Below are 57,671 nucleotides of genomic sequence, written 5' to 3'. Positions count from 1 at the left end.
CGTACACCACGGTGCCCCTCATGCCCTCAGCTCCGCCGGTTCGAGGCCTGCCTGGAGTTCGGCGGGGTCGGTCGCGGCGACGAACAGCCCCTGCTCCAGCAGCCAGGCGCGCTCCCCGTCCGAGTCCGCCGCACGGTAGGCGACGTGTGCGAAGGACGGGACCACCACTCCGTGGACGAGGCGGCCGGCTGCTGCGGCTCGTACCCGCTGCCACCCGGCCCGCATGGCGGGGGACCGGTCGAGGGGCCCGCTGTCGGCGACCGCACAGCCGACCGGGACGACCCAGCCCCGGTCCTGCGCGTAGGCGGCGAGGTCATCGAGGACCAGGTGCTCGACGCCCCGCAGTGGCGCCACCGCCTACAGCGCCACCGCGTACAGCGCGACCGCAGGACACGGCCCGACGACCGGCGCTGTCCCGGCCGCCGGGTCGCGGTGGCTTCCGCCCGGCAGGTTCGGCGACGGCAACCAACTGGTGCGGCGGCTCGGTGGTGGCATGGTGCTCTTCCGATCGCAGTGTGGTGACTGATGGCCCTCTCCTAGACAACGCCTTCACGCACGGGTGGGAGCAGGGCAGAACGCGGGCAGTTACCTGCTGGGAGGCGGACAGTTTTACCTGCGCGGACCAGATGCCTGGACTACCGTCGCCGTCTCGAACAGCAGCCACCGGGGGCCTGATGGACACACCGACCAACACCATCCTCACCGTGCTGCTGCGCGAGTACGGCTACACCCACCGGTCCCTGGCCGACGAGGTCAACCAGGCCTCCGGACGCATCTTCGGACGCCCCGGGGCGGCCACCGACCGGGACGTACGCCGGTGGATCTCCGGCACCGTACGGTGGCCCACTCACCGCTACCTTCTGCCTCTCGCCGAGATCTTCGACCGGCCGCCCGAGGCCATGGGATTCGTGCCGCGCGGCCGCACCAGCCGCCTGCCCGCCCCACCCTCCTCGGTGCGGCCAGGGCAGGAGGAACCCGTGAAACGCCGCGCATTCCTGACCGCGTCCACCGCCGCGACCCTCACCCTCGTGCTGCGCCTGGAGGAGACCCCGGTGCACGGACGCCTCACCATGACGGACGTCGACCGCATCGCCACGACCATCGGCCGACTCGACGCCCACTTCACCGCGATCGGCGGCGGCGCCCTCCTCACCGTCGCCACCGCCTACATCGACCACCTGCGCGAAACGGCCGACGGCTGCACCTACGGCCCCGCGTAGAGCAGGCCCTGCACGGCGCGATCAGCGGCCTGCACTCCTCCGCCGGATGGGCCGCCTACGACTCCGGCGACAAGATGGCTCTACGTCTGCGGTACGAGACGCAGCCGGTAAGTGGCCATCACCCGGGACCTGCCAAGAGACCTGGGGCAGGCCCTGGCTGACCGGGGTGCCGTCATCGGACGACAGTTGGCCATCGAGATATGCGCTACGGCCGTCAGACGAGCTTCCACACGGGGGTGTAGTGAGACAACATCGCCGCTCCGGGTGATACCGGGACCGTGGACCGTGCAGCGCCTGGGCCAGAGCCCTGTACTGGTCCGGGTCCATCCGGGCCTGGAGAAGCTGACATCGACCCCCTCGGGGCCTGTGAGCTCCTCGGGCATGTCGTGCGCCTCGCGTCGGGCCGCGACTCGTACAGCGCGACCGCGTCCGCCTTGAACTGCGGCGGATAGTTCTTCATCACCACGAGATGTCCGTTCACAGATCCTCAGGATCCAGTGTCTCGTGTGTCCAACATTAGGGGTCAAGGCCCGGCTAAGCAGGTGCGCCAGCACGGTGATATGACCCTTTTTTGGGGGGACGAGTGTGTAGCCGTTGAGTGCTGGAGTCGTCGGGGCAGCGATGATCCGACGGCGTGCTTGGCCGGGCCGAGCACGCCGCACCGCCCAGGCGGGTGGGCCTCCGTCCTCTGTGGGCTGAGTGAAGCCGACGCGGGGTGTGCAGGGTTCGGGACCCGGGCGGTGCTATGTGCGGGGCCTGAGGCGCATGTGCAGCCGTTGCGGGCTGAGTGTGAGGGCCAGGGCGGGGCGGACGGGGCGGCCGGGCAGGGGTTCCAGGCGCCATCGTGCGGCGATCGTGGCCAGGATGATGACGGCTTCGGTGATGCCGAACTGGTCGCCGATGCACTTGCGGGCGCCTCCGCCGAACGGGATGAAGGAGCCGTCCGGTGGGTTGAGGTGGCGGGAGCTGCTCCACCGGTCGGGGTCGAATTGCTCGGGGTTGTCGTACTGGTCGGTTCGGTGGTGGATGAGATAGGGGCTGAAGAAGACGGCCGTGCCGGCGCGGACGGGGTGCGAGCCGAGGTGTGTGTCGGTGGTGGTGGTGCGGCTGACGAGCCAGGCCGGCGGATAGCGTCGCAGGGATTCCATGAGGACTCGGCGTGTGTATTCCAGCCTGGGCACGTCGTCGAGTGTGGCTGCGGTGCCGGCGAGAACGCTGTCGGCCTCGGCGTGGAGCTGTTCTTCGATGTGGGGATGCTGGGCCAGTGCGTGCAGTGACCATGCCAGGGTGGCGGCCGCGGTCTCGATGCCGGCGAAGAAGAAAGCCATCAGCTGGTCGATGATCTCGGCGTCGGAAAGATTCTGGTCATGGCCGTCTTCGGGGGAATCGGGGCTGCCGAGGAGTACGGACAGCAGGTCGTCGTGGCCGGTGGCGGCGGAGCGGCGGTCTGCGGTGGCGCGGGCCATGGTCTGGCGCAGGCGGGATCGGGCCTGGTAGTAGCGGCGGTTGCCGGGGGTGGGGAGCGTGTTCAGGCGCGGTGGTGTGATCATGCGCCGGAAGATGCCGTCCGTGATGGCGCCGAGGTCCTCCAGTACCTCGGTGATGGCGGTGGGGCTGAGGGTGTCGGCGAACATGGTTGCCACCAGGCCCTGGGCGACGATGTTCTGCATCTCCCTATAGGCGTCGATGGTCTGGCCGTCGGTCCACGAGCCGGTGGCGGTGTCGGTCTGTTCGGTCATCAGGCGGGCGTACGCGGGCAGGCGGGCAGGGTGGAAGGCGGGCTGGACCAGCCGCCGCTGGCGGCGGTGGTCGGTATGGGGGCAGAGGGGCAGGCCGTTGCCCAGGACTTCCCTGCCCTGGTCGAATGCCGGGCCGCCTTTGTCGAAGGTGCGGTCGTTGACCAGGACGTGGCGGGTCAGCCCCGGGTCGCACACCAGAAGGGCCTTCATGGGGCCGATTCGGATGTGGACCAGGTCTCCGCGGGCGGGCAGTGAGGTGAGGAATTTCAGGGGGTCGCGTACCAGTGGCAGGAGGTGCCCGAGGAGAGGCAGCGCTCCCGGTGCCTGGCTGATCGGAACGTCCATTGTCATAGCTGTCCACTCTCCGGTCGGCGGTGTGGTGGATGAAGCGGGGACGCGGGGGGCGCGGGGCCGGTTGCTGCGGGTAGATCCCGGTGCCGGATCCGGGGAGGTTGATCTCCGACTGGCGGACGTGCGAGTAGAGGTAGTCGGTCATGTCGTGGACGAGGCGGTTGGTCCACGCGGCGGTCATGCGTGGCCGGGTGCGGGCCCACAGGTCGGCCAGTTTTTCCCGGATCCTCGACACCGCGAGGACGTCGCCCACCCGGTGGGGCCCGGTTCGCGGGGCGGTGCCGAGGAAGGGGGCGATGAACTGGTCGGCGATCTCGGTGGCCACCTCCGGGTCGCGGGCCTCCACCATGTCGGCCAGGACGTCGTCCAGGACGAAGTAGGCGCTCATCCAGTCCGCCAGGACGTATAAACGGCCGCCGGAAGCGTGGGGGTAGACCCGGCCGGCCAGCCTTCCGAGCAGGAACGAGTCGCAGAACTCCCGCGCTTTCGGGCTGTTGGCGATCATGCCCATATCCTGTACCCACGCCTGGGTGTGCTGCTGGGCGCGGTCTTCGTGGGGGTGGAGCCCGGCCGGCAGATCGAGGCGGAGGTGAGGGACTGCGAGATCCATGATCACTCCCTCGTCCTTGTCCTGACAGTGGCGGGGCAGCGGCCCGCCGGTTCCTTTCCTTTCAAGAGAGCCAGTCCCACCCCAGGAAGGGAAGGTCTGAGTAACCAAAAGGGCGTGAACCTGTTGAACGGTCCTGTGCAGGCGAACCAGGGGGCGGGCCAGATGAAGGCCCGCTAGGAAAAGCACCCTGAGGGCGGGGGACGAGGCGGATGGTTCTCGGGGGTCGCATGCGGATGCGAACGGGTAGATGTGTGCTGCCCGTCGTTGCTGGTGGGGAGGCTTCGGTGAGGTGCGAGGCGGCCAATTAGGTGCAGCGGCGATGACAGCCCGGTCCTTCAAGTCGGCGGCCTCCGGGTTCCGCAGCCCTGTGCCACCTGCCGGCGGGCTGAGTGGGTCGCGGCCGGGTTCCTGCTGCCCCTTCCTTCCAGTCTCGGTGCCACTGCTGAGCCGACGGCTGCCGAGGCCACGTAGGTTCTGTCCGGCGGATCATGGCGGCATAGGCTTCAGGCCATGCACAGCACCCTGACGGAGCACGCCAGATGTCTCTACGGAGACGAGTACCGACCCACGTCGGAGTGCGGGCTCGAACACGGGGAGCACCATTTCGTCGAGGAGCTGACGTTCGCCGACGCGGATTCGATCCTTGCCATGCTTCGTGAACTCTGTCCGCACGTGGTGGACGGCTGCTTGCCTGTTTGGATCCGAAATCTGGCCTATCGGCTGGTGCTCTTGCAGCGGCCGGACGAACCGGCACTGCTGCGGGAGGCTGCCGGGAATCTGTGGATGCACGGCCCGGACTGGGACCACATTGCAGAGGACCTCAAGAAGCGGGCCGGCGCTCTGGAAGCCGACTGATCACGGCCTGAGCCAAAGGCGGATCGACGCAATCGTGACGGTGCCAGGGAAGACGTAGGCGCGCTTGTCGTACCGCGTTGCCACAGCCCGGAAGTGCTTGAGTCGGTTGATCGTGCGCTCGACCTCGTTCCTGCGCTTGTACATCTCTTCATCGAAGCCAGCGGGTCGGCCTCCTCGGCTGCCGCGTCGCCGACGGTTGGCCCGCTGGTCCTTCGGTTCCGGGATGGTGTGTTTGATCTGCCGTCTGCGCAGGTAGCGGCGATTGCGGCGAGAGCTGTACGCCTTATCGCCGCCCACATGGTCAGGGCGGGTGCGCGGATGACCACCGCCGGGGCGCTTGATCCGGATCCGTTCGAGGACGGGTACCAGCTGCGGGCTGTCGCCCCACTGACCCGGCGTGATCAGGAAGGCCAGTGGACGGCGGCCGCCCTCCCCGGCCAGGTGGATCTTGGAGGTCAGACCGCCCCGGGACCGGCCGAGTTCTTCGTCGGGACGGTGCTGCCGGGGCGTTGATCTCCGTTTCGGTATACGGGGTGTTCTGCGTGGTGCACCGGCAGCGTGCTGGTGGGCCCGGCACGAGGTGGAGTCCACGCTCACCATGCTCCAGTCGATGCACCCCTGAGAGTCGGCCTCGGCCTGGACGGCCTGGAGGATCCTTTCCCAGGTGCCGTCCGCCGACCACCGGCGGTGGCGCTCGTACACGGTTTTCCAGCTCCCGAACCGCTCCGGCAGATTCCGCCACGGGACACCTGTGCGGACGCGGAACAGGACCCCGTTGATCACCGTCCGGTGATCAATCCAACGTCCACCCCGGCGCCCGGTCTTCGGCAGATGTGGGGCAAGTTGCACCCACTCGTCGTTCGTAAGATCGCCCCGCCCCACGACCACCACGATGGCCCACGCGAGGCGATCACATGATCCGCCGGACAGAACCCAATGGACGGGTCGGGCCGGTTTCGCGGCGGGCCGCCCCGGGCGCGCCGGGAGAGTGCTGCAGGCCGCCAGCCGGGGACGCGTGCGGCGGGTCTATGTGTCTGGGTCTGGCCGATTCGGTTTCGGGACTGGCGGTTCCTCACCATCACAGCAGGGTTCAACGCGTTCACGCTTCTGGCAGCCCGCGGGCTCGTACCGCGCCGCATCGCGGCGATACGAAGGAGCAGCACATGAAGAACAACGAACCCGTGCACTGCCGGGAGTCCTTCGGGACGGGCCGTGCACGTCGACGCTTGAGCGCGAGGAGACGATGGTGGATTCCCAGTTCGACACAGCGGTGGCGGCGTACGAAAGCAGCATGGAGGAGATGCCGTTCCGGGAGCATGTCGAGGCGTACAGCTTCCTGAACGCGGTCGGTGAGGTCGCTGGGCGGAATGTGCTCGACCTCGGGTGTGGCAGCGGGTTGTATGCCCGTCGGTTGCGCCGTGCCGGGGCGGCGCGTGCGGTGGGGATGGACGAGTCGGCCGCGATGGTGGAGCACGCCCGTCGGCGCGAGGAGCGCGAGGGGCTGGGCGTGGAGTACCTGGCAGCGAACGCCGCCGACCCAACCGCGGGAGAACTGCCGGACATCGCCGGCTCGTTCGACGTGGTCACGGCCGTGTACGTGCTGCCTTACGCCCCCAGCCAGGACGCGCTGCAGGGGTTCTGTGCGACGGCGCGGCGGGCGCTGCGCGCGACGGGCGGGCGGTTCGTGGCTGCGGTCCTCAACCCGGAGTTCTCCACGGATCCGCAGTGGTACCGGGGTTACGGCATGCTCCTGAGTTCGCAGGAGTCCCCGGAGGAGGGCACGCCGGGGCACCTGCGGGCCTGGGTCGGGCCGGAGGTGCTGGACCTGGACTTCTTCCGCTGGTCCACGGCAGCACACGAGCAAGCTCTCGAGGCGGCCGGGTTCGACGGCGTCTCGTGGATTCGCCCGACCGTCTCCGACGAGGGACGCGCGAGGTATGGGGATGCGTTCTGGGCGAACTACCTCGACTGCCCTCACGCCCTGATCATCGACGCCCACGCCAGCCCTGAGGCTGTGCCCGACAGCCCTGCCAGCACGGCCGAAGACACCTCAGCGGCACCGCACCAGTGAGCTGTCCCCCACAGCTCTCCCAACCGACCCACCCCAACCGACCCGAGGAATAGGGCCACTGCCATGAGCCGAATCAGTACAGCTTCACCGCCCCTCACCGGTACCGACGCACCCCCGGAAAGCGCGGCACAAGACGCCCCGAGCCCCAGCGGGTTCCGGGTAGAGGGGTTGGACCTGCACAACCCGCGCCTGGGCGAGCGGTACGGCACCCTGGTGCTGGGGCTGTCGCCGTTCAATTCCTTCTACTCCACGCAGACCGTAGCGGACCTGTGCCAGAGCGCGGCCAGGTCGTTCTCCGACGTGCACGTGGTCCTGCCGGGGGCCCCTGAATCGGCGCTGCGCTACATTTCCGCGGGCAAGGCGCCGCGGCACGCGGTTCAGCGCTCCAAGCGCGTCATCCACAACATGCGCAACGTCGCACGCCGCACCCTGGCCGACTGCGGGATGCCCGACACGGACTCCCGGGTGCATGTGATGACCCGCTTCGCCTCCCACCCGCGCTACCAGAAGAGCCGGGACCGCATCGAGAGCGCCTACCGCACGCAACGGCCGATGCGGGAAGCGGTGCACGCGATGACCCGGACCGCCCTGGCCACCTCCCTCGACTCCGAGCCCACACCGGCACAGATCGAGAGCAACACCCGCTACATCTTCGCCGAGGCCCCACTCCTGCTGGACGCCGCCGGCATGCTCGCACGCCCCAGCGCCCTGTTCGTCTACCACCGCAGGGTGCCCCTCTACGACGTGGTGGCCGCCGGCCAGGTCCCCGGCCTCACCGTAGGAACGGGCCACACCCTGTCCGTTCTCACCGATGAAAGGAACGACCGTGGCAACAACGATCCCCGATGAACTGACCTGGCCCGACTCCTTCCCCACCCGCGGCCACGGCCTACCGCCCGAGATGTTCGACATCCTGCGACGCGAACGGCCGATAGCGCCGGTGACTTTCCCCTCCGGCCACCGCGCCTGGCTGGTCACCCGCCGCACCGACATCACCGCGATCGGATCCAGCCGCAACTTCTCCCGCAACCTCACCTGCCCCGGCGGGCAGCGCATCGCCGGAGACGACTTCAACAGCGTGCCCGGCGGCATCTTCAACCTCGACCCGCCCGAGCACACCACCGTACGACGCGTGGTCCAGCCGTTCTTCAACCCGGCCGCCGCGGCGGCAATCCAGCCCGCCATCGCTCTGGCCGCCTCCGACCTCGCGATAGCCCTGCGCGAGGGCCCCAACCCCGCGGACCTGCACCGCGCTTACGCACATCCGCTCGCGGCGACCCTGGCCTGTGACCTCATGCGGGTGGCCCCACGTCAGCGCCGCAAGATCGTGCCCCGGCTGCGCTCGCAGGTCGACTACACGACACCGGCCGCCAAGATCGACACCTCCACCCGGTGGATGCTCGACTTCGCGACCGAAGTGATCGACGCCAAGAGGGCCGACTACGACGACGGATGCGAGCCGCGTGACCCGGTCGAGGCGCTGATCCGCGCTCACCAGCACGGGGCCATCACCGCGGAGCATCTGCACGCCACGGTGATGTATCTGTTCGTCACCTCTGCCGAACCGGTCACCGGGCCGGTCACGACCGGTGTCTACACTCTGCTGCGGCACGGCGATCAGCTCGCCCGCATCCTGCGTGACCCCGGTCTGTGGCCCACAGCGGTGGCCGAGCTCCTGCGCCTGCACCACAACGGCATGACCTCGATGCCCCGCCTCGCCCTGGCCGACACAGAACTGCACGGAGTCCGCATCCGGGCCGGCGACGCCGTCGTCACCCCCTGGGTCGCCGCGACCTGGGACCCCGAGCACTACAAACAACCGGAGCGATTCCGCCTCGACCGCAGCACACGGGAGGACCCGACCATCACCTTCGGCACCGGCCCCCACTTCTGCCTCGGCGTCAACATCGCCCGCCTTTACCTGCAGACCGCGCTCTCGACCCTCTTCACACAACTGCCGGACCTGGCCCTGGCGGCCAAGCACGAGGACATCGCCTGGGAACCGGACACCTACCTCTTCACCCGGCCGACGGAACTGCCCGTCACCTGGTCCTGAGGTGTGTGGGCCTCAACACCCCGCACTCTGCCGCCTCAGATGTTCCCTGCCTCCGCACATGAGCAGACTCTGCTACGGGGCGAGGCACGGACCACTCTCGGGCGTCGGCTACCGTCCCCCGAAGGGGCTCGGCACGGTCGGCCTGGAGGGCAGGTCTATATGCGGCGGCGGCAGGTCTATATGCGGCGGCGGAAGGCTGCCATGGACTGGCGTAGTTCTGCCACGTTCGTGCGGGCGGGCATGGAGGAGACTGTCCGGGCGCTGGCGAATGCCTTCTGGGCGTGCGGGAGCGCCTGGTCCCACTGCCCTGTGTGAAGAAGGGCGAGCGCGATCTGGCTGTGGGTGATGGCCAGGGCCTTGTGGTGGTCGACGGGTCTTGTCCTCAGGGAGTCCAGGAGGGCCTGGAGGTGGTCAGGACCTGCTCCCAAAGCCTTGAGTACGAGAGCGCGCTGGTACTGGAGCGACGCTTCCGTGTAGGTCTCGAAGGGACTTGTTGCTTGGAGGTCCTCCTGGTGTATCCGCAAGGCGGTTGCGAGGGCACGGAGCGCAGCGGGGCGGTCGCCGGTCCGGGCCAGAGTGAGGGCATGACCGGAGTAGAGGAAGCTCCGGAGCGCAGGTGCCGCGTTCGGGCCTGCGATCTCGATGGCGTGGCCCGTGAGTTTCCCACTGAGCGCTTTCTCGCCAAGGCTGTCCGCCAAGGTGGCCAGGGCGCGCAGCGTGATGGCGTAGTCGGGTCGGGCGCCGGCCCGCCGGGCGAGTCTCAGCGCGTGCTGGTAGTAGCCCTGGGCAAGCCCTGGACGGCCGCTGTCGGCCGCTATAGCGGCTTGGACGTAGCTGAGCCGGGCAAGGGCGGTAAGGACTTCCGGCCGGTCGGTCTCGGCGCTGCGCATGACCAGGAGGCGCGGTGTCTCATCGGCTATGTAGCGTGACAAGGTGCTGCCGAGCGTCAGCCCCCCGTAGCGCTGGACGTGTTCGAAGAAAAAACTGCTGAGGTGTTCGAGGCGCTGTGCGGTGGATGAGCGGCGGCTGTCAGAATTTTGCAGCCGGATTGCTGCTCCGCTGAGTTCGGCTTCGATCTCCTGGACGGAGAAGAGGCGCGCAGGCCGGCCTCGTCGGTCGGAGTCGGCGTCGGTGACGGCGAATTCGGCGAGTGCGAGGATCGGGTGCGCGGTGGAGGAAGATGCCGCCTGTTGCGGGGATGCCAGCCCCGTCCATTCGGGGGTCACCAGTCGGCCCAGGCGGCGGCTGAGGACCTCGGCCACCAGGGCGGGCACGGGAGGGCGCGGGCGGGACCCGGACAGCCAGTGCGCGACCGCTGTCCGGTCGTAGGTCAGGCGCAGGCCGTGAAGAGTACCGAGCCGGTTGACTTCCCGGGCCAAATCCCCGTTGGTCCACCCTGCCTCCTGCTGAAGAGCAGCCAAGCGAGTATTTCGCGTCCCTTTAGGCACACCTTCCCCCGCTCCCCGGCCCCAGCACGGTCCTGGCAGATTTAAGAGAACAGTCGCCACGATGCTGGGAACATCCACTTTAAGACCGCCGTGGATCCACGTCCCCGTAAGTTCCGGACATCTGCGCAGTTCAAGCGGGACCTTTTAGGCCATCTTCCGGCCGTCTCCGAATTCAGCGCGCTCGGGCACCCGACGGGTTCTTCTCCAAGTGGGCCGCAATACCTCTGGCGGGCCTTGGAGTGGCGCCTGAAAGTCGCTGGCAGCGTGTGATCGGGAGGTAATAGGAATGAGCACTTCCGAAGCGAGACAGCCCGTTTTTCGACTGCGTGGCCATACGAAGCAGGGGCGGGGGCACGGCCGCAACGGCCGATCAAGAGACGCGCAGCCTCTTCGATCGGCCGTAACCGACACCTCACCCTTGAAGGAACCGGCCAGCCGGAACAGCTGCAAAATCAGTTTGAGCCTGTCACCAGTCCCTCCTGTGCCGGCTCCTGGCAGAGCTGCGCATCATCGGCGGCTGTTTCCCACGCCTCGCCGGGAGGGGGAGCGGCCGGAGTAAGCGAAACCAACGGCGATTCGCAAGGCACCGGAAGGGGACACAGTGCGAAAGGATCTGTCATGGTCCATCGCTACCGCGTTCACCCATCGCAACAAGCTTTCTCAGCACACGACGCGAGCCGAGACACGCAAGGGAACGATTCTGTACTCCCCAACGGCCGAGTGTGAACAACCGGGGACTCACCAGTCCCGGCTGCCCCTGTTCTGCTCACTCCCAATTGTGGGGCGGGGGCTATCGTCCGGTGGTCGCCGGCCCCGAGAAAGGTTGTGGGCCGGGCGGCGGCCAGCGCTCTGGACGCCGCCCGGCCCACCCTGCTTGTGGTGTGGCCGGGTCCACCATCCACGGCGCATGCGTGCCCGCTCCGCACTCCGCCGGCTTCCGGCCGCGACCGACCCGCCCGCCTCTTCCCAGCGTCGGGCCGGTGAGTCCAGGGTGATGGGCGTCGTCTGTTGTGCACTGTGGGCGTCATGCGCTTTCACTAGTGCTGCCCGTGGGCGCGTAGCGGCCGTGACGGCGGCAACGGAGACTGCGCTCGGGACGCACTGAACTGCACGGTCGTTCGGTACCGGGGCCATGCCGGCCGCCCGCCCCGTGCTCACGGCTCTGGCGTGCTGTTTTCCTCACAGGCCTGCTGGTGCGGATTTCCCAGTACGCCAACGTCAGGTGCGTTTGAGGCCGCAGCAGGACGAAGAAGTCAATTGGCAGCTGGGGAGCTGAAGAGAGCCCGCTCCCCGTCCGAGGCCCCTTGAGGACGCCACAGCACAACCGCGCTGAAACACCACCTCAGGCGCTACCGGCAACCATCCCGCATAGACGGCTGCTGGGACCGCATGGCCCGGCCGCGCGGCACGTACCCCGCGCACTGGGGGCAGCCGGTTCCAGCGACGAGGGAATGGATCTGGGCCTGCCACACGTGCCCCTCGTCGCACTGCCAGAACGCCGACTTGTGGGAGCCAGGACCGATCAGGGTCAAGTTCAGTTCGGTGTTCAGTTCCGGATGCCATTGCGCGGCGATGACCGGGTGCTCGTTGACCAGGAAACGGGTGCGGCGTGTCATGGGCACGCACCGTAGGGCGCGCCACTGACATGACCTTGCCGGGGGCACCGTCCTTGCCACCCGCCTTCCCCGGCCCTCTGGTAGGCGCCGACCGCAGCTACGCCCTATTCCTCACGCCCACGCCGCCCCCTACGGCTTGGTCAACAGCTGCGCAGAAGTGGCGGCCAGGTGCCGCGTCAGGTAGGTCCGCGGTCGTGCCATGGTGAGCGAGGCGTCAGGTGGTTTTCGAGGCAAGCCCGGCGAGCCTGGTGAGCTCCGCGCTGTAGCGCTGCAGTTCGGGGGAGACATTTTTGGCCTGTTTGATGATTTTCCGCGCCTTGCGTTCCTGTTCCTTGATACAGGACACGGTGGTGAAGCCGAACCTTTCGCCGTCCTCGACCGCTCGTTCTGCAGACCAGAGCACACTTTTGATGCTGGAGGGGTCCATGTACGTCATCTCCGGGACCTTGACGCGAGTTTTATCGTCGAGGTGAAGAGTGATCGCGAAGGTGTAGGCCCGGGGCAGTTGGCCATCGAAGACCGATTTCGGTCCGACAGTAAAGGCCACGCGCTCCTGCTCGTGGGGCGGCAGGCCGTACTTCATCTGGCGGACCTGCTTGAAAGGTGCTCGAGCTTCTAGTGGAACTTTGACGTCGTACCGGGCCTTCACCTCGGTGCCCCCCGCCCCGTAGGGACACCCCACCTCGGTGACTGAACTGAAGTGGAACTCCGCCTGTGACACCAAGGATGGGTTGTCGCCGTTGTTTCTGAGGATCACGGTGACCAGCGATGCCTTCCAGTCCTTCATCACCCCCCGCCTCGACTCCGCCGTCAGTCCAGTCCGCCTGGATCTCTTCTTCCTTCTCAAGATCGAAATCGACCAACTCCACCCCAGGCTCCGGATCCGGTGCGGGCTCCGGCTGAAGGTCCGGGAACAGCAAGAACACCACCCCCAGGACGCCCGCGACAATGCCTACAGCGCCGCCGGCAACCGCGAGAACGCCTTGTGGACGTTGCAGGAAGGGGCGCTCCGAACTTCCTGGCGAACCGCCCACTCCAGCCGACTGCCCGGTCCCGGAGCCAGCCCTCTGCGATCCATTCTGATTGCCCGTCATAACGCTGCCATCCCCGGGAATCTTGGCCCCGAACCGCGCAGACACGGGCTGGTGTCCACAGATCGCTGCTCCAGGCCTGAAACCGCCAGACTCTGTCCACAGGCGAACGCTCATAAGTTCGGTGTCCGCTTCCGGGTTTGAGGTGCCGGGACGCAGATCGAAAGGGCACGGCCATGGCACGGACGAAGTTCGACAAGCAGGTGGATGAGTCCGTCGATTCCCTCGCGCGCGGGATCGCCCGGGTGCTGGCCGGCCGGGACCTGGACGGGGTCCGCCGATGCGACGTTCTGGCGTGCGGGTACCCGGGTCCTGCCGAAGGTGGAGGGCAAGGTCCGCCGCCGCTCCTACAAGCCCGGGTGGCGCCGGTTGTCCTTCGGTTTCGCTCTCGGTGGCGGTGTCGCGGAGAGCGGCTACCTGACCACCCGGGACCTGGACGCCACCCGCGAGACCCTGACGTAGCTGTGGGAGAACCGGGAGACGGCGCTCGCGACGCTGGAGCCCGGCGGGATTGCCGCGGCCTCCGTCCTCACGGTGGGCACCGCGACGTACATGGTCCTGACCCGTGAGCGCCGGGAGCTGATGCGCGAGTGGGTGGGCCCGCTGCACGAGGCCCTGCACCAGCCGCTGGGTCTGGCGGAGCAGACCGACCCGCGCTGCTACCTCCACATCCCGAAGAACTTCTCCGACGACGACGCACAGATCCGTGTCGACCTGCCCACCCGGCTCGGGTTCTCCCGCGACGTGGTGGCCGACCTCATCACCCAGAAACTCGCCCTCCAGGGCGTCACGTTCTCCTGGCACCCCGAGGGCCGCAAGCCGTACGTGCTGGTGAAGAAGACCCGCAAGCCCCCAGCCACGGCCCTCTTCAAGGACCCCAAGATGCGGGACCTGGTCGCCAAGGCCAAGGAGGCCGCCCCGATCATCGGGTTCGGGGCCGGCGGGCGGATCGTCTCCGTCGACCTGGACGCAGAATCCCCGCACATCCTCGTCAACGCCAGTACGGGTGGCGGCAAGTCGGTGACCCTGCGGTGCATCGCCTGCCAGATGCTCCACCACGGCAGCCGGGTCTTCGTCCGGGACACCAAGCGGATCTCCCACCTCTGGGCGCGCGGCCTGCCCGGCGTCACCTACTGCGCCGACGTCGCCGACATCCACGACCAGCTCATCGCCCTCGGCAGGGAAGGCCGGCGCCGCACCCAGGTCGCCAACGCCCTCGGCATCGGCGCCGACCCGAAGGCCATCGGGCCCCGGCTGTTGATCCTCCTCGAAGAGGTCAACGCGACGATGAAGCAACTGGCCCGCTACTGGGAGAAGACCCGCGAGTCCGGCGACCCGAAAGTCTCCCCGGCCATCGACGCCCTCAACGAGATCCTCTACATGGGCCGCCAGCTGCGCATGCACGTCCTCCTGGTCGCGCGGTCCGCCACCGCCCGCGCCCTGGGGTGCCCGGAGGTCCGCGAGCAGTTCTCCACCCGCATCCTCGCCCGCTACAGCGTCAACGCCTGGCGGACGCAGGTCCTGTTCTTCACCGAGCCCGAAGCCCACAAGTGGGCCAGCACCGGCTTGGCCGCCACCGAACCGCAACACACGGCCCTCCCCGAACAACCGGGCCCGGCGCTGTTGCACAAGCCCGCCAACTCTCCGGCCGACGCCTGGAACGACCCGGCCCTGCCGCCCACCACTCCCGACCCGGCACCGGCCGCCGACGTCCTCGCCGATGCCTCGTCGCTCCCGCCCCAGACCACGGCCGCCACCCCGGCCGCCGGCGGGCCCGCCGCCCCGGCGACGTCGCCACCGGACCCGGCACCCGGTGACGACGACCCGGCGGTGGGACTGCGCCAGGCCGCCGAGCACCACCTGCCCGCCATCACCCTGGACGCGCTGCGCTTCGCCCGCGCCAACGACCCGACCTTCCCCACCTCGGTCGCCAAGCGCGGCACCGAACTCCTCTACAGCGTCCACGACCTCAAGAAGTGGGCCCGCAACCGGCCCCGCGCCCCCACCGGCACCACCGACCTCGACTGAACCCCGGACCCCGGCGGGTCAGAAATCCGGACCTGTCCGCCTTCACCGACACGATCCCCCGCAACCAGAAGAACACCCGGCACCACACAGAACAGGAACACCCCCGCCATGAAGAAGACCGCGCTCCTCACGATCCTCAGCTTCGCCGACCCGGACCTGCGCGCGCAGATAGAGGCCATGCCCGAGGGGACCGCCCTCAGGCATCAGCACCACCGGACAGGCCATCGCCGTCGACCTGGACGGCGAATCCCCGTACGTCCTGGTCTGCACCGCCAGCGGCGGCGGCAGCACCACCATGCTGCGCTCCCTGACCGCCCAGTTCCTCCACCAGGGCGCCCACGCCCTGGTCCTGGATCCCAAGCGGATCTCCCACCTGTGGGCGCAGGCCGTGCCCACGGTCACCCACCGCGGCAACATCGCCGGCATCCACGACGCCCTGGTCCACCTCGCCACCGAGCTGGAGCGCCGCCTCGACCTCGACGGCAACCTGGACACCGTGCCCCGCCTGATCGTCGCGGTCGACAAAGCCAACGCCACGCTGCGCCGCCTCGCCCGCTACTGGGAGACCTTCCGGCAGAAGGACGACCCGAAGACGTCACCGGCCATCGCCGCCCTCGAGGAAGCGCTCTGGGTCGGGCGCGCGGCTCGCGTCCACGTCTTCGACGGACGCCCCCAGTCCACAGTCCTCGGAGGAGCGGCCCGCGAGCTGTTCGCCACGGTGATCCTGGCGCGGTTCACGGCCGACACCTGGCAGGTCCTCGCCCCGGCCGCCGGCCCCAAGCAGCGCCACCCGCAGCGGGGTCACTTCCACGTCATCCAGCACGGCGAGGTCGACGAGACGCAGGCGATCCAGATGACCGACGCCGACGTCGTCACCTGGCTCACCGACCCGGACGACCCCACGGCCTGACTGAACGGCCGACACACCACGGGCCCCGGGGGATCAGCCATGACATCCCCGAGGCCCGGTATGGGTTCGCGCTGTCCAACGATGGAGCGGCCCCGGCGTCACGCGCTCCGCGACCGCCCGGCAACGCTGCCGGACCGGAGCAGGGAGCGCTGCCGCGGACTTGATGCCGGGGGGTGGGCCGGGCGCGTTTCACTCCCGTGTTTCAGATCGCCGGGTCCAGGCGAAGCGACGCCAACGGGGAGCGCCGGCCTTTCTCCACCGTGCGCAGCTGCTCCCAGTCGACGTCGGGGTGGGCGGGGATGACCGCGTCGACGGAGGTGGTGGTGTAGAGCCGGACGTCGACGGCTCCGGCGCGGCTGGTGCCGAAGCGGACCTCGATCCCCTGCGGGGAGCGGAACCAGCCGAGCCGGACCATGTGGTCGAAGTCGGCTTTACCGATCGCTGTTCTGATCGCGTCGCCGTGAAGTGGGAAGACACGTCGAACGTGTCAGGGACGGTGTGAGAACGAAACCAGGGTCGACGGTGTGTGACGCCTTCCACACAAAGAGCGTTCGCCGGACTGAGTGGAGGGCCGTCCTATACCGTCTCGTGTTGCCCCTCCAGGGCATGCGCTGCGCACGTACACGAGACGGTATAGAACGGCCCTCAAAGGCCTCTGACCTGTGCAAATGAGGTTTGCGCGAGGGTGTGGCCCTCCCTCAGAGTGGCTGCCGTACCCGAGCGGGCCCAACAACTTCACGGGAGGAACCCCCTGGCCCCCAACGCTCCGAGCCCCGCCAATGGCGGTATCAGCCCATCGTCCATCCGGTGGAGAAGCAGGCAAACCGGTGTGTGTACCACGTGCCAGCGGATCACTTGCGAAGCTTGTTCAAGGAGGAGTCCTGGAAGAAGTTCGGGGTACCGCACATGGTTCGTGCCTGCGTCGATCTAAACCGTGACGGATCACGAGGGCCCATTCGCGTTCTGGGGAACTCGTGGCTCTGCTGCTGCCATATTGCCCCGTACTGGATGCCAGAACCTGACTGATGGCATCAGGGAAGGCGCTACCGTCGATAGCCCTGCCATCGGAGCCGGGAGGGCTCATGCACCGTATCGAGGCCCGCCAGATCTAAATGACGTGCAGAGGTGGGGCTACCTCTCACTACCCCGAGACCGTGGTCGTGCAGTCCTACGAGGCCGGCACCCGGACCGCTGAGGTGATCGGCATGCATGGCGCCGGTGGCCGGTACGCCATCCCTGCGTCCTACTTCCACGCCACCGCTACTACCAAGGCGGGCAAGCGCCGGATCACCGGCTACTACCTGACGGGCACCCTGGACGACTGACCTGCGGCGGCCAATCTTCTCCTGTCGGATCCATTGGCATCCGTTCTGGTCCACCCCGCCCGGCCGCACCCCCGCGGCCCGGGTGGAGCGGAAGCGATACGCCCGCCAGCAGGGGCAGCGCGAGGCGGGAGCGGCCGGCGTTACGTGCTCCGCCGTGAGCGGCCGGAAGCTCCGCCCAGTGTCGGAGCACCTGGGCCGGTCAGGGCGTCTGAGCTCCGTAGCGGCGGGTCAGCTCTTCCAGCAGCGGACGCCAGTGCTGGGGCAGGCCGCGGCGGTTCATCGCCTCGATCATCGCCTGGGGAGGCGGGGCCGCGAACATGCCCGCCAGCTCGCCGCCCCGGCCTTCCTGGGCGTTCATCCAGAGCGTTTCCGCCACTCGCATGTCGCGGTGGACCCAGTACTCGGGCTGGCGGTGCTGACCCTGCGGCCTCGGCTGGCGTACGGGTGCCCGGGAAGCGAGGTGATCCTCTCGTAGCAGTGATGCTGCGATGAGAGCGCGGACCGCCGTGGTCGCGGCCAGCGCCGGTGCCAGCGCGTCCCGCACCGGGGGCCCGAGCCGGTTGAGCGCGTCCAGCAGCACCTCGATCGACCCCAGCGTGTCCAGCGCCGCCGAAGGGCTCCAGCCGTCGGCCGAAGCCGTGTCCCAGACCTCGGTGGCGGCGTCCGACAGAGATGCGACCTGCTCAGGGAGACTCACACCCCTTCAACGACCGGACACCCCCACGGCTACCGCGTGTCGCCCCGGCGTCATCTGACGTACCTAGCGTGTGCACCATGCGACGAGCTTGCTGCCCGCGTGCATTGGCCGGAACGGGATCGACGGCAGTTCTCGCCGCCCTTGTGACGGCAGAGGTGACGATCCCTGTCACGCCCGCCGTTGGCGCGGACTCCGTCGAACTCCCCGTCCTGTCGGCCTCTGTGGCGCCGGGCGAAGAGCGCGTGGCCGCGTCCGCCCGGAGTGCCGAGGCGGAGCTGCGGACGGTGCGGGCTCCGCTGACCAAGGGCGTGGACAGGCTGGGCGGACGACTTCGCCCGGCAGGTGCGTCCGAAGTGCCGGGCGGACAAGAGGTCCTGTGCGCCGACGTCACCCAGGGGCTGTACGGGGCACTGCACACGCTGGTCCCGGCGGCACTCACCGATCTGGAGTACGTCGAGAGCACCCGCACCGACGCCGTCGATCGGATCCGGTCTCACGGTCGGAAGACGGACGAGGCACTTCACTGCGCCGGTGGGCAGGTGAGACGCTGAGTGGAGGAGATCGACTTTCCGCCGGACGTCAGGACGATGCTCTGGATCCTGCTGGGCGAAATGCCCCTGCAGGCCAGGGAGAATCTGGCGTGGGAAAGTCGTGAGCTCTACCTGGCCCTCCAGAAGGGCCTGATCGATCTCCGCACCGCCTCGCGGGAGACGATCCAGATGGTGGAGGCGGCGTTGCCGCCGGAGGTGGCCAAGCCGTACATCGAGAGTGTGCGGATGCTCACCGACGAACCCAACGGCACCGATCCCATCCAGGCGTTGCTGCTCCAGCTCGACGAACTGGCCAACGGCCAGGTGGACTACTCGCAGAAGATCCAGGCGTCCAAGTGGGAGATCATCGCCGAGATCATCATGCTGATCGCCGAACTGGCGATCCTGGCTGCTCTGATCGCGTTCACCGGCGGCGCGTCGGTCTCGCAGATGTTCCTGGCGCGGGCCCGGAGCAAGCTCGCGATCCTCATCATCATCGACCGTCTGCTGCGGATGTCGCACATCGCGCCGACCCTGGGGCAGGCCATCCAGGAGGCCATCCAGACGCTGGCGGTCCGGCTGGCGCAGATCGGGCTGAACACCGGGGGCCGGAAGCCCGGGGGAGTGGACTGGAAGGACGTCGCCGTCGCCGGCGCCTTCGGTGCGCTCACCGCCGGCTTCATGGAGATCTTCGACAAGTTCCTGAAGCCACTCGAGAACTTCTTCAAGGACCTCTTCGGGGACGTCTTCAGCAAGTTCCAGATCGACCCGGACGGCCTGGTGTTCAAGGGGATCGTGAACGGTCCGCCGGTCGTGGTCACCACCTTCGTGGTCGGCGGTGCAGCCGAGAGCACCGCCGAGGTCATCGTCAACGGGGCCTTCTACGACAAGTGGGAGTTCAAGTGGGAGACCTTCGTCGGCTCCGGCACCAGCACCGTGTTCGACATGGGCGCGGGGCTGGCCGTCGGCGCCGGGGCTTTCTCCCTGTACAACAACTACTTCAACAACGACCGGTTCACCGACGTCAACGAACTGCCCGGCCCTGACAGCCGCTTGGGAGGCGGTTCGGGGTCCGGGAAGCCGGATGTGGGCCCGGATGTCAAGAGCCCGTCGACGGTGGAGAGCAACCTGTTCACCCCGGGTCCCGCGGTGCCTTTCCCGAACACCGTCTCGACCGAACTCCCGAGCGGGATCGGCAGCGGTCTCAGCATCCCGCCGCCCACGTACACGTCCCCGCCGCCGTACACGTCGCCGTCCGCGCTGAACATCCTGCCCACCGGTGGCCGCGACGTACTGTCCGGACCCTTCGACCTCACCACCCGGGACTCGAACAGCCCGAACGACACGAACAACCTCGGCGGCTACGGCTTCAACAGCGGCAACGGCTTCAACGGCAGTAACAGCTTCAGCGACCCGAGCGGGTCACCGGCCCCCTACGTGCCGCCGTCCACCTCGTCGGCCTTCACCCCGTCCACGCTGCCGTCCGGGCGCACCTCCGGGCCGTCGTCCGTCTCGAACGCCGACCTCACGACACGGGACCTCACGCCGCAGGACCTCACCGACGGCCTCACGCCGGACGTGCCTTCGAACGTGCCACGATCGACAAGTGACCTCCCCCAGGGGCTCACCACGCCGGAGGGCTCCTCCATCGCACCGGACTCGAACACCCCGGGCGGTATGGACGCCACGCACGTGGATACCGACCCGGGCGACGCACCGTTCGGCCAGGACGGGACACGGGACGTCCCTCACGACACCACCGGGCAGGACCTGCCCGGGCAAGGACAGCCCGCCCGGAACACCGGCGCCCAGCCGGGCACGGAACACGGCACACACCAGCAGGTGAACGGCGCCCCACCGGCAACCGACGCCGAATCCGACACCGTCACAGCGCCGACGCCCCTGGGCACCTCGGCCGGCCCGAACACGACAGCACCCGCATCCGCCCCCGGAGCTCACAGCGCATCGCCCGGTACGCCGGGAAGCCAGTCACAGCAGTCCTCCCGGACCGACCTGACAGACGGGGCCGACGCGACAGGCCTGACAGACGACGATGTGACCGGCCTGCCTGACCAGCAGGCCGACCGAAACGGTCAGGAGTACCTGTCCGACGGTACGGACCAGTCGCTCACCCCGGCACCCCGTGACACGAACATGACCACGAACACGACCGTGCCCGAAGGCGACCCGGCGCCCCCTACAGGGCTGCGTACCTCCTCCGAAGCACCGCAACCGGACGCGGCACCGCTGACCGGCGAATCCCCGGCCGAGCACACCGGCACGGACGCCGAAACAGGCGCGGACGCGCTCACCGGGCCGACGCCGGAGCCCTCCCTGCCCATCGCCGATCCGGTGCGCCCCGAGCAACGGCGGGCCGGGACCCACGACGCACCGGCGGTGCCGACAACGGCGCCGGAAGCACCGGCCGTGTCGCCGGACACCTCGTCGGCCCAGGCGTCCGACGGCCGGTCCGCTACGTCGTCGAGCTTCCCCGGCATGTCCTCACCGTCGTCCTCCCCGCCCCTTTCCCCTTCCCCGCCTACCGCCCTGCCGACTTCTTCGTCGTCCTTGCCCGCTCCGGGGGCAGGGCCCCAGCAGGGGGACCTGCCCGGACTCTCCGGCCCGGATGCCGACCTGGCCCCGGACGGGGCCGAGGCGGTAGGGGCGTCCGGCCCCGCCTCAGGGACCACCGCCGACGCCGCCCCCGGGTCGCCCGCCTGGGAGGCGGCGCGCGCCGGGGTGGAACCGGTGCCGCGCTCGCACACCTGGGTCGACCCGGTGTCGACGCCACCGGATCCGCAACAGCAGGGTCGGACAACTCAGTTCGTGGTGAGGTCGAAGTTCGAAGTACGCCGCTTCGGGGTGGGCGGCGACCATGTCACCGACCTCACCGTCGAGGTCGGTGTCGGCAGCCCGGACCGGATGCCCGACGGCGTCTGGGCGAGGGTGCTCAACGGCGTCGATACCGCGATCAACGCACCGGGTCACCGGCTGCCGAACGGTGACCTCCTGCATGTGACGCTGGTGCGCGTCGAGAGCGACCCGCACCCCAACGGGCTCAACGTCGAATTCGTCGGCCGCGACCAGCAGATGACCCGGTCCGCCTGGTGGGCGGATGCCGACCCCGTCGACTACGCGCACGAGATCACGCACATGCTCGGCCTCCGCGACGAGTCCCGGCACGCGGTCGCACCTCAACGCCCGGACGTGGAGGGGAGCCTCCTGGGGGACTACCGGCGCCCGGCCCCCGAGGGGCTAGCCCAGGGCGGGCTGCGCGGCCGCCATCTGCAGCTGATCAGCACACTCATCGGGGACCTCACGCCCACACCCACCAGGACACCCACATCCGCATCCGCGCGCACGACCGCGACGGCAACCGTGTCCGCGACGGCGACCGTGGCCTCCTCGCCGCCCGTCCGCCGTCCGGCCACCACCAGCAGTGCCCCTGGTGCCGAGCCGTACGCGCCCGTGCTCCCCAGCACCCGGCCCCCTGTGCTGGACCGGGACCTGCCCCGGCCGCTCGGCGGGCGGCGGGACCGGACCGACTTCGGTAACGGCTCCCGGATGCCCGCGTACATCGACGACGTGCAGGAGCTCGTGCAGGACGCCCCTCCGGAGGTCCTCCTCGAACTGGTCTCCGGCGGCATGACCTTCGGGCACAGCGACGTCGTCCTGCGCGGCACCGGCGAGGCGCTGGCCGAGATCGGCCGCCTGCTGTCCACAGGGTCCGACGGGGTGCGGCCCGAGCAGCCGAAGAACGGCCGCCCGGCCGGTTCGAACCTGATGGCCGACGTCACGTACGCCTTCACCCAGGAGCCCAAGACACTGGCCGGGGACGGGCGCGTCTTCCCGTACACGGCGCAGGACGGCAGTGCGCGGAAGCTGTCGGTCGTCGCGCGCCACTACGGCGACTGGGAGCAGTTCACCGACACCTACGGCAGCCCCGTGAAGGTGGACGGGATGCACCGCTCGGTCTTCACCGCCGGGCAGAGCAAGACCATGCAGTCGGCGTTCCAGATCGCGCTCGGCGGACCCATCGGGCCCGTGGGCGCGGCCGCATTCAGCGGTCTCGGCCGGCTCGGTCTGCGGCTCGGTTTCACCGACCGGGTGGGATACGGACAGACCGAACAGGGGACGAGCCAGACGGAGACCCGCGCGCTCGACGGCTCGCGGGTGTATCTGGACCACGTCTACTACGACCTGCGGGTCACCGATGCGGACGGAAGGATCGTGAACGGTCCCGAGCCCGCGGTCTTCGGGTTCGCGGTGAGGGACGGGCTGTCCGTACGGCTGCCGGACAGCGTGATGAGTGCGACCGCCGCCCCCGGGCGCATCCCCCGCTCCATGGAGCTCGGCCGGCAGTCGGCCTACCGGCTGGTCCGGACGGAGGGGTTCGGCCCCGTCTCCCGGATGCGGGACTGGGCGGCCCAGGAGATCGGCGTGGCACCGGGCAGTACCGCCTACGGTGAACTGAACTCCTTCTTCTCCTCGTTGAGCTTCCAGCGGCAGAGCCCCGCACTGTCCAGGGGACGGGTCACCACCGTGCCTCTCTTCGCCGACGACAGGACCCGTACGCCGCTGGGCGTCTTCGTGGTCGATGTGGTGCCGGGCCGGGCGACGCTGATCACGGAGACGCCCGACGCGGAGATGCGCGACATCAACACCCTGGCCGTACGCAACGACCGGAGTGTCCAGAAGACGGCGGCCTTCGGAATCGACGGCGTCGCGGGCCCGGCCTTCAACTTCTTCGACCTGGGGAACGGCGCCCTCGATCTCCGGCTCCAGTTCGGCGCGGCGTTCCGTTACCTCTTCTCCGTGTCGCGCACCGCCGGCCTCGGCGGTTCCGGGGCGATCAAGACGGCAGGCCAGGTCAAGGGCGATGCGACGGGTCTCTACCTGGTCCGGAAGACGGTGTACGCCCAGCGCAGCGGCAGCGGCTCCCGGCCGCAGCAGTTCCACACCTGGAGCGTGGACCGGATGACCCGTACGGAGGCGCGTCGGCTGGCGGGCTGGGACGACGGCCTGCGGCGTGCGCTGCGCGCGGGAGTACCAGAACCGTTCGCCCCCGCGTACCTGACCCCGGACAGGCCGCCCACCCTGGGCATGCACCGGGTGGAGGAGTTCGCCTTCGGCGACGGTACGAAGACCGGGCCGACCGGAGCCACGGGACGGGAGCGCACCCTCCTGGACACCCTCGCCGACGAGGTGCTGACGGCTCTCGCGGCGGCCTATCCCGGGCTGGTCGCACGGCTCGACCAGCTGGCGCCGCCGGAGCACAGAACCTGGTGGGAGCGGGCGAACGCAGTTCTGGGCCCGCCCGGTCCGTCCGCCGGCGCACGCCCCGCGCCGACGACGCGGTGGAAGAACGACGACGAGTACCGCACGGCCCTCGCCAACACCCTGGAGGTCCTCAGCGCCCTGTCGTACCGGAGCATGGCGGGAAACCTGGAGGCGCTGACCACGACCGGCATCCGGATCCGGTTCAACGAGCCGGGCCGGATCGGACAGGGCCACCGCTACATCTGGCTGCACGGGGAGCTAACCAACCGCCGTTTCGAGGGCGTGCAGGACGACTTCAAGCTGCGCTACAGCTCGGTCGGTGTGGAGCGGGTGGACGGCCAGAAGAGTGCCAAGCGCATCGGGGAGGCGGGCGCCGAGGGGCTGATCGCCTTCCGTGACCCCATGACGGACGACATCGGCGCACCGAACAACGCGGGCGGGCCGAGCGCCGGCGTGCGCTGGGGTTGGCAGGCCGACGAGGAGACCAGCTTCGGCGCGACGGCCACGTACGAGCCGATGACGGTGAGTGCCGGTCCGTCGCACCTCTACCGCTACGACCTCTCGATCACCGTGGACCGCGGCGGGTACTGGCGGTTCCGGGGCCTGCTGCGCGGAACAGCGACGCTGGGGCTGCTCGGCACTCAGCCGTTCGTCTTCCGGCAGTCGCAGGACCTGCTCATCGGTACGGCCCCCGGCGGCCGTCAGGTGGGCGGCGGGCCCCGGACCGGGCAGGTGCTCATCAGCATCCCCGGCACGCACGCGCCGGCCGTGGACCCGCACCGCCGGGCTGCTGCCAACCCCTACGCGAGCGTCGCCCTCCAGCCGGTACGCACCCTGCGGCCCGACCGGGCGCGGGCACTCGCCCTCGGCGACCTGTCCAGGCCGGGCAGCCTGGTGCGCGCCTCCGACCTGGTGGGGGACCCGGGCCCGGTGACACCGGACGGCCGGGGCTCGCAGATGTTCCGGGACCTGCAGAACCATCCGTTCCTGACCATCGGCGTGATGCCGTCACCGGCCCTGGTCTCGGCACTCGGGCAGGCCATGGCCGCCGGGTCAGGCGGCGCTTGGCAGCTCACCGAGGAGGGTGCGCCGACCCGCGAGGCCGTACTCCGTGCCTTCCAGCCGCAGTACCTGACGGCCAACTTCGACCAGAGCTCCGGGCCACTGGGCTGGAGTGCCTCAGGGCTGATGGGGAAGGGCCCGTACGCCACGCTCTGGGCCACCTTCCGGCATCTGACGGCGGTGGACGGCATCCAGGCGCTGACCGGGTCGGTGCCGATGGACACGGAAATGGTGCTGGGCGGCACCGGCCAGACGGCGGGTAAGCTGACGAAGACCCGCACCTTCTTCGTCGGCGGGCAGCTCGTCTACGCGCGCTCCCACGCGGCAGGGCCCGGACTGCTCGGCACCTACGGCCTGGTCGCCAGCCCCTGGTCGACGGCGGACCAGTCGAGCAGGACCGTGACCCGCTCCTTCGTCCACGACATGAACCGCAAGGGCTTCGGCCACCAGGTCCTCGTGTCGGGCGCCGCCGAGCACTGGCTGGCCCTGACGGCGAGCCTGCTCGGCTCCGGTGCTGCGGGCAGGCCGCTCGTTCCCGACTGGATCGCCGCGGCGGCCGGGCGGATGACGACCGTGCCCGGCGGCTGGCTGGCCCATGTGCCGGAGAAGAGCGCCCACCTCGTTGGGCTGATCGACGACGGCATGGGCGAGGTGCCGCGCTACACCCGCCACAGCTGGTCCCCGCAACCATGGCTGCGGGACGACCACTTCGGTACGTACGCCGTCAACGCGCTGGACCCGACCGCGGCGCTCGCCGCCTTCGAACAGCAGGTGGCCCAGCTCGGGCTGGACGACGCCGGCCGGGAGCGCGTCCGCACCCTGGTCTCGTCCCGGGTCCTGCGATCCCTGGACAAGGAGACCACGGGCGGCGGCTCCTCGGTCCCGGCCCGCACCGGAGCGTGGGGCTGGCACAGCGTCCGGATCGGCAAGCGGCAGATCCGGATCAGGGTCCAGCTCGAACCCGGTACGCCGACGTTCGAGATGCTGGACCACAGCGTGGAGATGGAGGAGAACCGGCGGGCCATCGAGACGGTCACCGAAGGTGCCGAGTCCACGAAGGGTGCCGACTTCGGCTACCTCGTCGGGGAGGCCGTCCACACGGAGAACCCCACGGGGGCCGTGGCGGCGGGACCGACGTTCACGGAGACCGGGTCCGACCGGAAGTCCAGCGGCGAGAGCCGTACGGAATCCACCCTGACCGTGTTCCGGGCGGCCTCGACGGAACCGTACGCGGAGATCGCCACGCCCTACACGCTCCGGATCACGCTGGAGGCGGACGACCCGGCACCGGGGCGACGGGGGCCCGTACGCACCGGGTTCGACCGGTTCCGCGGCAAGCAGGTCATCAGCGTGGCGCACCCCGCCGGGACCCTGCGCGAGCACGTCCCCCTGAGCCTGATGGCCCCCGACGGGGAGCCGGACGCCGATCTGCTGCCGCCCCCGGACCTGACCGGGCTCGCCGCACCGAGGCAGGGCGTCCCGCCGTACGTGCTGGGGCCCGACACCCTGCACGGTGACGGCACCCTCAAGCCGTTCCGTTTCCCCGCCACCGGCTTCGACGTGCGCCGGATCGTCGGCCTCGCGGACATCCAGGTGGCGAACACCTACGCGCTGGCCCTGTCGTACGACGCGGGGTTCTCCGTGGACGGACCCGATGCCGCACGCCGGGCCAGGGACACCGGGCTGACCCGGCTGGGCACCGGCTCGGCCCAGGCGCTGGAGGACGGGACCGGCAACGCCGCGCTCACGGCCTACTACCACCGTGCGGTGACGCCCCAGGGATACGCCGTCCCCGGGCTGACCGAGAAGAACATCGTCAGCACCGAGAGCGCTCAGCTCGAGCTGTACGCCAAGCCCGACTTCAGCCGCGCCCGGCTGCTGACCGTCGCCGACGGCCAGAAGATGGAGATGCTCCGGCGGACCGGCGCCGGCGCGGCGTCGTCCGTGGGACGGGAGAACGTCCAGGACTCCGCGCTCGGGGCGGGCGTGCTGATCAGCTCCGACAAGACGGGCATGCACCAGATGGGCGGGTCGGGCACCGGGCCGTACGCCGCTGAAGGCGACAGCCTGCCCACCTCGGCGGACCAGCTGACCTCCATCAACACGAAACCCAAGACGGGCCGGGTGTTCCTGTTCGCCGTCCCCACCTCGTGGCTGAGCGTCGCCGATGTGCGTCGGGGCATCAAGGACACCCGAGTCGGACGCTTCGTCGGAGGCACCTTCGGCCATGTCAGGCCCGGCCCGAAGGCGGTCGGCTCGGAGGCGTACTCCCTGACCTGGGTCAGGGACGATGTCGCCAGGGAACTCGGCCTGATCGACGACACGAACTTCCCCGCCCGGGTGGGTGCCGCGTGGGACGCGGTGGGCGAGGCGAGCAAGGCGTGGGTCGACGCCGACAAGGCGTACTGGAAGAAGCGCCGTTCGGCGATCGGCCGGAGGGAGGAGCGGGACGCGGCGCGGATCGCGCTCGACGACGCGGAGACCGCCGCCGGGGCGGCCCGCCGAGGGCTGGCCCAGTCGTACGACGTGGCCGAGGCGGCCCACAACGCCGTGGAGGCCGCGGAGGAACGCATGGACCGGATACGGAGCGCCGGTCAGCAGTCGATACGCGAGGCCCGCGAAGCCCTCGAAGCCGCCGAGGCCTCGGACACCGGTGAGGCCGCCCACGATGGTTGGGCGGAGCTGGCACGCGAGGAGATGGCGGAGGCGCGTGCGGCCCTGGCGGCCGCCGAACAAACCTCCCGGGAACGGCTTTCGCCCGCCGAGGCCCACATCGCCGCCCTGCGGGAGCGTAAGGCGGCGGCCGACCGGCGGGTGAACACGGCCGGAAGGGCGCTTGCCACCGCGGACCGCCGGGTCGGGGCGGCCACCCGGCGGCACGACGCCGCCGTCACCGCCTTCGGTAACCGGCGCACGCTGCTCGGCACACTGAGGACGACGGCGGAGGACGCTGCGGCCGAGTACCACCGGGTGAGGGCGGGGACGGACCAGCTCACCCGGTGGCACCAGGAAGCGGCCACCGTCGAGAGCCGGAAGCGCCTGGAGGGCAGGACCGAGCCCCCGGCCGTCACATACCTGAAGCCCGCGGTGCCGGCGCCCCCGGTACCGCCCGCGCTTCCGGCGTACACGAGGACCGGCACCGGTCCGGACGCCCGGCTGACCTCGCCCGACGAGGTCACGTACGCCCTGCACGAGGTGCCGGAGGACGGGGGCGCCTTCCTGCACGCGCTGCTGGAGGGGCTGAGCAGGAGCGCGCCCGGCCTGCTCACCGATCAGGGGGTGGACCTCGGCGACCGGCGTGCGGCGGCCGACGCGGTGCTGCGGATGCTCACCGCCAGGCTCATGGACCCCTCGGACGCGGACCTGCTCGAAGCCGTCGCCCCCGATGTCATGGATGCCTTCAGCGACGCCGAAGTCACCGGGGCGGGGTTGCGGGGGGCCGGGCCGCTGGCGGCGGACACTCCTGGAGGCCGCGAGTTCGACGGGCTGGGCGGACTGATGCCGCACTCCGTGACCCCGGACCCGGCGGCCCGGGCCGCGCTGGCCGTCACCCAGCTGATGCGCCCGGGGAACACGGAGGGCGAGGCGGGCTGGAACCACGGGGCGGCCGACCTGCTGCCGGTGCTGGCCGCCCGGACGTTCGGGGTGGACATCACCGTCGTGGACGACACGGGGCGCTTCCAGGACTTCGGCCCGGGACCGTCCGATCCCACGGGCCACCTGGCGGGGACCCTGGGCCTGCCGCCCGGCGGCCCGCGGCCGCACGTGGTGCTCAGCCTGGCGGACCGCCATTACCGACTGGCGGTACGGGAGGGGGCGGTGACGGACGCGAAGCCGGAGCCGAAGGCCGGGGGCAAGACGGAGGCCAGGACTCAGCCGGAGCCGAAGCCGGTGCAGCCCTCGTCTGCCCTGCCTCCGGACGGTGCGGCCAGGGGGCGGCCCGTTCGGGTTCCGGTCACCGGGGAGTGTCTCTTCCACTCATTCATCGCGAGCGACCCCGGATATGTACGCAGCCGGCTGCCCGCTCTGGCGGAGTCCGACCCCGCCGCGTACGCCTGGCTCGGAGACGCCGACGCCGTACGCGGGGGGCTCAGCGGCAGAGCGGTCGTCCAGTCCACCACCGGGCACTACCCGGGCGGCCCGGAGACCGCCGTCGTGAGCGCGATGCGCAAGGCCGTCGAGGCCCATGTGACCGGGAGCGGAGACCGTCTGCCCCGATCCGTCATCGGGCAGTTGCGCCTGTCGACGACGACGGAGTTCGGGGCCCGGATCGCGGGACTGCACCGGGCGGGGCTCGTCTCGCTGCTCGCGCACCACAGTGTGGACGCAGACATGCTGATCGACCGCTCGGAGGCGGGACTGCGCGCGGAGTTGGCCGTTCTGTACCCGACGAGCGCGGCTCCACTGGACGACGCGGAGATGCATACGGTCATGCGCGCTGTCGCCCGCTGGGAGGAGGATTACATCACCGACGTGGGCGAGATCTTCCTGCCCCTGCTCGCCCACACCTTCGGGGCCCGGGTCGAGGTGGCCTGGGACGGTCGTCTGGCCGACACCCGCCGGGCCGGCCCCAGCGGTGCATCCCGTGTGATCGAGGTGCACTACAACGGCGTGGACCACTACAACGGGAGCAGCGCCGAAGCGCATGACCTGCTCGTCTACGGCGACAGCGTGGCCCCCAAGCGCGTCAAGCCCGAGGAGCGTGACGGTGAGGGCGACGTACGGGTGAATCCGCTGTGGACCCCCCTGGACGATGTCGATCCCGATCTGCTGGTTACGGCGAACCCGGACACCGTGTGGATCTACACGGTGACCGAGGACGGACAGATCCTGCTGGGCAGCGAGCAGCCGAGCGGGATCATCACGCCGGAGCAGTTCGACGCGCTGCTCGCTGGCGTGCGGAGCGTGGCTCCGGACCTGACGGCGGACGGTCTGCGGAAGGACCTGGACGGGCTGGGGCACACGGGCATCGCGGCCCGGTTCGGGGAGTCCGGACGGTCGGAGCCCGGGATGAGCCGGGGGTCCGGCGAGGTCCGGTGGAGCCCGGAGCTGAAGCGGTGGACGGTAAACGACAAGTTGAGCCGCTACAGGAGCGAATCCGTCCGGCCCGGCCTCGGCCCGGACGTCGCGGCGGGCCGGCTGCGGGAGGTGGCGGAGCTCTTGACGGAACGGCTCGGCGTGCGGGTCGTTCCCGAACAGGTCATGACCGCTACGGCGGCGCCGTCCGGTCAGCCTCCCGCCCCCGTCGTTCCACCGCCGGTGGTGCCGTTGAAGGGGATGGTGTCGGTCGCGGAACTCGAAGCGATCGGCATGACGCTGTCGTTGGCGCAGTCCACACAGGCGGCGCTCCTGCGCGACAAACTGCCCGTGGAGGAACTGGGGCTGACGCCCGAGCAGCACAGGCTCATCCGGGTGCAGCGGGGAGAGCCCGATACCTCGGCGCCCACGCGGCTGCTGCTCGACTTGCCGGAACCCTCGTCCCCGGGAGCAGCGCCGACTCCCTCGACATGATCATGGACTGGGAGGACGGCGACGAGGACAGCCGGTCCGCCGAGCCGGACCACCACCGGGATCCTGGAGGACCTCTACGGTCCCGGGATCGGCGAGGCCCCGCTCTATCCGGCACTGCGCGAGACCCTGGTGCGGCTGGACGCGCTGCGCCGGGCCGTGACCGGATCGCCTCTGCGTGAGGGCCCGTTCGACCTGGACGCGGTCACCCGGTACGTCCTCGGTCTGGGTGAGCGGGAGGCCGTGACCAAGGTGCAGCGAGGCGAGCTGTTCCGGGTGGCACTCGACGAGAACGTGGAAGGGGCCCGGAGCCTCGCCGGCCTCGCCGCGTTCCGACTCGTGCTCGACGGGGTGTTCTCCGTCGCCCGCACACTGCCCCGGACCGGTGGCAGCCGGGGCAGGAACTGGACGGGCGGCAGGATCAGGGAACTGGACACGTCACAGGCGGTCGGGGTGGCCCAGCAGCCGTACGGGGTGCCCCCGCTCGGTGAGGCAGACCCGGCGCCGTACGTCGTCCTGGCGGCCGAAGGCGGCCACGACCACGTCGTGGTGCTGGACGGTGACGGCACCCCGCACCGCGTGACCACGGAGGTGTTCGCCGAACTGCTCGCCCTGGACCCGTTGCTGGCCGGTCTGCCGGACGGCACCCCCGTGGTCCTGCTGGTCCCGGAGGCGGGTGCACGGGGCCTGGATCTGCCTCGCGCGGTCGCCGACCGGACCGGCCGCACGACCTGGGCCACCAGCGGCCGCGGTGGACGAGCGATTCCGTCACCACCGAATCCCGGATCCACGACCGCAGTCCCGGTTCCAGGTGCTCGGGAACTCCTTCATGGACTGTCCGGTCGACGGGTAGGCCGGCCTCGCGGGCGGAGAGCGGCTGCCGCGGTGATGTCGTCATCCCTAGACCGTAGCGCCAGCTACCGACACCGAGCGGCTCGATCCTGCCCACGAGCAACGGCCGGGGCGACGTCGCCGAAGCCATCTTCCGCGAAGCCGATGCCGCCTATCCGCACCGCTGGAGCGCACCGCGCGCTCGCGCCCACCTCTTGGGCCGTCTATGCGCGGCTGGACCGCCTCCCCGAACCCGATCGGCCACCACATAGTTCGCCGGAGGAGCGCCCCGAAGTCCCAGTTCCTACACGCACACCCCGTGGTGGCGGTGGTGTCTGCGATGCGCAGCAGGCAGCTGGCGACGTCGCGGACTCCGGCGTGCCAGCCGTCCTCGAAGCGCTGCCCGGACCCGTGCGGGCCACTGCTCTCGGAGATCCAGGTGTGAGCGCCGGCCACCGCCCCGGCCTCCAGCTTCGACACGATGTCGTCGGCCTCCTCGTTTCCGATCCCGACGACGGCCAGGGCCTGGAAGACCGTGAACCGCGCCTCGATGGCCGCGCTCTTACTGATCGTTTCAGAATGAGGTACGGAGTCGTCTCAAGCAGATGATGCTGCAGGCGAGTTGGAGTAGTGCGAGGTGGAGGTCGGCTCGTATCTCGTAGCGGATGCGCAGTCGTTTGAACTGGTGGAGCCAGGCGAAGGTCCGCTCGACGACCCAGCGTGTCTTGCCCAGTCCCGAGCCGTGCGGGGTGCCGCGTCGGGCGATCTTGGGTGTGATCCCACGGGCGCGGACGAGACGCCGGTACTTGTCGTAGTCGTACCCGCGGTCGGCGAACAGTCGCCGGGGCCGCTGGCGTGGCCGGCCCCGCAGGCCGCGGATGCGGGGTATGGCGTCCAGCAGAGGCATGAGCTGGGTAACATCGTGACGGTTTCCGCTGGTCAGAGAAACGGCGAGCGGGGTTCCGTGCCGGTCGACGATCAGGTGGTGCTTGCTGCCGGGCCGGGCCCGGTCGACCGGCGAAGGTCCGGTGTGAGCCCCCCTTTGAGAGCCCTGACGTGCGAGCCGTCGATCGCGGCGTCGTCCATCTCCAGCAGGCCCTCTTTACGCAGTTCCGCCAGAAGAACCTCATGCAGGCGGGGCCACACTCCGGCCTCGGTCCAGTCCCGCAGGCGCCGCCAGGCTGTCACGCCGCTGCAGCCCACCAGCTCTGCGGGAACGTCGCGCCAGCTCACACTCTTGCGCAGCACGTAGACGATGCCCCGCAGAGCAGCACGGTCATCGGCCGGCAGCCGCCCGGGATACCGGTGTCGTCGAGGCGGTCGAACCGGCAGCAGCGGGGCTATGCGTTCCCACAGGTCATCAGGCACAAGATCAGCAGACACCCAACAGATCCTGCCGACCCAACTCCCAACTGCCAAGCCACCACACCGATCTCATTCTGAAACGATCAGTTAGAACTCCTAACGGAATGACACTTTGGGGACGGCTCCTCGTCGTGGGATGCCGTCGGGCAGCATGGGGCGATGGACTTCGAACAGCCGTTGCCTCGCGAGCTGAAGGCTGTCGATTCGGCCTCGCTGTTCAGGCTGGAGGAGCGGGCGTCTGACCTCGGTCTGAGTCAATGGTTGGACCCGGCGTGGGTGCGCGTGAATGCGGCGCCTGACGGCACCTACTATCTGTGGCCGGCCCTGTGGCACACCTTGTCCCACCGCCCGGACGTACCACGTCACGTGCGGTGGGAACTGCTGATCACTCTGTGTACGGGAGACCGTGTGCTGAGGCTGCTGGATGTGATCCCCGGCGACTTCGCCCCGCTGCCCAGGTCGATTCGGTCCCCGTCGTCGAGCTGGCGGCTCAGTGTCACCGCTTGAACCCGATATGTCCGCGGGTCGTACTCGGGATAGGGAAGACTCTTGATCAGCAGGTCCGGGACAGGCTCATCCCCCGCGTCAATGCCCAGCTTCGCGTAGAGCTCGGCACCGTACAGACTGGCAGGGACACCCTCGGCCAGGGTTGCGGCTTCGGCAGGGTGGCCGGCCCGCTCACGGAACTCGTGAGCCCCGCCTACGTGGTCCAGGTGCGCATGGGTGAGAACTACCAGCGGGTCACGTTCGAACATGCGTAGGATCTCCCCACGCAGGGCAACGACGCCAAGCCCGGCATCAACGACGATGTCGCGGTCGGTTCCACGCAGCCACCACAGCTTTGCTGACAGCAGCGGGCCGACGCGGGGTTCCGAGATCCGAACCAGATCACTGCCCAGCTCCAACTGCTCGTACCATTCGCTCATGTCGCGCAAGTGTGCCAGCTGTCGCTCTCTCGGGTTCCGCCACGGCGGACCAGATGGATTGAGACTGAGGGCGACATTCACACGCCACGGGCTGGATCAGTTGAGATTTCGGCTCGCCACTCGTCTCAAATAATCTGGTCGTCGCAGGTCATGACTACGGCCTCGGGCCAGATCATCTGAGACGGAACAACCGTCGCCGCCCGCGCCACCAGCCGCGATGCCCTCTCCAACTGCGGCAGTGTCGACAAGCGCTGCTTGTCCGTGGACCGCTTCGCGGCACTGATCAACCGGGTGGCCATCAGGATCTCGAACAGGTCCAGGGTGTCGTCGATCGCCTTGGCCTCCAGGTCGCGCATCACCGCGGTGAGCATCGCCGTGCCCGTGGTCCGCGTCGGCGGCCGGCGCATCCGCTCCAGCTCCGAATACCGCTTGCCCTCCGGCGTCTTCAGCGTGGCCACCAGGTCCCCTGGCGAGTACGGCCGACACGGCCTCGATTCCGCCGGACAAGCCTTACCGGGCGAGGAAGGCGCTGACGGTTTTGCCGCCGGTGGGCCGGTGGGTGACTGCGGTGGTGCGGGCGAGGTGGGTGACCATGCGCCAGCCGAAGCCGCCGGTGGCGCCGGTCAGGTCGGGGGTGCGCATGCGCGGGGCCTGTGGGCTGGGGTCATCCACCGCCACCTCGATGAGGTCGGGGTGGGCAGTCAGGCGAAGGGTGTAGGTGCCGCCTGCGTGGCGTAGTGCGTTCGTCACGAGTTCCGAGACGACCAGGAGCACGGTGTCGGCTGTCTCAGGGGTGACGTCCGGCCGGAGGGCTTCGAGGAAGACGCGGGCGCTGTTGCGCGCGTGGGCGGCGGTGGGCGCGGGGCGGGTGGCCGTGGCATCGACGCGCATCGTGGTCGTCAGGTTCATCCCTGGTCTCCTCAGCTCGTCGTTGCCTGGATGCCGCTTGTGCCCCGTCATGACCGCCTCAACCCGGCGGTACACGATTACCTCGCCTGCTGGATAGCTGAAAATCTATCCTGGTCAAGGTAGACATTCGGTTTGGGCCTGGCTATGGTTTCTCTCGTAGCCGAGATCAGCAGGGCCCGGCAGAAATGAACTGGCGGGCAGCAGTACACGCAGTTGCAGAGCGCACGACGGTGCGGTGGTGGAGTTCCGGAGCCAGGGCTGTTGCAGGAAGGCGACGGGACTGACGACCGGACCGGGTGGCCCGCCGTGATCAGGGGCCGCCGCGAGAAGTACCGCAGTAAACGCAGTGGTGGTACCCAGCAGTGAAGCAGGAGCGGTACCTCGGTGAAGGCGTCGGCTGCGGGCGGGCGCACCGGGACGTTCGGCAGCGAGGTTCCAAGCCGGAGCAGATGCAGGACGGGCGACGGGGCTGGCTGCCGAAGAGTGACGCTTGTTCAGGTCACCAGCAGTACGCAAGCAGTTGACGAAGAGGGAAGAACGGAGGAGTTGGTCGCCATCAGGATCGCCCGGGTGCAGGACGTGGGCCCGGGTACCGCAGGACATCGATAGTGAGGTGGTCTCCGGTCAAGCAACCGCGATCCCCGCAGCCCCCGACCTCTCCCGGGGCGGGCATGCGGAAACACAGAGCCGGCGCAGCCGATCACGGCCGGCCGATGGTGTAGCAGTTCCTTCGGGGCCCTGGTGCCAATGGCACCAGGGCCCCTCCAGCGTGTTCCACAGAGAGGTGCAAGTGACAGCAGACGACTCGTTCGGCCGTCTCGACGACGACGACTAGCGTATGGATGCGCAGGAAGCGACGCTGTGGGCTGCGGGTATCGGCATGGCTGGGGTGGTGCTGACGGCTGGTTTGGGGTGGCGCAGTTCACGGATCTCCGCGAAGGCTCAGGTGGATGCGGCGCTTGCCGGGGTGCGTGAGCAGGCGGACCAGGAACAGAAGGTTGCCATCAGGACCGCGCAGCGCGCGGCGCACCACGAGTTTCTGGGGCAGATCGAGGCGACGTGTATGGCGCTCGACCGGGCGCTGCACGTGAGTAAGGCGGCATACGCGGACGTTGAGTACCACAGGAGAACGCATCTGCCGGTCCCGCCTGGTCCTGAGTGGGTGGCAGCGAAGGCTCGGTTGGAAGACAGCGTTGACGCCCTCTGGTTCCGACCGTCCGCGCTGCGTCTGTACGCCGACACCGCGACCGTGGACAAGGCGGAGCGTCTGATGCGGCTGGTGAGATCAGCAGCCGACACGTTCTACGCAGTCGAAGACGCCATCAATGAGGACCTGGACCCTGCCCCGCACTACGAGTCGATTCAAGGGGAACTGAACGCTCTGAAGGGGGGCATCAGCGAGTGGTCGGCGGTGGCCGCAACCAGCCTGGGGCGTCCTTCGGAGTGACCGGCCGGGGCTCTCCGCACGCAGGGATAGGGTCGGAGCAGACCGTGCCGTATGGGTGCGCGGGACAGGTCCGGGTCTCCTGGAGTACGGCTTGGACCCCTGGTGCCGGTGGCGGCCCTTGCCGCCGGCACCAGGCCCAGGGCCCCCGCCGTGCTTGCCCGCGCACACCTGGGCGAGTATGACGATGTCCCCCGTGCGTACGGCGATCTCGTACCGGTCCTGGAACACCTGAAGTCGTCCCGGAGCTCCCGCCCGCCCCGGGACTCCTCTTTCCGGATCAGCGCCCCGATCCGCTGCACCTTCGGGTCCGACAGAATCGCTGCGATCCGCTCCTCACTGCTCGTGCGGTGGCCTCCTGCGCCCAGTCGATGCCGAGCGTGGCGAGCTGCTCGCGCTGCTCGGTGCTCAGCTTGTCCCGCCGGGTGCGGGTGTTGCTGATCCAGGTGCCCAGCCGGACCGCTCCGTGGGGTGTCTCCTCGATGTGGGTCCTCGGTACGACGACCCGCCCTTCCCGCGCCGTGTACTGGGTGAGCGCGACGATGCCTCGCTCGAACGCCCCGGCCCCCCTCTCTTTCCCGGCCGGGGTGGCCCGGGGGGTGAGGCCGAGTGCTTCCAGGCGCTCGGACTGTTCGGGCAGCAGGGTGTTCCAGATGGAGGGGTCGGTCTGCTTGGCGATCCAGGTGCCGACGTCGATGCCGTTCACGGTGACGCCGGGCAGGACATCGGCCGGGCCCTGTTCCTCGCCGAGGAGGATGCGGGCGGCGGCGTAGTGGCGCTGCCATTCGACGGGCCACTGCGGGTTCCAGTCCGGGTCGATCGCTTCCAGTGCCCGGCGTCGTTCGTCGGCCCGTACCGGGTCGCTGCCGAGTCCGCCCGGCTTGCGGAGATTGGCGACCCACTGGCCCACCGCGACCCCGTCCATCACCGCGCTCCTCGGGCAGGCCAGAGTGGAGTGGACGGCGTAGTAGGCGCGGGCCGCACCGAGGTTCTTCCAGAACGCCGCGTCGCCGACCGACCAGACCATGCCCACCTCGTTCAGCAGGTCGGTGCGCCACGCCTTGAGGGTCCCGGCGCGGAACGCGCGGCGCTGCTCGGTGACCCAGCTGCCCAGCCCGTACGTGCCGCCGTCGTCGCCCAGCTCGACGGTGGTCTCGCTGGGGACCTGCGCGTGCCCGTGCTCGTCGACGAAGGCGCGCAGGGCGCTGTACCCGGTGAGCCAGACCTCGGAGTCGGGCCGCAGGACGCGGGTTCGGAGGAACAGGGCAATGGACTGCGGGTCGCGGGGGAGGGAGAACCGCAGCAGCGGCGTGCTGGTGCCCGCGATGCCCGGGGCCGCGCCGGTCTCCTCGCCGCCCTCGCCCTCGTCGTCCTGGTGCTCGTCGGTGTCGGCGTCGTCCTGGTCGTCGTCGCCGGGGCCGGCGGCCACGCTTTCGTCGGGGACGTCCTCCTGGCCCTCGCCCTGGTCGCCGTTCTCGTCGGCCGTGGCTTCCTGCGGGTCGAGGGCGAGGACGGAGGTGATCTGTCCGCGTGCGGTGGTGGTGGGCAGCGCCATGCGCTCGATGACCCGGTCATCGTGTGCACGCAGGCCCTGGAGGATCGCGACAAGCCCGGTATAGCTGGGGGAGGCCATCATGTCGCCGGGGTCCTCCCCGGGCTGAAGGAAGACCGGGACGATGATCCTGCTGACCTTGCCGTCGCCGGGCTCTTGGCGCAGCGCCCGCCCGATGATCTGCACGACCTCGACCGGGCTGCTGCGGGTGTCGGCGAAGACGACCGCCTGCACTCCCCGCTTGCCCCTGATGTCGACGCCTTCCCCGAGGACCCGGCAACTGGCCAGGAACGACAGCTCGCAGACCCATCCATCCGCGTCGAGGCCGTCCGCGTACCGGGCGAGGACGTCGCGCCGGTGGGTGGCGGGGTGTTCGCCGGACAGCCAGTCCGCGCCGACCCGGCCCGGGTAGGCGGCGGGGTCGGCGTGGTGGAGGCGGGCGGCGGTCTCCGGCATCGCACGGGCGAAGCTCATCGCGTCCAGGGTGCGGGAGTGGAACGTCATGTAGGAGCGGACGCCGGTCTCGTCGGCGTGCTTGAGGAGCGCGGCCTGTAGGGCGGCGAGCCGCCGGCCGCGCCGTTCCTCCAGTGACGCGTCGTCGGCGAGGGGTGAGGGGTCGCGGATCTCCAGGACGTCGATCTCGAACCGGGCGAGGACGCCGCGCTCCACACTCTCCATGAGGCCGGTCTCGTGGAGGACCGGCCCGTACAGCTCGGTGTCGTCCATCGAGGCGACGAGCCGTCCGCCCAGCGCCTCACCGCCGTTCTGCGGGACGGTCCCGGCCGGGGCGGACATCTCCGGGTCGGCGTCGACGTCCTCCTTCTCCGCGACGTCCGCCGCAGCGGGTCCCGCTTCCCACAGGCGCGGGGTCGCCGTCATGTACAGGCGCCGCATCGCCGGGATGCGGGTCTGGTCGTGCACGCACGCCCAGGCCTTCGCGGCGCTGCCGGACGAGCGATGGGCCTCGTCCACGACCAATAGGTCGAAGGGCGCCATTTTCTGCCCGTAGGAGCCGCGCAGCGCCTGTTCCAGGACGCCGGGGGCGGCGGTGTCCGGGGCGTCGTCGTTCTGGTCGTCGGCCAGGCCCTGCGGGGCGAGGGAGGCGTACGTCGCGAACACCAGCACCGGCCCGTCGCTTGCCCACAGGGCGAGTTGGGTCGGGTTGGTCGTGCACCGCACCCCGAGGGCTTCCAGCAGCGGGTCCGCCCCGAGGGAGCACACCGCGACCGCCGGGCCGGTGTGCCCGGCCCGGCGCCATGCCTCGATCGTCTGCGTCAGCAGATCCAGGGTCGGGACCAGGACGCCGATCACTCCGTTCGGGCACAGCTTGAGCGCGGCCATCGCCGCGGTGACGGTCTTGCCGGTGCCGGTGGCCATGTGGACCTGGCCGCGCAGCCCGCCCACGGGCAGCGTCCTGTCGGCCGGGAGGGACAGGCCGCGCACGATCGCGTCAACCGCCTCAACCTGATGCGGCCGCAGCGTGATCCCCTGCATGCTCATCGCTCCTCACTCAGCCCGGCGGTCCGGCCCGGGGTGAACGGGGCGACGGACACCACCCCGTCATCATCGACGCTCACCCGCTCGACGAGCTGGACCAGTACCTCGTTCGGGGTCAGCCCGGCCCGCGCCGCCACCGCACGGACCCGCCGCCCGGCAGCCGCGCCCAGCCACACCTCGGCACACAGCTCGTCCCGCTTCTCCCGCTGCTGCTCCGTCCACGCGGCATGGGTCCGCAGCGCCGTGGTGCGCCGCTCCTCCCGCTCCCGCGCCCAGGCGCTGCCCTTCTCGTCCAGGTCGCCGTCGTAGACGCCGGCACCGGATGCGGCGAGGTGGGCGGCGACCCGCTGCCATTCGGTGAGCAGGGCCGCCCACCGGTCGGCCAGCTCCTGCGGATCCGCCGCGAACTCCCGGACCGCCACCGGGGAGCGCAGCTCCTGGCGGGTCTCGCGCACCCGCACCACGGCCGTGTCCACGGCCTGGTCCACCTGCGCCCCGGTCATGCCCGCCGCCTGACGGCGCACCTGATCACGTGCCACGTCCTCCGGAGTCCAGATCATCGTGCTCCTCACCCTGCCATCGCCAACACACGTACAACTGCTGCGCAATCTAGCACTAATAGTTGTGTAAGTGCGGTACAGTTCTCGTATGAGTGAAGGAACCAGCGTGGAAGCGCTGCTCGAAGAGGCCCGGCTGAACGCCGCGATCCCCCCGCCGGAGGAGCGCCTGCGGCTCCGCGAGGCAGCCGGCCTCTCCCGCGCCCAGGTCGCCGCGGCGGTCGGGGTCCAGCGCGGCACCGTCGCGAACTGGGAGACCGGAGCCTCCAGCCCCGTCCCGCCCGCCCGCCTGCCCTACCTGCGCCTGCTGAAGGGCCTCGCCGAAATCCACCCCACCCCCACCCCGTCGTCCCCGGACCCGGTCGCCGCGCTGTTCACCGAGGAGCCCGCCCCGGCCTCGATGGCCTCTGCCCCGGTGCCTGCGGCGTTCACCGGCCTGGAAACCCTGCGAGGCCCGGACGGCCGCGCGATCGAGGGCGACCCGGGCCCCTGTGTCCGGTGCGGTGTCGAGACGACCTACCAGTCCACCGACGGCCGCCCGCTCCACTCCGGCGCCCTGTGCCAGCCCACCACCACCGCCCCGGCCCCGGCCGTCACCACCACCGCCCCGGCCCCGGCCCCGACCGCCACCGCGCCCGCACCGGCCGCACCCGCACCGGCTCCGGTCTCGCCGGTCCCGGCCCCGGTGCCGACCCGCCCGCAGCGCCGGTCGAAGTCCGCCGAGCGCGCCGAGGCGGATCTGATGGCGCTGATCCGGGGTGCGGTCGAGCAGGAGGCGGAGCGCGCCGGCGGGGACGAGGACGCCGCGCTCAAGGCGCTGATCAACAGGGCGATCCCGGACGTCATGCACCTCTTCAACGAGACCCGGGCCACGGCCCGTTACGAGTACACCGCCTATCCGGCGCTGCCGGACATCCTGCACAAGCCGTCGAAGAAGGAGCCGGATCAGATCTGGGAGGCCCGGCCCGCCTACAACAACCCCGCCTACTCCCTCCGCGCCCCCCACGCGGACCTGCGGGTGACCGCCCTGGACGTCAACGCCGCCTACCTGTCCGCGCTGAAGGTGTGGCTCCCGATCGGGAAGCTGGAGCACACCACCGGCACGGACGGCGTCGGCCCGAAGCGCTCCGGCGTCCACCTGATCACCCCCGCCGAGTGGACCCACCCCCACCTGCCCAACCCGCTCGGGGACCGCGACGAACCCGGCGCCCTCTGGATCACCGACGCCACCCTGCGCCTCCTGCTGCGCCTGTCCGGCCCGAAGTGGGGCCTGACCGGAGCCCCGACCGTCCACGAGTCCTGGACGTCCGGCGCGACCGAGAACTTCCTCGACGCCCTGCGCAAGCTCCTGACGTCCGCCCGTTCGGAGGCGATCACCGCCGGAGACACGCTGATGATCGAGTACGTCAAAGCGATGTACAGCAAGTTCGTCAGCACCATGGGGGAGTCGATCCACAACCGCGAGATGGTCCGCCCCGACTGGATGCACAACATCCACAGCCAGGCGTACGCCCTGCACTGCGGCCGCGCCTACAAGGCCCACCAGGCCGGACTGGACGTCGTCGCGCTCAAGCACACCGACGAACTCCACGTGATCGGGGACTGGCGGCAGGTGTTCACCGAGGGCCGGGGCGTGGCCGAACTGAAGATCAAGACCGGTGACGGCAAGGCTTCCGGTGAGTACCTGGTCGGGAAGGTGGGCGGCTGATGGCCGGACGCTGGAAGGACTTCGGCAAGTACGGCGCGGACGGCGCGCCCGGGGCCGAAGCCCTCGGCATCGCCATGGAGGGGATGGTGCGCGGTGTCGCCTCACCGGTCGACAGCGACCGCGGCCTCGCCGCCCGCCTGAACTACCTCACCAAGTCCGACGCCGGATACGAGGCGATGGACCGCGCCGGCGTCCACGTCTCCCCGCGCACCCTGATGGCGTGGCTCGCCGAGGAGCGCACCCCGAACAAAGCGAACCTCGCCCGCCTGGACGCGGCGTACTGGGACTTGCGCCGCCGCAACGTCGCCACCGACCTCAAGCACCGGCTCAACAACGGGGGCCGGGGGACCCGGGTGGAGATCAACCCGGTCAACCAGACCGGGGTGGACGACAGGTACCGGCGGGACCTGGCCCCCCGCAGCATCAACGTCCGGGGGGTCTGGGACCGTGCCGTGGACGCGTGGATGGACGACGACCTGGACGAGCTGGACGCGGTCTGGGATGAGGTCCTGGACCTGATCGGCTCGGACTACGACGGGTACAGCTACGTGTCCTCGATCGGCTGGGCCGCCTGACCGGGCCGGCGGGGCGAACTGAATCGGCTCTCGAATGATTTTTTGCAGAGTTAGTTACGCCTAGCCGGGGCGGTCTTGCAGAGTTAGTTACACCCAGGCGTAACTAACTCTGCAAGATTCTAGAATCATGTGTAACTATGGCTGCATGGACCGTGGAGAGCAGCTGAGGCGCGTCGCCGAGCACGCCTCCGACCAATGGGGACTTGTAACCGCTGCCCAAGCGAAGCGGATCGGCCTGACCGCCGTGCAGATCCTTCGGCTAGCCGAAGCAGGACTGATCGAGAACGTTGGCAGAGGCGTCTATCTCCTTCAAGCGGCGGGCTTCCCCTTGCACCTGGAGCTCAAGGTTGCCTGGCTGCGCCTGCAACCCGCGGTCTTCGCCTCGGAGCGCCCGCTGGGGGGCAAGGACTCCGGTGTCGTCTCCCACGCCTCCGCGTGCCAGCTCCACGGTTTGGGAGACATTCCCGCTCCGAAGACCGAGATCAGCGTGCCCCGACGACGGACGACCACCGAGCCATTCGTCCACCTGCGCACTGTGCAACTGGAGCCGGACGACATCACGCTCGTTCAAGGGCTGCCCGTCACTACAGCCCGCCGCACCATTCTCGACCTGCTCCGCAGCAAAACCGACGGCGGCCACCTCGGCGGAGTCATCGCCGACGCGGAACGTCTCGACCTCATCGAGATCCAAGACCTCCAGGAATCCGCCCAGCCCTTTACCCGCACCTACGGCCTTCCCGCCCAGGCCACAGGGCAGGAACTCATCGAGCACCTGGTCGACCAAGCCGGCAAGCACCTGAGATCCCAAGAAGTCGCCAGAGCCAGCACAGAAGGCTTCGCCACTGCCCTCGAACTAATGACTCGAGAGGCCTACCAACCTAGCCCTGCCATCCGCCAGTCAATCCAGGCCATCCAGCGGATGCACGAGCAGACGGTTCTGCCGAACAGCGCTCTGCAGGAGAGTGTGCGGCGGATTGGTGAGCAGCTTGCGGCGACGAGTGCTCCTCTGCAGGAAACCATGCGGCGGATGAATGAGCAGATGGCGTTGCCGGACAGCGCTCTGCAGGAGACCTTGCGGCGGATTGCTGAGATGAGTGCGGCGACGAACGCTCCTCTGCAGGAGGCCATGCGGCGGATTGGTGAGCAGCTTGCGGCGACGAGTGCTCCTCTGCAGGAAACCATGCGGCGGATGAATGAGCAGATGGCGTTGCCGGACAGCGCTCTGCAGGAGACCTTGCGGCGGATTGCTGAGATGAGTGCGGCGACGAACGCTCCTCTGCAGGCCATGCGGCGGATACACGAGCAGACCGCGAATCCCCGAGCTCTCGAACAAGGAAGCGGCGCCGCAACTGTCGAAAGCCGTCCTGCGATCGAGCAACAAGACTCATCAAGCGGCCGGGCAGCTCACGAGACCTCTACCGAGCACACAGTCCAGCACCAGGTCACGGACGATGTTCAAAAAAGCGCGGGCGGCAAACCGGACTCCGAGTACGATCAGTGATCCAACTGACTGCCCGGGGATGTCCACTTGCAGAAGACCTACGCCACCCCTAGAGCCTTCCAAACGGCTCTGGGAAATTCGGCACGCAAGATGTCCCTGAAGACAGGCATGAGCGTCACCGACCTCATGAAGATCTTCTACTTCAACCGGCTAGCCGCCCGCGTGTTCACCAAGGACCCGGACGGCTGGCTCATCAAAGGCGGACAAGCCCTCCTCGTCCGCTACCGAGGCGCCGCCCGTCTCAGCCAGGACATCGACCTTCAGAGCACGAACCTCGACCTCACGGCTAGTGAAGTCCGGCAACTGGTCATCGACGCAGCCGCCTTCGACCTCGACGACTTTCTTCGCTACGCACCCACCAAATACAGCGGCGCCGCAGAGGACGGACGCGGCGGAGCCCAGTACTTCAAGGTCTACCTCGGATCCGCCGAAGTGATGACCATCAAGGTCGACCTCGTCGTCGGCCGCCCGCTCACAGGGACTGTCGAAGTACGCACGCTCAAGTCTGCCGTCGACCTCGAATGGCCCGTCGACTGGCCCGAGGTTCGCCTGTACCCGGTCGTCGACCACGTCGCCGACAAGATCTGCGCCATGTACGAACGACATGGCGCAAGCGGCCAGCACGGATCCAACCGCTACCGCGACCTCGCGGACCTTCTCCTCATCGGCCAACAGGAGACGGTCCCCAGCCAAGCTGCGCTCCAAGCTCTGCAACGCGAAGCCGACAGACGCCGCGACTGCGGCACGCACCTGCCCCTCCCCGACACCTTCCAGATACCCGGATCCAACTGGCACGAGGGCTACCCCAAACAGGCCAAACTGGTCGTGGGACTGAACGGCTGCGCGACGCTCTCCGAGGCAGCTGCTCTCGCTGCCGCCTTCGTCGACCCTCTGCTGAGTGGCACCGCCAGCGGCACCTGAAGCCCGAGTTCCACGGCCTGGCTTTAGAGCCTCAGCTCGCCTCTGACCGCCATCCGGTACGTCGTTGGGGCCCTGGCTTTGTGCACGAGAACCGGCTCTGGCTCAACTTCTGTGGTCCTGCTCCTTGCGCTCCGTCCCCACGCCGGACCGCTCTTCTGACCTGCCGCTTTCCCTGGAGCGCCGACCAGATTCGCTGACCGCCGACCAGCACCACAGAAGTTGAGCCAGAGCCGGTTCTCGTGGACAAAGCCAGGGCCCCAATATGGATGTGAGTGGTAGCACCGCTCAGTGGCCGGGGCGTGGTGCTGCGCGCATGGATTCGCGTGACGCGTCCAGGAATGCCCTCCGCGCCTCCTCTGCATTCCTGCACATGTCTTGGTACATGTTGTAGTTGGGCCAGTCCGGGGTTCCGGAGTTCGAGCGCACCGACGATCCCAGGACCTCCAGCGCTTCGGCAAGGTTGATGCACGCTCTGTCCACAGCTTCCGGGCCGAGAAGCAACACCCGCTCCAGGGGGCGCTGCACGCCTTCAGAGATTCGATCCACCTGGGTCGCCGTACTCGCCTCGTGGTCCTCCCAAAAGCTGGGGCCGCTCTGCGATTCCACATGCGCCGCTACTTCCTCGAAGTGCTCTCCCGGGTCGATCTCCCTTTGAAGTCCCTTCACTGCGGTATCCCAGGCATCGAGGAGCGCAATGTACGCGTCCTGACGCTGTCCACGGAGCCACTGGCCATGCTCGACCGCAGCTTGATCCCTGACCTGCCTCCGGCCGAGAAAGAACCCGCTGGCCAACACCACCGCTCCGGCAATCACCGCTGCGACGATGGTCGCCACTTCGCTTGTCATGCCCGACATCATCCCAAGAGCGCCGGCCCGCAGGGGCGTGGTTCGCGCTCGCCGTTCGATCATGGTGCTTTAAAGTAAGGTACAGTTTTCTCGGCGCTGTGGGTGTCCACTGCCAGAGCGCGCCGCCCCTCTCCCACCCCGCACGACGAGACAGGAGGCCACCATCAGGACGGGCCGCCAGAGCGCTGCCCTCGCCCGGCTCAGCAACGTGGAGACGTCGGCCGAACGGACCGGCGCCGCCGCCGGCGCGGGGGAGGAGCTGGCCGTGCTCGCCCCGGCTGCAGCCGCCGCCCTAAACCTCCTCGCCGACGCCGTCCGGCGCGGCCGCGCGGACCAGGATGGCATCGTCCAGGCCCTGAAGGACGCCCGTGTCGACGAGGCGTTCGCCCGGGTCTTCGACGCCGCTTCCGAGCGGGTCATGGAGGCCGCCGACGACCCGTACGACATCGACGTCCGGCTCGACGTGGACAACCTCTCGGGCGCGGCGACCGACATCCGGCGCACATTTGACTGGCTGTAGCGTCCCGGCTCCACGTGCCCGCACCTCGGTGCGGGCACGTCGCCGGGCCGTGGTGCTGGATAGGGTCGGGCCAGTCCGTGCCGTATGGGTGTGCGGGTCAGGTCCGGTCACCGGAGTACGGCCAGGACCGCACGGTGCCGGTGGCGGCCTGTCACCGGCACCAGCCCCCGCCGCCGGGAAGAACCACCAGGGCGTGAACGCGAAAAGGCCGGCGCCCTCAGTCCGCTCACAGGAGCGGGTAGCACGGGCACCGGCCAACCCAAGCGCACAACCCGTAAGGTCACGCCCTCGTACGGGCAGCGTACCCGTACGCTGGGCCAGGACACAGACACCGGTACCGTTTTATAGACGGTGAGTTGGGGAGCACCCGTGATCAGAGCAGGACGCCGCCACCTCGTACGCACCCTGGCGGACCTCGCCGCACAGCAGGGACTGCGCACGGAGAGGTACCTCAAGCTCAAGCCGTACGAGGCCCCCGGGTTCCCGCCGCCGGTCAGCTCACCCAAGGCCCGCACACGCCTCTACGACGGCGAACAGGTCGACGCCTACCTCCTGGGCAAGCCCGTGCCGCCGCTTCCGGACCAGGACGGCGACGATGACCTCTTGGACCGCCAGGAGTGCGCAGCTGCGATCGGCGTCACCCCCCGCACCTGGGACGGCTACAAGCGCCACCCGCTCCTGACCGAGCACGTCACCGACGTCGGCGGGGTGGAGCACTGGCCCCGCGGCATCGTCCGGCAGTACCAGACCAGCCGGCCGGGCAAGCCGACCGTGACCGGACGCCCGGAGGGCACCGGGGACCAGGTCCCCCGCGACCAGCTCCCCGCCCTCACCGCCGAACTCCTCGACGCCGACCCCACCATCAGTTCTGCCGGGGTGACCGAGGCACTCGGCATCCACCGCGACACCGCACAGGAAGCCCTCACCCGGCTCCGCGCCGACCGCATGGCCGACCTCATGCACACCGACCCGTCCCTGACCCCCGATCAAGCCGCGGTGGCACTCGGCTACCCGGCCGGACAGGTCCGCCGCGCCACCGCACGCGCCGACACCGTCCTGCGCGCCCGCCGGGCCGCCCCATACCTGGCCGGTGTCACCACCGCCCTGCACCGCGCCGGCTGGACCAACACCGAGGCCGCACCCGACGTCCAGTTCCCCGGCGACGACAGGGTCGTTGCCGCGCTCGTGCTCGACGGCGACCAGGCCCCGGCCCCCGCCCTGGTCTGGGACGAGCGGTACGGGTGGCGCACCGCAGCCTCCCGCCGGCACCCGCTCACCAAGGGCGCGGTCCTTCCGCCGGAGGGCGACGGCATCCGGTACCTCGCCGGGGGTATCACCCCGCCACCCGGCGCCCTGATTGCCGCTCTCACTCGCTGACCGTCCACGTTCGGCGCTGACCTGAGGCCTCCCGGTACGGATCCGGCTCATATGGCCGACGGCAACCGGATCCCCGCCTCCGCCCTGCGCCGGTGGGTGCAGGAAGTCCTGCGGCTGCTGGCCGCCCGTGCCCCGCGTCTGGAACGTGCCCTGAAGAAGATCGCCAAGAAGGGTAGGGCGGTCGTTCTGCTGGACGGCACGGTGATGTCCGCTACCTGGCCGACGGCATCACGCCACTGCCCGACGACGTCATCGCCGCCCTCACCCTCTGACTCGGCAGCCCGGAGCGGCCAGGCCCCCGTTGACCGCTCACCTGGTGATTCGCCATCGGCGGTGGGGAAGCCGGTGCCGTAACGACCACATCGAGCCGCCGGCCCCAGGAGAGAAGGGTTTCCCAACGGGGTCAAGCTCAGAGGTTCAGAAGAGCACCCATTGACGCGCTTCATCATCCCAGACAAGGTCGATGATCTGCTCGTCCTTGATCGCCAGGGCGTGCCACCTGCCATCCATCCAACGCACGATCTGCGGGTAGTCGCCCATGTTCGCCAAGTCGGAAAAGTCCATTGTGGGCAGAAGACTCAGCGCGTCGGTTGGGGTCCCCGAACCGATGTGGATCTTCGGACCCTCAATCAAGGAGAGGGTCGCGGGGCTGGGATTGGTTGGTAGCCCTGAAGGAGGCTGAACACCCGTTCCCCGGCTCACCAAGATGGCCATCCTCGGCAGCTTTTGCAGGAGGAGGTGAAGAGCCCGGTCAATACGCTCGCCCATCACGGTGCCCAACGACGTCGCAACCGCAGTAACGAACGGTGCGACGGCGACAACCGCGAGAACCTCTGGAACATTGACGCCTGTGTTCTGGGTGCGGCTATAGACATAGAGGCGGGAGTCATCACTAAGGGTAACTGACGCATCCGCAGGGGCCAGCTTCGGCTTTGAGGGTTCACGGGCGGCGCACCGACCCTCGAACATCAGGTGCAACCGCTGGTGCTCGGCCAAAGACATCATGTTCTTCCCCCGGTCTCCCGCTGACCATGAAGATTAGTTGACTCCCCATCGGCTGTACTGAGTTTCCACAGCGGTGCCCCATCCGGACTTTAGGTCATCCAAACGCCGTGTCCTGGACCAGTCGCCCATGCGCCCGCGGTGGCCCCGGCCGGGCCCCGGAACCCGAGGTGCGGTGCGGGCCGGGACGGGGCAGGGTCGGGGTGTGGAGTACCCGATCCGGCCCGCACTGGCGCGCGGTACCGATGCTGCCGACCGGCCCCGGGTGGCATTTCGAGGTCAAGGTCGATGGGCACCGGATGATGCTCCGGCGCACCGGGGACGGGGTGATCTGCTACTCCCGCACGGGCCGGGTCGTCACCTCGCACTGGATGGACCTCGCCGTCCCTGCCATGGCGTTGCCCCCGGGAACCGTGCTGTCCGGGGAGGCGGTCATCTGGCACGGGGGCCGGATCGATTTCGGGGCGGTCCAGGCCCGCGCCGCGTCCTCGCTGGACCGGGCCCGCGCCCTGGCCGCCCGTCACCCGGCCTCCTACGCCGCGTTCGACGTCCTGGAGCACCCCGACCACGGCCCCGTCGCCGCCCGCCCCTACACCGTCCGCCGCGCCCTCCTGGCCGACCTCCTCAAGGACGTCGGCCCCCCGGTCCAGGCCACCCCGACCACGGACAGCCGGACACTCGCCCTTCAGTCGTACGACGTCCTCCGGGCGCAGGGCGTGGAAGGGATCGTGGCCAAGCCCGCCCGCTCCCCGTACCCGTTCGGCCGCCGCACGGCATGGGTGAAGATCCGGCACGCGGACACGGTCGACGCCCGCGTGGTCGGCGCCACCGGCCCCCGCGGCCGGCCCCGCGCGCTCGCGCTCCTCCTGCCCGGATCGACCCGGCCCCGCCTCTCCGCGCGCCTGGCCCCCGCGCTCGCCGCACGCATCGGATCCGCACTCGCCGGCGCACCCGCCACGGGGGAGCACCGCGCGGGCGACGAGACGTACACGGCACTCAGCACCGAGCTGGTGCTGGAAGTGCTCGCCGGGTCCGGCCGCCACGGCACACTCACCGTCGCCCGCATCCGCTGACAGGACGGGGCGCAGCAAGGTACGAAGAGCGCGGCGGCGTCGTGGCCGAACGGGGCGCAGCAAGGCACAAAGGGGGCGGGAGCCTGACGGCCCGGGCGCGCCGCGCCTGACGGCCCGAACCTCTGTGGAGTCACCGGCGGCGGGTGTTGACGTGCCGCCGCCTGTGGGGGTGATCCGCTGCGCTCCTCACCCCCACAGGGCGTGCCGGTCCGCTGCGCTCCTCGGACCGAGCGCTCCGCGCTCTCACGCCCGAGGATGCCGGGGCCGCCGGTCCGCTCCGCTCCCCGGCCGCGCGCTCCGCGCTCTCGACCCCGCCCCACCGGCCGCTGGGTGCGCTCCGCGCCCCACGGCGGTGCCGTCCGGCCAAGCGGGACAGCGCTGCGCGCCGCCCCGAGCGCTGCGCGCTGCCGGACGGCGTCCCCGCCGCTCCGCTCCGGGGACAGCGGCGACACGACAACACCCGCCGCCGGTGTCTCCATATGGGTTGACCTGCGGAAACGTCCTCAGAACCACCCTCGCGCGGCATGTAAGTGATGTAAGGTTGTCTTGTTGGTCGGCAGTAGCAGCCGCCCAACGAACCCAAGCGCAACCCAACCCAAGGGAGAAGCATGTCCGAGCAGCCCACCACCCAGCCCACCCGCCAGGAAGCCGCACACACCGCACAGTTCACCGCGCCGTACGGCCCGGTCGCGGACGCACTCGCCATCACCGAACTCGGAGTCCAGGCCGGTACGGGATCGTCCCCCGCCCAATGCGGTGTCCTGCTCACCACAGCCCGCCGCATCCTGACCTTGACCACGCACGACACCGAGACCGCCGTCACGGTGACGCTCCCCGTGGACACCACGGCCACGGGCTCATCGCTCCTGCAACACAGCCAGTTGAAGAAGGCACTGGCCGCCATGGTCACGGGGGAGAGCAAGGCGGCAGCGGCCCGGACTGCCGTCTCTCTCACCGGTGACCTCCTGGCCACCCCGCACCTCAGCCTCCCGGTCCCCGCACTCGACCGCGACGAGTTCATCGACCCGCCGCACCCCGCGCCCACCGTCGCCACCGTGGACGTCCGTCAGTTCCTCGACCAGGCCCTGCGAGTTCTGCCGGCCGCTGGCACCGACGACACCCTCCCCGCACTTACCGGCGTCCGCATCACCGTCGACTGCCAGAGCGTCACACTCTCGGCCACCGACCGCTACCGCTTCGCCGTGGCCGATGTGCCCGCCGTCGTCGACACCACCCCGCCGCAGGAGGCGAACTCCGCCCTGATCCCTGCCACGGTTCTCGCCCGACTGGCCAAGCGCCTCAAGGACCACCAGGGACGCGCCCGCATCGGTATCAGCGCGCACGGCACACCCCGAATCACCCTGACCACGGGCACCACCACCATCACGATCCGACAGCTGGAGGGCGCCCAGATCAGGCACAGCGCCCTCTTCCCGAAGACCACCGACTGCTCCATCGCCCTGCCCCGGACCCCCACCCAGCGGGCCCTGAAGAAGTGCCACGCCCTGATCAAGGCCCTGGGGGAGACCCAAGCGCCCGTGAGCCTCATGTGGGCGGCGGATGGCAGCCTCACGCTCGCCCCCATCCTCGGCACGACCGAGGACCGGGACCGGACCAAGGGCATGGCGCTCGCATCCACCACCACCGCCGGAACCACCCCCCGCGACCGGGCAGTGTCCCTCAACCCGAAGTTCCTCGCCGACGCCCTGACCGCGTTCGACGGCGAGACGATCACCCTGCACCTCCGCGACGAGGAAGCGGGCAAGCCGCTCAAGCCCGTACTGCTCACCGCAGGACCCGACATCACCGAAGAGGACTACCGGCATCTGCTGATGCCCGTCCGGCTCGGCCAGGACGCCTAGCCACCCCGGGGGCGCAGCGAAGTACGGGGCGCAGCAAGGCACGAGAGGCGCAGCACAGCACGGCCGGGCCTGACGGCCCGCGTTCTCTGGAGTCGCCGGGGCGGGGTGTTGACGTGCCGCCGCGTGGGGGGTGATCCGCTGCGCTCCTCACCCCCCACGGCGTGCCGGTCCGCTGCGCTCCCCGGACCGAGCGCTCCGCGCTCTCACGCCAACGGTGGGGCGGGGCCGCCGGTCCGCTCCGCTCCCCGGCCGCGCGCTCCGCGCTCTCGACCCCGCCCCACCGGCCGCCGGGTGCGCTCCGCGCCCCACGGCGGTGCCGTCCGGCCAAGCGGGACAGCGCTGCGCGCCGCCCCGAGCGCTCCGCGCTGCCGGACGGCGTCCCCGCCGCTCCGCTCCGGGGACAGCGGCGACACGACAACACCCCGTCCCGGCGTCTCCATATGGGTTGACCTGGGGAAACGCCCTCGAAATCACCCGGTACGGCATGCAAGTGCAGTACCGTTGTCTTGTTGGTCGGCAGTAGCAGCCGGTCAGCAACCCAAGCCCAATCAGCCCGAAAGGCACCCAAAGTGACCGACGCTCAGCGCTTCGCCCTGGCCCTCTACGCCGACGGCACGTCAACGGCTCGCCGGTCAACGTGGGGGCCACGGCCCTCTACGCCGCCCACCGGCCGCCCCACCAGCTCTACCACGGCACCGCCATCATCACCGGCGGCACCGACCGCCACGGCGACCGCACCAGGCAGGTCCCCCGCCTCACGGCGACGGCGGATCGTGGACCGGCTCACACCGCACGCGGCGGCAGCCTCCCGCTGAGTCAGCATCGGACGCTTCATCCCCCTATCCTCCACGCCCCGACCTGCACCGCCCGCCGCGCCTGCCGGTCCGGTCGGGTGACCCCCAGCTGGCTCTGTACACGAGGACGGGAAGCGCCCATCAACGATCAGGATTCACGGCGAGAAGCTCTGCCGTTTAATCACTACCGATGAGTTCAGAGGTCGCTGCGGACGCTCGGTGGTACGAGGATCCCCCTCGACAAAGCGTGCTGGGCCCAGGGCAGCGGCGTGTGGTGCGCGCCTCACTCGTCGGCCGATGCGTGGCTGGTGCGGTGTTCGGGATCGTGCTGCGCGCGCCTTGTGGCGGCATCGGCGAGTGCCTCTCGACGATGGGTGAGTTCCCGGTCGAGCGTCTGCAGGGCGTTCTTGGTGAGCCCATTATCGGTCATTTGCCAAAAGTGCGGCTCGTAAGGCCGGCGGACGCGAGTCGGCTGGGGGAAGAGCGCCGTTATCGCGGGATCGCCGAGCGCTTCCAAGGAAGCTGCTAGTCCCTCGGGCAGTTGGGCGTGGCGGATGAGGCCGAATTCGAGAAGGCGCCGACAGCCGTCCTCCCAGGCGTCGTCACGCAGGCCGAAGCCCTGCATGCGGGGCCGCGTGGTGAGGAAGACGCCCGACACGCTGTGCTTCCTGGGCGCCCACTGGCTCAGCATCCTCAGGATGAGCCACGTGGCGACCTCGGAAGGATTGAGCACCTGGATCCAGCCCTTCAGGAAGAAATCCTTGGGGAGCGTGATCGTCTTGGCCGTTGTCCAGCTACGGACGGGGACGGAGTAGACGTCCGGGGTTGGCATATCGCCCCGCCCGCCTTCCCCCATGAGCGAGAAGTCCTCGTACAACCGCTGTCCACGCACGCCCCGAGGAATAGAGACCAAGGAGTCTTCCTGGCCGAGTTCCTCCAGAGTTCTCAAAGCTCCTTTAACCTGCCGAAGCTCCAGATCCTCCAACTTCCTCGTGCGCCACCGCTCCTCCGCGCGCGCACTACCACGGAGCTCCGGAGGCATGCTCTCCAACGCGGCGTCATACGCCCCCGACGCTGTGTCGTACGCACCGTCGATGGCAACGAGGGTGGACCACGAGTCGGCTCCCTTGAGAGGGCGACCGTTCTGCCAGAGGTCTCCTGTGTCCAGTCGGCACTGCGCCTCGAAGACCGCCAACAGGTAGAAGCGCAGCGCCAACCCCCGAGGAAGGACTAGCTTGGTGAGTCTCGACCGCTCCCCGTCGGCCCGCAGCAAAACGCTGCGCAGGACGATCGAATCCGGTTCCTTCCCGGCCTTCCATATCTTGTCCAGGGCCTCAGACGCCTTCGCGACCGAGTCGGCCCTCCGCATCTGCTGCAGCCGACGCAGTCTGCGCTCGTTCGTCTCCCGTGCGTCAGCCACGAAGGAAGATTAGCGTTTTGATCCCGTCGTTTTGATCCGGGTTAAGAACTCTAAGCTTCTTAACCCGGATCAAAACGTTGATCACGTCCTTGATGAGCACACTTTCAGACGCCTCACCATGGACTTCAGGCCCGCTCAACGCAGGCTCGGCGGCCATGTCGTTCGTATAGACGCGAACGGCCCCGGGGTCCATCCGGGGCCGCCTGCTCGAGGAGCTCTTCAAGGAGAACAGTACGTGGCCAATTCCAATGACCCCCAGCTCCTGCCTCAGCGCTGGGCGATCATCCTGCTCGCCGGCGGCCTGGCGGGCGTCCTCGTCCTAAGCCTGGCAGGCCCACTGCCCGGGCTCGGCGCCGCTGGCGCGACGGTGCTGGCCCTGCACCAGCTCATGGCATAGCGAAAACTGGTGGAGGGTACGGCCGGTACCCTCCACCAGTACCGTCAGGCGCCCCATGTCGGCCAGAGGCGGGAGCGGAGACAGACGCCGACGGGCACCCGGGGCGCCAGGTGATGCCCCTCAGCCGATGGTTATGCCGATTCCGGCGGTCTTGGCCGACGACGCCGTTCTCGCACCTGCCTAGGGCTGGTTCACGGGGATCTCTGGAAGAGGGCCCCAGGCGATGGTGCAAGTGGCACGGATGAAGACGTTGTCGAAGTCGATCGTGCTCCCGGTGAGCTCCGCGCCGCGGAAGTCGACCGTACCGCCGGAGAACGCCACGATGCTGAAGTCGATCGTGCTCCCGGTGAGCTCCGCGCCGCGGAAGTCGACCGTACCGCCGGAGAACGCCACGATGCTGAAGTCGACCGTGCCGCCGCTGAGCTCCGCGGCGGCGAACTCGATCCGCCCGCTGGTGAGACCCGGGGCGCATGAATCGCCCCGGGGCTCGTTCGAGACCCGCTGACAGGTTCCCCGCTTCACGGCGACGGCGGATCGTGGACCGGCTCACACCGCACGCGGCGGCCTCCCGTTGGGTCGGGAGAAGTTCTCTCGCGCAGCCGAGAGGAAAGGGAGTTACCGCTTCCTCGAGGTGCCCTTCTTTTCCCCTAGCGGCCGCTTAGCGGTCATGTGGAATGAGCGGTCAAGGTCCGACGCGGGACGCAAGGTCTGCAAGTTGGGCACCAGAGCTGCGTCGAGCGGTCCAACGTGTCCGTCATAGAACACTTCGACGAGATTTCGGGTCGCCTCGTCGTACAGGAAGACGACGCCTCGCGGCAGGCCCAGCTGATGCTTCTTGACTCGCAGATAGTCACGGAGCCTCTTCTCCGTGGAGTCAGGGTCGTGTCCCGCTGGGCGAGTGGCCCATACGAACATCCAACCCTCTGCGGGGTCCACGCCGCCTGTGACCGGCACCGTCAAACTGCGGCCTCTACCGTGCGGGAGCGGGTGGTCGAGGAGAGTGTCACCATTGCGGGCCATTTTGTGCTGAGCTGCTGAAGCCAGCGACAGCAGCGTCGCACCGGCACTGAGCCATCCAGCTACGTTCCGTGACCGCAGTTCGTCGATGAGGGGCCCGAGGGGCGAAGGCACCATCGTCGGCTTGGGCGCGGACACGAGGCTCTCGTCGTCCCGTCCTCTGGAATGCCACCAACTGTCGAGCGCGTCGGTTCGGCTTGTCAGGATCATGCGCTCACGTGCTTTGTAGCGGCGGAGCTCGGCTGTACTCGGCTCCGGCAGGAAAGGGTATGCGGCCCGCACCTGCGCTGGATCGGGCTCGACCCAGAGACCCGCCTCGAAGAAGTACAGGAACAGGTCCAGCTCGTCCGGTGCGTAGAACATGACGGTGACGTCCGGGTCACGGCGGCGCCGTAGGTAGAGGAGAAATTCAGCGGGACGTGCGACGAGTTCAGAGATCAGCTCAAGGTCGTGCAGAGACACCGTCCAGGGGATGTTGTCCGGGGTGAGCAGGCCGGCGCGCACCAGCTCGGCGGTGGAGGTCAAGACCGTTGAGAGGTCGTCGAGACTGACAGCGATGGTGTGGATCTCGCGGACGAGACTCAGATCGACCCAGCCTTCGCCCTTGATGCGCAGGCCGCCGTCCCGCTCGATTGCATCCCGCATACGACCGGACTGCTCAGCTGCCTTTGTGATGATGCCGGTCAGATCCGAGCGGATTCTGGTTGCCTTGCCTCCGCGGGACAGGGCGCTCAATGCGACTGCCTTGTCTTCCACGATGATGGCGACGTCATCGACGACGACGAGGTGGTCGCCCTCGACGCGCTTGGTGTACTTCGCCGGGTCAGCGGTCCTGGCTTCGGCGTCGTTAGCCGGCAGGTAGTACTCGAAGGCGTCCCGAAACTCGGCACCCGGAAGTACACGGGCGAGCGCTTCACGCGTGCGTGACTCGAGAAGGTCCCCACGGTGCTTCGCGTACCGGTCCCACGCCGGGCGAGAAGTCTTGAGGTGTTCTTCGAGGTTCTCCCGCACGGCGAGCACGTTCAGTGCCGGATGCGGCAGCATGAGGCGCTCGCCTTCACAGACAATGAGCGGCCGTGCGCGCATCGGGTTCTTACCTGTGGTGAACGCGTCGATGACGTCTGCAGGTGAGGCTTCCTGGAGATCCAGGCGGAACCGCTCAACTACAGCCCGGACGCGTTCCGCAGTGATGCCTGTGTGCGCGACAACCTCGGCAATCCCGACCGTGGACTGGTGGGCATCGGGCTCGAACATGGCCGTCAGACTGGTCCTGGCTTGCTCCAGCAGTCGATCGTCTCTCTGGCCTTCGGCCGTCGAGTCCATCGCGACCTGTATTGCTCCGCCCATTGCCTGCAGACGTCTGTTCAGGCCGTCTTCCTGCAGACGATGACAAGCGTTGAGCACAGCCAGCGCATCGGTCGCATCGAAGCCGAGCTGTGCCTGCAAGGCCGCGCGGACATCGGCGTTTCCGTCGAGGAGGGCCAGATTGGTCCTCTCAGCCATCTCCGGGTAGGACTGATTGCGCATCCATACTTCCGCGCCCCGAATGAGCAAGGACACGAGAGCAAGCTTGTCGGTCGGCTCAACTGCTGCGAAGGAACGTAGCTGGGAGAGGTGAAGGATCTCGTCGAGTACCCCCTTCACCCCTTCAACGAAGCCGCTCATCTCCTGTTCCTGGACGTCAAGAGCCTCAGCGACCGCCGCTTCCTGACGCGCAGCCAGGGCAACCAGAGCCAGAAGCTCCAGGTACGCGGCTCCTGCTTCGGCGCTCACGACAGCCTGGCCTTCTGGAACTAGGGGTAAGAACCGCTGACGAGCGACCTCGATAAGCCGGATCGCGTCGAACCGCCCCAACTCCGCCACGAAGGCATCGACAGCTGCCTCGAACGCCTCATCTATCGCTGCTGCCGGGTTATCCCCGTCAAACTTGGCCATGAGCGTGGTCAGCCCGTCCAGGGACTCCACGAGCACTTGTGTATGTGGATCGAACGAAGGCGCCTCCGGACTGGAGCGGCGCTGTCTCTTATTTCGCGCATCACGGCGCTTTGATCGGGAAGCCATGTTCGACCTCACCACAAGTCGCGATCGAGTGGCGAGTAGTTTGTGTCTGATCTGATCGAATGGTAGTGAGATGTCACTTCGGGCCCGAAGGACAGTGCAACGATCGCGAGTGACCGTCATACCCAAGCCCCCGGGACACCACAACGCCACAGCCCTATTGTCGGCTGATGCGCGCGCACCATGTGATGTTGCCGGGTTTGCCTCAAGCGCCCGGCTGGTGGGGGACGATAGCCATCGGCAGTCGTCGACGGAGGCGACTACGCCCGTAAGCGAGGAGATCTGGATGCGGTTAGAGGTGCGCTTGGAGTCGGGTGCGGGGGAGCTGCGGTCGTTGCAGGGATGGCTGCGCTCGGATCCGGATGTGCGCAGGTCCGCGGAGACTGAGGTGCGGGGGAGCACGCCGCAGCCGGGGGAGATGGGCACGGCACTCGACGTGCTGCAGTTGGTGACGGGCAATGGGTGGAGCGCGGCATCGTTCGTACTGGCGTTGGCTGCGTGGCGGCAGACCCGGCCGCAGCGACCGCGGGTGGAGATCCGCCACGGTGACACGGTCATCATCCTCACCGACTGCTCGCCCGAGGAGATCGAACGGGCGACCACAGCGCTGAACGCCGCAGCCGGCGAGGACCCTGACGCGTGAGCGTCCTGCCTGACCCCGGGGCGTCAAGGGCAGTCATCATCGGCACGAGCCGCTACGACTACCTCGAACAGCTACCGGCCGCCTCGAACAACCTGACCGCCCTCGCCGAGCTCCTGAGCGGCCCGCTGTCCCTGCGCATGCCCGCCCCGCACGTAACCGTTGTAGAGAACCCGCCCGACCCCGCGACCGTGATGAATCCACTGCGCCAGGCGGCGGCGGAGGCCACCGACACCCTGATCGTCTACTACGCAGGCCACGGCCTCATCGACCCCCACGACGCCCTCACACTGGCCATGCCACACACACAGCCGGACCGGATCGAAACCAGCCTGAACTACGACTGGCTGCGCCAAATCCTCCTGAACTCACGAGCGCAGCGGCACATCGTCCTCCTCGACTGCTGCTACAGCGGTCTTGCCCTCGGCAGGATGAGTGCCTCGCAAGGGCTTGCCGACCACGCCGCAGTCGAAGGCACCTTT

At 69.1% G+C, this 57,671-nt stretch carries 44 protein-coding genes and 2 pseudogenes (1 of these 46 running past the window's edge); 24 read left to right on the top strand and 22 right to left on the bottom strand.

The genetic code is table 11. From position 1 onward, the window contains the following. Together N7925_RS00225 and N7925_RS00220 are read right to left on the bottom strand one after the other, a co-directional pair. A protein-coding gene (locus N7925_RS00225; protein ID WP_274342638.1) for a restriction endonuclease crosses the window boundary here: on the bottom strand, positions 1-22 show its 5' portion. Its footprint begins 371 nt before the window's first position; 22 of the gene's 393 nt are visible here — the first part of the coding sequence; its start codon is at positions 20-22; its stop codon lies off the left edge, out of view. Beyond that, complete coding sequence (locus tag N7925_RS00220) at positions 19-354, bottom strand: hypothetical protein (protein ID WP_274342637.1); 336 nt, start codon at positions 352-354, stop codon at positions 19-21. The genes N7925_RS00225 and N7925_RS00220 overlap by 4 nt, the downstream gene beginning before the upstream one ends. Positions 355-674: 320 nt before the next feature. Here N7925_RS00220 and N7925_RS00215 point away from each other — a divergent pair, with 320 nt between their 5' ends. Next, positions 675-1,220, top strand: coding sequence for a hypothetical protein (locus N7925_RS00215; RefSeq protein ID WP_274342636.1), 546 nt, complete (start codon positions 675-677; stop codon positions 1,218-1,220). Positions 1,221-1,963: 743 nt separating this feature from the next. On the opposite strand, the gene N7925_RS00210 is transcribed toward N7925_RS00215, so the two are convergent. Next, positions 1,964-3,310 (bottom strand): cytochrome P450, encoded by a 1,347-nt coding sequence (locus N7925_RS00210; protein ID WP_274342635.1) that lies wholly within the window; start codon positions 3,308-3,310, stop codon positions 1,964-1,966. A 118-nt stretch (positions 3,311-3,428) separates the two neighbouring features. Then, a pseudogene (locus N7925_RS36130) lies at positions 3,429-3,698 on the bottom strand (terpene synthase family protein); the annotation flags it as partial. Positions 3,699-4,430: 732 nt separating this feature from the next. On the opposite strand from N7925_RS36130, the gene N7925_RS00205 reads away from it, so the two are divergent. Then, a complete protein-coding gene (locus N7925_RS00205; protein ID WP_274342634.1) occupies positions 4,431-4,775 on the top strand; it encodes a hypothetical protein in 345 nt (114 codons plus the stop codon). Here the strand turns inward: N7925_RS00205 and N7925_RS00200 are convergent, their stop codons facing one another. Further along, positions 4,776-5,657: an IS5 family transposase gene (locus tag N7925_RS00200; RefSeq protein WP_274342633.1), complete on the bottom strand. Its 882-nt coding sequence runs from the start codon at positions 5,655-5,657 to the stop codon at positions 4,776-4,778. Between the two features lie 361 nt (positions 5,658-6,018). Here N7925_RS00200 and N7925_RS00195 point away from each other — a divergent pair, with 361 nt between their 5' ends. From N7925_RS00195 to N7925_RS00185, 3 genes are all read left to right on the top strand, one after another. Then, entirely contained in the window at positions 6,019-6,846 is an 828-nt protein-coding gene (locus N7925_RS00195; RefSeq protein ID WP_274342632.1) for a class I SAM-dependent methyltransferase, read from the top strand. A gap of 168 nt (positions 6,847-7,014) precedes the next feature. Further along, positions 7,015-7,695 carry a tRNA-dependent cyclodipeptide synthase gene (locus N7925_RS00190; RefSeq protein ID WP_274342631.1) on the top strand — a complete coding sequence of 227 codons (681 nt, stop codon included), beginning with the start codon at positions 7,015-7,017 and terminating at the stop codon, positions 7,693-7,695. Beyond that, on the top strand, positions 7,673-8,902 hold the full coding sequence (locus N7925_RS00185) for a cytochrome P450 (protein ID WP_274342630.1): 1,230 nt from the start codon (positions 7,673-7,675) through the stop codon (positions 8,900-8,902). Before N7925_RS00190 ends, N7925_RS00185 begins: the two co-directional genes overlap by 23 nt. A 176-nt stretch (positions 8,903-9,078) precedes the next feature. Here the strand turns inward: N7925_RS00185 and N7925_RS00180 are convergent, their stop codons facing one another. From N7925_RS00180 to N7925_RS00170, 3 genes are all read right to left on the bottom strand, one after another. Then, positions 9,079-10,323, bottom strand: a complete 1,245-nt coding sequence (locus N7925_RS00180) for a hypothetical protein (protein WP_274342629.1) — start codon at positions 10,321-10,323, stop codon at positions 9,079-9,081. 1,376 nt (positions 10,324-11,699) lie between these two features. After that, positions 11,700-11,966 carry a zinc-ribbon domain-containing protein gene (locus N7925_RS00175; protein WP_274342628.1) on the bottom strand — a complete coding sequence of 89 codons (267 nt, stop codon included), beginning with the start codon at positions 11,964-11,966 and terminating at the stop codon, positions 11,700-11,702. Positions 11,967-12,180: 214 nt separating this feature from the next. Next, positions 12,181-12,753, bottom strand: coding sequence for a hypothetical protein (locus N7925_RS00170; protein WP_274342627.1), 573 nt, complete (start codon positions 12,751-12,753; stop codon positions 12,181-12,183). Between the two features lie 511 nt (positions 12,754-13,264). Here N7925_RS00170 and N7925_RS00165 point away from each other — a divergent pair. The 3 genes from N7925_RS00165 to N7925_RS00155 all read left to right on the top strand — a co-directional run bounded on the left by N7925_RS00165 (position 13,265) and on the right by N7925_RS00155 (position 15,995). Further along, positions 13,265-13,519: a hypothetical protein gene (locus N7925_RS00165; protein ID WP_274342626.1), complete on the top strand. Its 255-nt coding sequence runs from the start codon at positions 13,265-13,267 to the stop codon at positions 13,517-13,519. A 72-nt stretch (positions 13,520-13,591) separates the two neighbouring features. Beyond that, a complete protein-coding gene (locus N7925_RS00160; RefSeq protein WP_274342625.1) occupies positions 13,592-15,085 on the top strand; it encodes a pRL2-11 in 1,494 nt (497 codons plus the stop codon). Between the two features lie 295 nt (positions 15,086-15,380). Continuing rightward, positions 15,381-15,995, top strand: coding sequence for a hypothetical protein (locus N7925_RS00155; RefSeq protein WP_274342624.1), 615 nt, complete (start codon positions 15,381-15,383; stop codon positions 15,993-15,995). Positions 15,996-16,197: 202 nt separating this feature from the next. Here N7925_RS00155 and N7925_RS00150 read toward each other — a convergent pair whose 3' ends face one another. Continuing rightward, entirely contained in the window at positions 16,198-16,410 is a 213-nt protein-coding gene (locus tag N7925_RS00150; RefSeq protein WP_274342623.1) for a hypothetical protein, read from the bottom strand. A 739-nt stretch (positions 16,411-17,149) separates the two neighbouring features. Between N7925_RS00150 and N7925_RS00145 the strand changes: the two genes are divergently transcribed. Further along, the gene (locus N7925_RS00145) at positions 17,150-17,320 is read left to right on the top strand and encodes a hypothetical protein (RefSeq protein WP_274342622.1); all 171 of its coding nucleotides are present in this window, start codon (positions 17,150-17,152) and stop codon (positions 17,318-17,320) included. A 199-nt stretch (positions 17,321-17,519) separates the two neighbouring features. On the opposite strand, the gene N7925_RS00140 is transcribed toward N7925_RS00145, so the two are convergent. After that, positions 17,520-18,017 carry a hypothetical protein gene (locus N7925_RS00140; protein ID WP_274342621.1) on the bottom strand — a complete coding sequence of 166 codons (498 nt, stop codon included), beginning with the start codon at positions 18,015-18,017 and terminating at the stop codon, positions 17,520-17,522. Between the two features lie 155 nt (positions 18,018-18,172). Here N7925_RS00140 and N7925_RS00135 point away from each other — a divergent pair, with 155 nt between their 5' ends. From N7925_RS00135 to N7925_RS36125, 3 genes are all read left to right on the top strand, one after another. Further along, positions 18,173-18,568, top strand: coding sequence for a hypothetical protein (locus N7925_RS00135; RefSeq protein WP_274342620.1), 396 nt, complete (start codon positions 18,173-18,175; stop codon positions 18,566-18,568). Further along, on the top strand, positions 18,569-30,400 hold the full coding sequence (locus tag N7925_RS00130; protein WP_274342619.1) for a hypothetical protein: 11,832 nt from the start codon (positions 18,569-18,571) through the stop codon (positions 30,398-30,400). A gap of 129 nt (positions 30,401-30,529) precedes the next feature. Beyond that, positions 30,530-31,837: a lonely Cys domain-containing protein gene (locus N7925_RS36125; protein ID WP_443032100.1), complete on the top strand. Its 1,308-nt coding sequence runs from the start codon at positions 30,530-30,532 to the stop codon at positions 31,835-31,837. Here N7925_RS36125 and N7925_RS00120 read toward each other — a convergent pair. The 4 genes and pseudogenes from N7925_RS00120 to N7925_RS00105 all read right to left on the bottom strand — a co-directional run bounded on the left by N7925_RS00120 (position 31,803) and on the right by N7925_RS00105 (position 34,428). Then, a protein-coding gene (locus tag N7925_RS00120; RefSeq protein WP_274342618.1) for an IS5 family transposase occupies positions 31,803-32,611 on the bottom strand; the annotation gives its coding sequence in 2 pieces (ribosomal slippage) (positions 31,803-32,272 and positions 32,272-32,611; 810 coding nt in all). The two genes, N7925_RS36125 and N7925_RS00120, sit on opposite strands and share 35 nt — an antisense overlap. A 344-nt stretch (positions 32,612-32,955) precedes the next feature. Further along, positions 32,956-33,519: an MBL fold metallo-hydrolase gene (locus N7925_RS00115; protein WP_265597430.1), complete on the bottom strand. Its 564-nt coding sequence runs from the start codon at positions 33,517-33,519 to the stop codon at positions 32,956-32,958. A gap of 185 nt (positions 33,520-33,704) precedes the next feature. Beyond that, positions 33,705-34,013 (bottom strand): annotated as a pseudogene (locus N7925_RS00110) (hypothetical protein); the annotation flags it as partial. Between the two features lie 16 nt (positions 34,014-34,029). Further along, positions 34,030-34,428, bottom strand: a complete 399-nt coding sequence (locus tag N7925_RS00105; RefSeq protein WP_265597428.1) for an ATP-binding protein — start codon at positions 34,426-34,428, stop codon at positions 34,030-34,032. Positions 34,429-35,266: 838 nt separating this feature from the next. On the opposite strand from N7925_RS00105, the gene N7925_RS00100 reads away from it, so the two are divergent. Next, entirely contained in the window at positions 35,267-35,875 is a 609-nt protein-coding gene (locus N7925_RS00100; protein ID WP_265597427.1) for a hypothetical protein, read from the top strand. 277 nt (positions 35,876-36,152) lie between these two features. Here the strand turns inward: N7925_RS00100 and N7925_RS00095 are convergent, their stop codons facing one another. Together N7925_RS00095 and N7925_RS00090 are read right to left on the bottom strand one after the other, a co-directional pair. Then, entirely contained in the window at positions 36,153-38,924 is a 2,772-nt protein-coding gene (locus tag N7925_RS00095) for a DEAD/DEAH box helicase (RefSeq protein ID WP_331615054.1), read from the bottom strand. Continuing rightward, on the bottom strand, positions 38,921-39,481 hold the full coding sequence (locus tag N7925_RS00090) for a hypothetical protein (protein ID WP_274342617.1): 561 nt from the start codon (positions 39,479-39,481) through the stop codon (positions 38,921-38,923). Before N7925_RS00090 ends, N7925_RS00095 begins: the two co-directional genes overlap by 4 nt. 88 nt (positions 39,482-39,569) lie before the next feature. On the opposite strand from N7925_RS00090, the gene N7925_RS00085 reads away from it, so the two are divergent. From N7925_RS00085 to N7925_RS00070, 4 genes are all read left to right on the top strand, one after another. Next, positions 39,570-41,186, top strand: coding sequence for a helix-turn-helix domain-containing protein (locus N7925_RS00085; RefSeq protein ID WP_274342616.1), 1,617 nt, complete (start codon positions 39,570-39,572; stop codon positions 41,184-41,186). Beyond that, positions 41,186-41,761 carry a transcriptional regulator gene (locus tag N7925_RS00080; protein ID WP_274342615.1) on the top strand — a complete coding sequence of 192 codons (576 nt, stop codon included), beginning with the start codon at positions 41,186-41,188 and terminating at the stop codon, positions 41,759-41,761. The genes N7925_RS00085 and N7925_RS00080 overlap by 1 nt, the downstream gene beginning before the upstream one ends. Before the next feature lie 145 nt (positions 41,762-41,906). Continuing rightward, positions 41,907-43,262 (top strand): type IV toxin-antitoxin system AbiEi family antitoxin domain-containing protein, encoded by a 1,356-nt coding sequence (locus tag N7925_RS00075; protein ID WP_274342614.1) that lies wholly within the window; start codon positions 41,907-41,909, stop codon positions 43,260-43,262. A gap of 90 nt (positions 43,263-43,352) precedes the next feature. Then, complete coding sequence (locus tag N7925_RS00070) at positions 43,353-44,183, top strand: nucleotidyl transferase AbiEii/AbiGii toxin family protein (protein ID WP_274342613.1); 831 nt, start codon at positions 43,353-43,355, stop codon at positions 44,181-44,183. Positions 44,184-44,468: 285 nt separating this feature from the next. Here the strand turns inward: N7925_RS00070 and N7925_RS00065 are convergent, their stop codons facing one another. Further along, complete coding sequence (locus N7925_RS00065) at positions 44,469-45,029, bottom strand: hypothetical protein (RefSeq protein ID WP_274342612.1); 561 nt, start codon at positions 45,027-45,029, stop codon at positions 44,469-44,471. A gap of 208 nt (positions 45,030-45,237) precedes the next feature. Between N7925_RS00065 and N7925_RS00060 the strand changes: the two genes are divergently transcribed. Then, positions 45,238-45,549, top strand: coding sequence for a hypothetical protein (locus tag N7925_RS00060; RefSeq protein WP_274342611.1), 312 nt, complete (start codon positions 45,238-45,240; stop codon positions 45,547-45,549). Between the two features lie 369 nt (positions 45,550-45,918). Continuing rightward, on the top strand, positions 45,919-46,926 hold the full coding sequence (locus tag N7925_RS00055; RefSeq protein ID WP_274342610.1) for a DUF6292 family protein: 1,008 nt from the start codon (positions 45,919-45,921) through the stop codon (positions 46,924-46,926). Positions 46,927-47,343: 417 nt separating this feature from the next. On the opposite strand, the gene N7925_RS00050 is transcribed toward N7925_RS00055, so the two are convergent. Beyond that, positions 47,344-47,922: a hypothetical protein gene (locus N7925_RS00050; RefSeq protein ID WP_274342609.1), complete on the bottom strand. Its 579-nt coding sequence runs from the start codon at positions 47,920-47,922 to the stop codon at positions 47,344-47,346. A gap of 209 nt (positions 47,923-48,131) precedes the next feature. On the opposite strand from N7925_RS00050, the gene N7925_RS00045 reads away from it, so the two are divergent. After that, the gene (locus tag N7925_RS00045) at positions 48,132-49,001 is read left to right on the top strand and encodes an ATP-dependent DNA ligase (protein WP_274342608.1); all 870 of its coding nucleotides are present in this window, start codon (positions 48,132-48,134) and stop codon (positions 48,999-49,001) included. Positions 49,002-49,609: 608 nt separating this feature from the next. Then, positions 49,610-50,863 (top strand): DNA polymerase III subunit beta, encoded by a 1,254-nt coding sequence (locus tag N7925_RS00040; protein WP_274342607.1) that lies wholly within the window; start codon positions 49,610-49,612, stop codon positions 50,861-50,863. Positions 50,864-51,940: 1,077 nt separating this feature from the next. Here the strand turns inward: N7925_RS00040 and N7925_RS00035 are convergent. Together N7925_RS00035 and N7925_RS00030 are read right to left on the bottom strand one after the other, a co-directional pair. Further along, a complete protein-coding gene (locus tag N7925_RS00035) occupies positions 51,941-53,077 on the bottom strand; it encodes a hypothetical protein (RefSeq protein ID WP_274342606.1) in 1,137 nt (378 codons plus the stop codon). Then, positions 53,070-53,234, bottom strand: a complete 165-nt coding sequence (locus N7925_RS00030; protein WP_274342605.1) for a hypothetical protein — start codon at positions 53,232-53,234, stop codon at positions 53,070-53,072. Before N7925_RS00030 ends, N7925_RS00035 begins: the two co-directional genes overlap by 8 nt. A gap of 78 nt (positions 53,235-53,312) precedes the next feature. Here N7925_RS00030 and N7925_RS00025 point away from each other — a divergent pair, with 78 nt between their 5' ends. Beyond that, complete coding sequence (locus N7925_RS00025; RefSeq protein WP_274342604.1) at positions 53,313-53,474, top strand: hypothetical protein; 162 nt, start codon at positions 53,313-53,315, stop codon at positions 53,472-53,474. Positions 53,475-53,654: 180 nt separating this feature from the next. On the opposite strand, the gene N7925_RS00020 is transcribed toward N7925_RS00025, so the two are convergent. Further along, positions 53,655-53,996, bottom strand: a complete 342-nt coding sequence (locus N7925_RS00020) for a hypothetical protein (RefSeq protein ID WP_274342603.1) — start codon at positions 53,994-53,996, stop codon at positions 53,655-53,657. Between the two features lie 93 nt (positions 53,997-54,089). Next, the gene (locus N7925_RS00015) at positions 54,090-56,456 is read right to left on the bottom strand and encodes a preprotein translocase subunit SecA (RefSeq protein ID WP_274342602.1); all 2,367 of its coding nucleotides are present in this window, start codon (positions 56,454-56,456) and stop codon (positions 54,090-54,092) included. A gap of 379 nt (positions 56,457-56,835) precedes the next feature. Here N7925_RS00015 and N7925_RS00010 point away from each other — a divergent pair, with 379 nt between their 5' ends. Together N7925_RS00010 and N7925_RS00005 are read left to right on the top strand one after the other, a co-directional pair. Further along, a complete protein-coding gene (locus tag N7925_RS00010) occupies positions 56,836-57,192 on the top strand; it encodes an effector-associated constant component EACC1 (RefSeq protein WP_274342601.1) in 357 nt (118 codons plus the stop codon). Beyond that, positions 57,189-57,671 (top strand): caspase family protein (locus tag N7925_RS00005; RefSeq protein ID WP_274342600.1); only part of this gene is annotated, 483 nt, incomplete at its 3' end. The genes N7925_RS00010 and N7925_RS00005, both read left to right, overlap by 4 nt.

The organism is Streptomyces sp. CA-278952, assembly GCF_028747205.1.
Taxonomy (GTDB): Bacteria; Actinomycetota; Actinomycetes; order Streptomycetales; family Streptomycetaceae; genus Streptomyces.
This window is presented reverse-complemented; position numbering and strand designations above follow the sequence as displayed.

Excerpts from the sequence above, each read along its gene's own strand:
- N7925_RS00215 (WP_274342636.1), top strand. The coding sequence starts at position 675 with ATGGACACACCGACCAACACCATCCTCACCGTGCTGCTGCGCGAGTAC.
- N7925_RS00210 (WP_274342635.1), bottom strand. The coding sequence starts at position 3,310 with ATGACAATGGACGTTCCGATCAGCCAGGCACCGGGAGCGCTGCCTCTC.
- N7925_RS00205 (WP_274342634.1), top strand. The coding sequence starts at position 4,431 with ATGCACAGCACCCTGACGGAGCACGCCAGATGTCTCTACGGAGACGAG.
- N7925_RS00195 (WP_274342632.1), top strand. The coding sequence starts at position 6,019 with ATGGTGGATTCCCAGTTCGACACAGCGGTGGCGGCGTACGAAAGCAGC.
- N7925_RS00175 (WP_274342628.1), bottom strand. The coding sequence starts at position 11,966 with ATGACACGCCGCACCCGTTTCCTGGTCAACGAGCACCCGGTCATCGCC.
- N7925_RS00170 (WP_274342627.1), bottom strand. The coding sequence starts at position 12,753 with ATGAAGGACTGGAAGGCATCGCTGGTCACCGTGATCCTCAGAAACAAC.
- N7925_RS00165 (WP_274342626.1), top strand. The coding sequence starts at position 13,265 with ATGAGTCCGTCGATTCCCTCGCGCGCGGGATCGCCCGGGTGCTGGCCG.
- N7925_RS00155 (WP_274342624.1), top strand. The coding sequence starts at position 15,381 with ATGCTGCGCTCCCTGACCGCCCAGTTCCTCCACCAGGGCGCCCACGCC.
- N7925_RS00150 (WP_274342623.1), bottom strand. The coding sequence starts at position 16,410 with ATGGTCCGGCTCGGCTGGTTCCGCTCCCCGCAGGGGATCGAGGTCCGC.
- N7925_RS00115 (WP_265597430.1), bottom strand. The coding sequence starts at position 33,519 with ATGAGCGAATGGTACGAGCAGTTGGAGCTGGGCAGTGATCTGGTTCGG.
- N7925_RS00105 (WP_265597428.1), bottom strand. The coding sequence starts at position 34,428 with ATGAACCTGACGACCACGATGCGCGTCGATGCCACGGCCACCCGCCCC.
- N7925_RS00100 (WP_265597427.1), top strand. The coding sequence starts at position 35,267 with ATGGATGCGCAGGAAGCGACGCTGTGGGCTGCGGGTATCGGCATGGCT.
- N7925_RS00095 (WP_331615054.1), bottom strand. The coding sequence starts at position 38,924 with ATGAGCATGCAGGGGATCACGCTGCGGCCGCATCAGGTTGAGGCGGTT.
- N7925_RS00090 (WP_274342617.1), bottom strand. The coding sequence starts at position 39,481 with ATGATCTGGACTCCGGAGGACGTGGCACGTGATCAGGTGCGCCGTCAG.
- N7925_RS00085 (WP_274342616.1), top strand. The coding sequence starts at position 39,570 with ATGAGTGAAGGAACCAGCGTGGAAGCGCTGCTCGAAGAGGCCCGGCTG.
- N7925_RS00080 (WP_274342615.1), top strand. The coding sequence starts at position 41,186 with ATGGCCGGACGCTGGAAGGACTTCGGCAAGTACGGCGCGGACGGCGCG.
- N7925_RS00075 (WP_274342614.1), top strand. The coding sequence starts at position 41,907 with ATGGACCGTGGAGAGCAGCTGAGGCGCGTCGCCGAGCACGCCTCCGAC.
- N7925_RS00070 (WP_274342613.1), top strand. The coding sequence starts at position 43,353 with ATGTCCCTGAAGACAGGCATGAGCGTCACCGACCTCATGAAGATCTTC.
- N7925_RS00065 (WP_274342612.1), bottom strand. The coding sequence starts at position 45,029 with ATGACAAGCGAAGTGGCGACCATCGTCGCAGCGGTGATTGCCGGAGCG.
- N7925_RS00040 (WP_274342607.1), top strand. The coding sequence starts at position 49,610 with ATGTCCGAGCAGCCCACCACCCAGCCCACCCGCCAGGAAGCCGCACAC.
- N7925_RS00030 (WP_274342605.1), bottom strand. The coding sequence starts at position 53,234 with ATGGCCGCCGAGCCTGCGTTGAGCGGGCCTGAAGTCCATGGTGAGGCG.
- N7925_RS00010 (WP_274342601.1), top strand. The coding sequence starts at position 56,836 with ATGCGGTTAGAGGTGCGCTTGGAGTCGGGTGCGGGGGAGCTGCGGTCG.